Here is a 41,311-nt window from a genome sequence, read left to right as displayed (position 1 = left end):
CTGGAAGCGGTGCCCGATGAAAGTACCATTTTGCAGTTCCGCCATCTGTTGGAAGCCCACGGATTAACCGAACAGATTTTCGCAGCCATCAACCAAACGCTGGGGGAACGCGGCCTGTTTTTAAGAGCCGGCACCATCGTCGACGCCAGCCTGATTGCCGCGCCGACCTCGACCAAAAACCAAGACAAAGCGCGTGACCCGGAGATGCATTCGAGCAAGAAAGGCAACCAATGGTTTTTCGGCAGCAAATTTCACATTGGCGTCGATAGCGAAACCGGCTTGGTGCATACCCTCACAGTCACCTCTGGCAATGTCAGTGACGTGGCCGAAGCCGCCAACCTGCTGCACGGCGAAGAACCATTCGTGCAGGGCGACGCTGGCTATCAAGGCTTGGACAAGCGCCCCGAGATGCCAACCGAAAATCCACCCGCGTGTGTCATTGCGATGCGCCCTGGCAAGCTGGCCAAGTTAACTCAGGACGATAGCGAAGAAGCCCGGCAATTGCGCGAGGCAGCCCGCGAACTGGCCAGCCGCCGGGCCAAAGTCGAGCACGTGTTTCGGGACATTAAAGTCCGATTTGGTTACGCCAAGAATCGCTATCGCGGTTTAGCCAAAAACGCCGCCCGATTAACCTTTTTGACCGCGATTGCGAATGTGCTGCGCGGTGATGCGTACGAACGTCGCTGCCTCATTGCGTCTGAAATTTGAAAATAGGCCCAAAAAAGGGCTTGTTCTCGAGAAAATCCGGCTGTTTTGATGAAAAAACGGTCGATTATTGAAATCTTTGACCTATCTTAGAAATTACTGTCGTTCAAAACGGCAGTTTTTCAGAGGTTCCTTAACAAACTTACCAGCTCACAATAAACTAAGTTTGAAATTTATGTTGATTGCGAATGATATGTATTCTAGAGCTGCTCAAACAGCGGGAGCTGGGGCATTATTATATCCGCCGAATAATATGAGCATATCACTGGATGGAGCATTAAAGTTTTCGCAAAGATTTGCTACTAAAGGATTTCCTGATACACCTGTCCCAGTAGTAGGGACTTATAATCCATCTGCTCCAATTAGAATCGGTCCGCCTTTTGCTGTATATGGTAATTGGGCGGCTACAAATCTAAGTGATTCGTTGTACAATATGGCGGAGGAGCCTAGTATTCAACTTATTTCACATACTGATTCAACAGTAGTAATTACATTTAATTTTGATACAAGAACCCCATCGGGAAGCTACTATAACACATTCTTCATTGATAATTTAAAGGTAGTATTAGACAATATTGCACTGCCATCTCCAGCTTTTTCAGATCAAGATCATGATGGTATCGCCGACATCGCTGATAATTGTCTAACAGTACCAAATACAAATCAACATGATGGAGATAATGATCATTATGGTAATGCGTGTGATGGTGATTTAAATCAAGATGGTTTTGTTGATTATTCTGATATAGAATAACTGGCCTGAATGTTTATTTTGTAGATAATAGCGAATATGATTTCAATGATGATGGTGTTATTAATGAGTCTGATTGGATGAACTATATGTTCTTTTATCCAACGAAACCAGGATTGTATGGGCATGGTGATCCAGGCTTAGCAGGTTGGTGAAAAACTATATTTGAGACGCTAATTTTGCTCAATCGAACCAGCATTTAGTAGGAAAGCAGCTTCATCGCCACTAAATATAGATTCATTCAAAGCCAAAAAAGAGTTTTTCACCAACCTGTTAGCGCCGGGCCCGTCAGGTTATTTTCAAAAAATTTGTTTCGCCTTTACATGCAAGCGGAATGGCAATTTTAAAGTTTCAGAGTGCCTGTTTAATTCTTGAAGCTCATGTCATTTTTACCTACAGCAACGCCGACGGCCGGATTATGGCTAAATTGATAGAAGGCTAACGCCAGCGTTGGCCGCAGCGGGTCGCGGCCTTCGTCTCGTTGGGTTCGCTCCGTTATTTGTCGGCGATGCGACTGGTCGATGCGGTGGTCGGCAATTCGTCCAGCGGCCTGTTGGAAGCACCGGCATTCAAGGTTCCGACCGTCAATATCGGCGACCGCCAGCGCGGCCGCTTGTGTGCTGCCAGCGTGCTAAATTGCCCGCCGCAGGCCGAGGCGATCGTCGCAGCGCTGGCACAAATCTGGTCCGGCGCATTGGCGCCGGTATCGGCAAATTTGCAACATCCTTACGGTAGCGGCGGCGCATCGGCGGCGATCAAGCAAGTTTTAAAAAATACCGATTTGCAGGGGCTGCTGAAAAAACGTTTCCACGACATGGCTAAGCAGTGATGAGCGATTGGCTCCACGAATACCGCGACCAGAATGCCGGAGATTTGTGCGAACCAGCGAATTTCGCCTATGCCGAAGTCAGCCGGATTGTCGCCGATCAATACCGTTTGGCGACGGCGCTGAGCGGCAACGGTTTGATCTTGCCGGCGTGGCCGGCCGAGCCGAAGGCTTGGTAGCGCTCTTGACAGAGCTTTTGCATCGCATCTCTGGCCGCCGCGAAAGTCTTGCGCGCATCCAATTCGGCGACATTGTCTGGCTGGGCCAAAAAGCGGCGCATGGCGCCGGTCGAGGCCATGCGCAGGTCGGTGTCGATGTTGACCTTGCGTACGCCGTACTTGATGCCTTCGACGATTTCGGCAACCGGCACGCCATAGGTTTGCCGAATCTCGCCGCCGTGGGCGTTGATGATTGCCAGCCATTCCTGCGGCACGGAACTGGAGCCGTGCATGACGAAATGCATGTTGGGCAGGCGTTGCTGCAATTCGCGCAATCGGCTGATGACTAACACCTCGCCGGTGGGCGGCTTGCTGAATTTGTAAGCCCCGTGGCTGGTGCCGATGGCAACGGCCAATGCATCGACTCGCGTCAGTTCGACGAACTGAGCGGCTTCGTCGGGGTCGGTCAGCAGCCGGCTGTGGTCGGTATCGGCTTCCAGCGAACCCAGACAGCCGATCTCGCCTTCCACCGACACGCCGCAGGCATGGGCCATGTCGACCACTTTACGAGTGACTTCGACGTTGTATTCGAACGACGCCGGGGTTTTCATGTCCTCCATTAGCGAGCCGTCCATCATTACCGAGCTGAAGCCGTTTTGGATCGCTTGCGCGCAAATCGCTGGACTCGGCGCATGATCGCGGTGCATCACCACCGGAATATGTGGATATTGCTCAACGGCAGCCTGGATCAAATGCCGCAGGAAAATTTCGCCGGCATAGCGGTTGGCGCCGGCCGAGCCCTGCATGATCACCGGGCTGTCGCAAGCGTCGGCGGCCTGCATGATGGCCTGAACTTGTTCCATGTTGCTGATGTTGAAGGCGGGTACTGCGAAATTGTGCTCGGCTGCGTAGTCGAGCAGTTGTCTGAGTGAAACCAGGGCCATAATGGATTTTTAGTTCGATGGAGCGGAAAGATTGATCGTGTTGCTTCGGCGCGGGTTGGGCCGCCGCAGGTTGATAATACTTGGATTTTACACGTTTTGCCGGGCGGGCTTGGTAGCGAAGGGGGTGGCAGGCGGCTTCTACAATTAAGAATAGCCAGGGAAACCGCTGTCAACTTAGTGGTGATGTTTGAGCAGAGCCGGGGATATACTGTGGTCGCGATTCGGATGGAAGTGAACGGATACCGATTTGCAGGTTATGCCTAAGCGTTCGAAATCCGGATTGCGCCTAAACTTAGGCTACTGGCATGGAACCATCAATTTAGGAGTGTGACTATGAAACAAGCTAAGCGCGGTATCTTTCCCTGTTTGCTGATAGGGTTGCTGGCAACGGTCGCGGCACCGGCGAGCGCGTCGTACCAAGTAGTGAATGTTGCAGCCACCGCAGGGCCGTGGATGTGGGAGGCGGGGGGCTTGAACGACAGCTACCGTTACGGTCTCGGCGCCGACGGCAGTCCGGTTTCGCCCGACTATACGGCACCGTCCCGGCTTAAATTGGCGGATATTGGCATCGGGGCGGGTGATGCCTTGTTCATCGGGTATAGCAGCGGTCTTACCAGCGCCATCGGCGGGGTACCGGCGGTGGATAACAGCGGCTATGTGGGCAGTTCGTATAAAGACGATCAGCCGGGATCGAGCGGGCAGGTGTTACCGAGTTTCTACCTGCCCGGCGAATGGGGCGTGGCGCAAAATCCAGCGAACCCCGCCTCTTACGGTGTGTTCTTGCAAGCCTTGCTCGGTGCGCTCACCGATGACGCCGGCAATATTGTTGAGCTGTTCAGTCTGGGGACGGTGGTTGACGACAACGGCAATCCCACGCCGGTAAGCGGCGTCGCGTTTACCGTCCCGGTCGGCGTTAGCTACATTCAATTCGGTTTTAACGACGATATCTTTCGTGACAATACCGGGTCGGTCAGTGTCTGTGTCAATGGCGACGACGCGCAATGTACCGCGCCGGTGCCATTGCCCGCTGCCGCTTGGTTGTTCGGCGTCGGCATAGCGGGTATGTTGGGGTATAGGCCGCGGCGGCGATCTCGGGGTTGATCCTGCCGATTTTCAGGCTGCCAACTTCGCTTTTAAGGCAGCGGGCCATTGCCGATTGGACTAACCTTATGGTTTTAGTCAGTCGTGGCCGGAAACGGCCGGGGAGTCAAGCAAGGCATGAGCCGGGTTTTTATCATCGCCGAGGCGGGAGTTAATCATAACGGAGATCTGGAAACCGCGATGCGGCTGGTGGACGCGGCGGCGGCGGCGGGAGCCGATGCAGTAAAATTCCAGACCTTCAAGGCCGAAAAATTGGTAACGCAGACTGCAGCCAAGGCCGATTACCAAAAACATACGACCGATGCTTCGGAAAGCCAACTCGATATGCTGCGCAAGTTGGAGTTGAAGTACGAGTTTCACCTCCTCTTGCGCGATTACTGCCGCAGTCGCGCTATCGAATTTCTGTCTACCGCCTTCGATATTGACAGTTTGCGGTTCTTGGTCGACGAAGTCGGTGTGGCCAGACTCAAAATTCCGTCCGGAGAAATTACCAACGGCCCGTTCTTACTGGCCCATGCCGAAACCGGCAAGGACATTATTGTTTCCACCGGTATGGCGACGATGGGGGAAGTGGAGACTGCGTTGGGGGTTTTGGCCTTCGGCTATCTCGGGTGGAGCCAGCCCGGTCTGGCCCGGTTTCGCGAGGCTTACGCTTCGGCGCAAGGCCAAAGCGTGTTGCGGCAAAAAGTTACCTTGCTGCACTGCACCAGCGAATATCCGACGCCGCCGGAGCACGCGCATTTGCGGGCCATGGATACGCTGGCCCAGGCTTTCGGCTTGCCGGCCGGGTACTCGGATCATACCGAGGGATTGGCGGTGCCGATCGCTGCCGCGGCCCGCGGTGCGGTGTTAATTGAGAAACATTTCACGTTGGACCGCAGCTTGAAAGGGCCGGATCATCAAGTCTCCTTGGAGCCGGACGAGCTGAAACAAATGGTCGAAGCAGTCAGAGTAGTGGAGCATGCGCTTGGCTCGCCGCTGAAAGTACCGCAACCGGTTGAGTTGAAAACTCGCGATGTCGCTCGAAAAAGTCTGGTCGCGGCCGAGGTTATCGCCGCCGGCGATTCGTTTAGTGTCGAAAATTTGGCGTGCAAGCGTCCCGGTACCGGCTTAAGCCCGATGGAATATTGGCGGCTTTTGGGCGTTGTCAGCCCACAAAGCTATCAGGTCGACGATTTGATTGCCGGCGGGCGGGAGCCGCGATGAAAAAGCCGGTGATATTGCTGGGGAGCGGCGGCCATGCCAAGGTGTTGTTGGGCATGTTGCAACGCTGCGGTTTCGAAATCGTCGGCGTGACCGATCCGGCGCGGCTGCCGGGTAGCGAATGGCTGGGCTGCCGAGTTCTGGGCGGAGACGAGGCGGTACGCGGCTTCGAGCCGGATCAAGTGTTGCTGGTCAATGGCATCGGTTCCTTACCGCACGACAACCGTATGCGCAGCACCTTGTTCGACGACTTCTGCGCCGCCGGCTACCGCTTCCAAAGCGTGTTGGACCCGGCGGCGTTTGTGGCCGGGCAAGTGCGTCTGGCAGCCGGGGTGCAGGTCATGGCCGGTGCTGTGATACAAGTTGGCGCGTTAATTGCTGAGAACTGTATCGTCAACAGCGGAGCAATTGTTGACCACGAGTGCCGGATCGGCCGTCACGTCCACATCGCACCGGGGGCGGTGCTTAGCGGGGGCGTTGAAATCGGCGATGGTACGCATATTGGTACCGGGGCGGTGGTGATTCAGGGTATACGTATCGGCAGCGGCAGTATCGTCGGCGCCGGCAGCGTCGTCACCAAGGACATCGGCGCGCGCCAGATCGTGTATCCGGCTCGTTCTCAGATTCAGGATTTATAGACATGAAGCAGCATTGGCAGCAAGTATTGATCAGGCCGGAAGCGAGCCTGCGGACGACGATAGAAGTGATCGACCGCGGCGCATTGCAAATTGCGTTGGTGGTGGACGACCTGGAAAAATTGGTCGGGGTCGTCACCGACGGCGATATCCGCCGGGCGCTGATTCGCGGTTTGTCGTTGGAACACCCGGTGGTCGATGTGATGAACAAGCGGCCTAAGGTCGCGAGTTTACTCGACAGTAAAACTCAGTTGATTGCGATGATGGAAGGGCATCATCTCTATCAATTGCCGGTGGTCGACGATCAGGGCAGGGTGATGCGGCTGGAGTCGCTTCAAGCGCTGTATAAACAACCGTCGTTTCCGAACCCGGTATTTCTGATGGCCGGCGGTTTTGGTAAGCGCTTGCGGCCTTACACCGACGATTGCCCGAAGCCGTTGTTGGAAATCGGCGGCAAGCCTATTTTGCAAACCATCATTGAGAATTTCGTGAAATCCGGTTTCCGCCAGTTTTTCATCGCGGTGCACTACAAGGCCGACCAAATCAAAAACTATTTCGGTGACGGCGGCCGCTGGGGGATTTCGATCAGTTATATCGACGAAGCCGAGCCGATGGGGACTGCCGGTGCGATCGGCTTATTGCCGGACGAGTTGCCGGATGTGCCGCTGATCGTGATGAACGGCGACATTCTGACTCAAATCGATTTTTCCCGTTTGCTGGCTTACCACAACGAACAGCAGGCGATCGCGACGATGTGCGTCCGGCATTACGAGTACCAAATACCGTACGGCGTGGTCTCGGCCGAACAGCAACGCATCGTCGGCATTGAGGAAAAGCCGCTGCAGAGCTGTTTGGCGAACGCGGGAATTTATGTGTTAGATCACAGTTTGGTAAAGAGCATTGCCGAGCAGAAAAAGCTGGATATGCCGACCCTTTTTAATCAGCAAATCGCTCTAGGCGAGGCGGTGTCTATGTTTGCGGTCAATGACTACTGGTTGGACATCGGCCGCGAAGCCGACTTTTTACGCGCCCAAGGCGAATTTGCCCAGTATTTTTGAAAGTGCGAGGTTAAAGGAATTCAAAACGACGCCGATACATCCTTCGAGTTCGAAATGAATCATTTTTCTTCAGTCACTTAACCAACATCAGTCGTTTCCGCTCACGTAGCCGGACGTACTAGGAGGATAACATCATGTCAATGGTCATCAACACCAACGTAGCTTCATTAACCAGCCAACGGTTATTGAGCAATACCACTAGCTCGCTGAAAACCTCCATGGAGAGATTGTCCTCCGGTTTGCGGGTTAACTCTGCCAAAGACGACGCTGCGGGCTTGGCGATCAGCGACGGTATGACCTCGCAAATCAGAGGTATGACCGTGGCGATCCGTAATGCCAACGACGGTATTTCAATGGCGCAAACTGCAGAGAGCGCAATGGGTTCTATCACCGAGACCATGCAACGGATGCGGGACTTGGCGGTACAGGCTTCCAACTTCGGTGCGGTAAGCTCTAGCGATCGGGAAAAATTGCAGACCGAATTCAAACAGTTGGGCGATGAGATTGGCCGTATCATCAAGAATACCGAGTTCAACGGTAAAAAAGTGTTGAACGGTTCATTGGCTAACGTCAATTTCCAAGTGGGGGCCGGAACCTCGGCCAACAACCAGATTTCGATCAACGTCAGTGATTTGGCTACCGCTTCAGGTATACAATCGTTGTTCAGTACCGGTGCGGTTTCTATCGGTTCCGGCGCCGCTTCCGGCGATACCAGGGATGCGATCGACGCCATTGATAACGCGATCAAAAAGATCGATACTTTCCGCTCGACTTTGGGTGCTATCCAAAACCGCTTTACCACGACTATCGGCAATTTGCAGTCTTCGATCGAAAACCAAAGCGCCGCACGGTCTAGAATTATGGATGCCGATTTCGCAACCGAAACTTCTAACCTGAGCCGGACCCAAATTCTGCAACAAGCCGGTACGGCGATGCTGGCGCAAGCCAATCAGTCATCGCAAACGGTGCTCAGCTTGCTTAGATAAGGTTAGTAGGAAGGCTGCTTAACCGCGGCCTTCCATCATGTTTACTTAACAAGGGTTAATGTCATGAACAGTGAAATTACAAATGTGTTGAAACTGGTTCCTGTGACTACCGTAAAAACCGATAAGCAAGAGACGGGTAAAGTACTACCGCAAAACGCGAAGGCGACAAACGATCAGGGCGGCAGCAATGTCGCCGCTTTATCTCAAGACAAACAAGGCGCGGTAACCGCTTTGGCTGGAAACGAGAAAAAAGACAAAGCCGATCAAAAGCCGCCGCTGGAGGTAGTCCGGCAAGCCGCAAAAGAGGGAAATTCCATACTGCAAGCGACTCAACGCAATTTGCAGTTCAAAATCGACTCCGATACCAAAGAAGTTGTGGTCAAGATCGTCGATAGCGAAAGTGGAGAATTGGTGCGGCAAATTCCATCCGAAGAAATGTTGGCTTTTATCAAGCGGATGCAGGAACTGGAAGGCGATCAGGGTTCGGTGATTCAGGACCGAGCTTAGTCGGTTTGGGAGGGTGTCATGGGCATAGTGTCTTCTACGGGTCTCGGCAGCGGTATCGATATTCAAGGGCTGGTCTCGCAACTGGCTAGGGCGGAGACTCAACCGCAGTTGAATGCGATTCAACGGCAACGAGATACCGCCAGCGCCAGGCTGAGCGGCTTGGGGACATTAAAAAGCGCACTATCCGACTTTCAAACGGCAATCAATGCCTTGAAAGACGGTAGTGCCTTTCGTGCGCATACCAGCTCGTCTTCGGACGAGTCCAAACTCAAAATTACGGCGGACGCGTTTGCCGCTAGCGGAACTTATGCGCTGGAAATCACGCAGCTGGCCAAGGCGCAGAAAGCCGTTGCCAACGTCGAGTTTGCCGGAGTGACGAGTGCATTGAACTCGGGCACGCTATCGTTCTCGGCGACCTCGGGCGACAGCTTCAATATTACGGTCGACAGCAGTAACAATACCTTGGAAAAACTGCGCGATGCGATCAACAAAGCCGACGGCAATACTTTTGTTTCGGCCAGTATCGTCAATGTCGACAACGCGACCCATACTGGTACCGTGTCCAAATTGGTATTAACCGCAAAAAACACGGGTACCGCCAGCGGCTTCACCGTGAGTGGCACCGATGACGGCAATATCGGCGGTAACGTCAGTCTGGCGCAACTATCTTCCGCCAACCTGGATATCAAAACTGTCGCGCAGGACGCCGTGATTTCAATCGATGGTCAAACCGCGACCAGAAGCAGTAATAGTATTACCGATGTATTGCCCGGTGTGACGTTGAATCTGGCCGCGCAAACCGAGGCGAACAAGCCGGTGACTATCAACGTCGGCGTCGATAACGATGCGATAGCGAATAGCATCAATGCTTTCGTCACCGCCTACAACAAATTGAATAGCACGGTAAAAAATCTCGGCAAATACGGCGGTAGTAGCGACGGTAGCGGCAACGGCGCATTGATCGGCGATTCGACCTTGCGTTATGTTGCGACCCAGATTCGGCAGAACACGTCCGGAACCGTATCCTCCGCCAGTGGGGACTACAATTCCTTGGCGATGATCGGGGTTTCCGTCAACAAGGACGGCGTGATGTCCTTGGACAGTTCCAAATTAAAAACCGCATTGGCCGCCAATTTTCAGTCTGTTAGCGATGTGTTTTCGTCTACCGACGGCGTCGCGACTCGATTGGCTTCAAAGCTGTCCGGGTTGTTGCAATCCGGTGGCTCGATAGATAGCCAGCAAACGTCGTTGAACAAAACCATTTCCAAACTGGACGACCGGAAAGACGACGTCAATGTCAGGTTCGAGCGGGTGCAGGCGGCTTTACAGAAACAATTTATCGCAATGGATAGTGCGGTCGGACAATTTAAGAATACGGGTAGTTTTCTGACGAATTGGATTAACTCGTTGTAATAGGGGATTAATATGTACGCAATGGCGAAAACTCGAAACGGTGCAAGGCAGTACGCAGATGTACATACCTCTAGCGGCTTAGGCGAAGAGTCACCGCATCGGCTGATACAAATGTTGATGGAAGGCTTTCTAGCCAGAATCAACTCCGCAAAAGGTGCGATCGCTCACGGCGATTTGGAAGCCAAGAGCGTTTATATCTCCAAAGCCATGGGTATCATCGGCGGCTTGAATGAGGCCGTCGATATCGAACAAGGCGGAGACATCGCCGCCAATCTGAATCAGCTGTATAACTACATTAACCTGCGTTTGTTACAAGCCAGCGGCGAGAACAGCGAACAGATTCTGGATGAAGTGGCGTCGTTGATGAAAGACATCAAAGAGGCGTGGGATGCCATCGGTTGAGTCGGTAAACCCCGAGCTTGGCCTCGAGCTCGATAACTATGAGGCAGTACTGCTGGGTTTCAAACGTCGGATCGAACAATGCCTGGCCGACGCCGAATGGGACGAGCTTCCCGCTATTTTGGCGTCCAGGCAGTCTTATCTGGAACGCATCGCCGGCCAGCAAATACCCGCTGAGCGTCGGGAATGGGTTAAGCAAGTTGCCCTGTCGACATTAGCCGACGATGCCGGATTTTTGAGTAAGGTCGAAGCCGACAAATCGGCGATGGCAAAACAACAGCAATCGCTGGAGCGCGGGATCCGCGCCACCCAGGCTTACAAAAAAACCTGATATCCGCCATTTTTCGCCGCCTACTGCGCGTAACGCTGTTTAAGCACTGAGCGTCAAAACAAACCTTCCGGCGTAGCCGGAGCAACACCGGCACTCCCTTCCGCCCAGCTGCCGGCCTCCGGCAAAGCCGCCGAAATTGCCGCCTCCGCCAATCCGCTATAATGCGGAACCGCTTTCTCGAACCAATTTTTTTCATGCCCAATTCCAGCAGAGATCAGGATATCCGCCGCGCAGCGGAGGCACCGCCATTGCCTTGCCGGCCGTGGCGATTCGTATTGTTTTGCTTGCAGCCTTTCGGCTGGCTGTTGCTGTTGATGCTGGTATTGGAAACCGGCCAGGCCGCCGGCAGCATTCTGGTGCCTTACGCGATCAAGGCGTTGATGGATGCGGTCGCAGCGCAGACGCTGCCGGTCGGCGATTGGCTGGAAACCTTCAAACAACCTCTGCTGATCCTGGTAGGCTTGAATGTCGCGGAGATCGTCTCCAGTCGGGCCAGCGGTGCGGTGCTAATCATGATGGGGCCGCGCTTGCGCCAGAGAACTACTCGCCTGCTGTTTGCTTATCTGCAATACCACGCGCCGCGCTATTTCGGTAACCACTTCGCCGGTGCGCTGGCGCATCGCATCAGCGAAACGGCGATGAGCGTCAACCATACCACCTGGGCCGTGATCTGCGATTTCTGGCCGATTGCCGTGACCTTTTCGGTTTCCGTAGCGCTATTGCTGCAAGAGCATCAAGGTCTGGGCCTGTTCGTTGCCGGTTGGGTCGCCGGCTATGTGCTGGTTTCGTACTGGCTGGCGACGCGCTGTCAGCCCTACGCCCAGGAATTCGCGGCCACCCGCAGCATGGTCAACGGCAAAATCGTCGATGCGGTAACCAATATTCTGAACGCCAAATTGTTCGCCCGCTTGCACCACGAGCGCGAATACCTGGACGAATTCCTGGCGACCGAACTGAAAAGTGCGCGCCGCACCTTCTGGTACATGGAGCGGGTGCGCTGGTTTCAATTCAGCGCAGCGGCCGTGCTAAAAATCGGCACGATCGGCTATGCCTTGCAACTATGGCAAGCCGGCGAAATCAGCGTCGGCGCGTTTGCGATGAGTACCGGGCTGGCGCTGTTGGTCATCGGCGATGCTCGTAACCTGAGCCGGCGCTTTCTGGAGTTCTTCGAGTACGTCGGCAACGTCGCCAATGGGGTTGAGACCATCGTCAAGCGCCACGAGATCGTCGACAGTGCCGACGCCAAGCCCTTAAAGATCGGCCGCGGCCGGATCGAATTCAGGAACGTCGATTTTTGCTACGAACCCGGCCGGCCGGTGTTTCAAGGTTTGAGTCTGACCATAGAACCGGGCCAGCGGGTCGGCTTGGTCGGATTTTCCGGCTCCGGCAAATCCACCTTCGTCAACCTGATCCTGCGCCACTTCGAGCCGCAAAGCGGGCAAATATTGATCGACGGCCAGGATATTCTGCAAGCCACGCAAGATTCGTTGCACGAACAGGTCAGCTTGATACCGCAAGACCCCAGCCTGTTCCACCGCAGCTTGCGCGAGAACATCGGCTACGGTCGCCTGGACGCGGAGATGGCCGAGATCGCCGAAGCCGCGCGCCTGGCCCATGCCGACGCTTTTATCGATGCGATGCCGGAAGGTTACGAATCCCTGGTCGGCGAGCGCGGCGTCAAATTGTCCGGCGGCCAGCGCCAGCGCATCGCCATCGCCCGGGTCATGTTGAAAGACGCGCCGATTCTGATTCTGGACGAAGCCACTTCCAGTCTGGACTCGGTCACTGAAAAAACCATCCAGGAAAATCTGGACCGGGTCATGGGCCGCAAAACCGTCATCGCCATTGCTCATCGCTTGTCCACCATCGCCCATCTGGACCGGATTCTGGTATTCGACCAGGGCCGCATCGTCGAAGACGGCAGCCACCAGGAATTGCTCGACAAACAAGGCTGTTATTACCGGCTGTGGACCATGCAGGCCGGCGGCTTCTTGCCGGAGGAAGTGTATTAGCCGATTTTGCTTCGTCCGGCCGAGCCCCTGGCTCGTTTATGCCGGGTAATACGGCGAATTCATGCCGATGTTGGCTTCACGGGTGACTTCGCCGTCGAACAATTTGACCGACAGATTGCCGCCGACGGTCCGGTTGTTGATCCCGCTCAGCCAGGTTTTCGACTTCAGGCCGGGCGATGTCCGCGAATTGGAAAACACCCTGGAACGTAGCGTTTTGTTCTGCAAGAGCAGCGAACTGACGCGTCTCGAGTTGGATCAGCCTGCCTCGGCCGCAGTCGGCAGCGACTGGAACGATCGCAAGCACAATTTATTGAAAGACGCCGAACAGGCCTTTCTGCAACAAGCCCTGCAAAGCCATCACGGCAACGTCAAGCAAGTTGCGGAAGCGATGGGTATTACGCCTAGAGCGGTTTACGCCAAATTAAAAAAACTGGACATCAAGCCCGGGCAATTTCGCTAGGCGGTTGCAGCCGGGTAAGGGGGCGGCCAGCTTATTCCCAGCTAAAGGCCGGCACAAAGGCGCTGGGAATTGGGTTGGTTGCCAGTAACTGGACAATCCGCGCCTTTGCCAATAAGCTGGGCTTTTTGCAATCATCCGGAGTTCGGTATGGACATTTCCTGCTACCGCAGTACGCCGAAAATCGTCGGCGCACTCATCGACGTACTTTATCAAAACCCAACCCTGGTGTTCGCCGTGGTGGTTGGGCTGAGCGGGTTGGTCGGAATTTGGCGCTATAAAGCCAATAACAAACCGGAATAGTCGCTGACGGTCCGGATGCAGGTAGTCGGGTTGGATTAATGCGCAAGCTCGACTGTGTCATCAAAGCCGGTTGATGTTGCCGCTACCGGTACCAGCAACCGCCATTGCCAGCCCTTTTTTGCACCAATTTGAAAGAGTCGTGCTGCTGCTGTTGCACTACGGTTGTGCAGGATTTGTCTCCAAGCTGCTTGAGTTTCGCGTTAAGTGACTGATTTATAACGGTACGGATAATTGGCACTCTTTCTGCTGTAGATCATAACGAAACACGTGAGGTGCGATCAGAAAAGCACCTTGTCAAAATGGCGACTAGGGTTCCGGCTCGTTTTCGAGTGTCAGCGACCGAGAGTTGCCGGCTTCTTTCGGGGAGCTACACGGCGGGATAAAAGCCCGGGAGGTCAGACGGTTTAATCAACCGGTCCGCCTCTACGTGTGGCTTTTTCAACCCGACTGGAGCTGCTCATGACCTCAAATTCCCACCGCAATTTCTCCCGATTCCCGGCATTGGTGCTTGCCGCGGCGTTGTTTTGTCTGTCGATCCCGGCGCGCGCCGAAATCAAGGTCGGCGTCAGCGATTGGCCCGGCTGGGTGGCATGGTACGTCGCCGAGAAAAACGGCTATTTCAAAAAATACGGGGCCAAGGTCAAATTGGTGTGGTTTGCCAATTACACCGACTCGATCTCGGCCTTGTCGGCCGGCCAGTTGGACGCCAATTGCCAAACCTGGTCCGACACCATGGCGCCGCTCAGTAAGAACGTGCCGGTCAAAGCCATCCTGGTCAACGATAATTCCGACGGCAACGACGCCTTGATGGTCAATCCCGCCATCAAAAGCTTTGCCGACCTGAAAGGCAAAACCATCGCCCTCGAGCAGTATTCGATTTCCCATTTCGTGCTCGCTACGGCGCTGAGCAAAAACGGCCTGAGTTTCGACGATATCAAAACCGTGAACCTGTCGGCCGGCGACGCGGCTGCGGCATTCCTGAGCGGCCGGGTCGATGCGACGGTGGTATGGAATCCCTGGGTCAATAATATCCAGGCCAGCGGCAAGGGCGCGGCGCTGTTTACATCCAAAGACATGCCCGGCCTGATCCCCGATTTGCTGGTCGCTCGAGTCAAAGCCATCGAAACTCACCGCGCCGAATTGGTCGGCATGATTAAAGCCTGGCAAGACACACAGCGCTTTATCCGCGAACAACCCGACCAGGCCGTTGCCATCATGGCCAAGGTGGTCGGCATGAAACCGGACGCCTACAAAGTGTTTCTGCCGGGCACCCGTTTCTTTACCCTCGAAGACAATCTCAAAGCCATGGCTGCGGCCAGCGAACCAGCCTCGCTGGCCGCGGTCGGTCCGACTATCGCCAGCTTTCTGAAAGACAATCGCCTAATCGAATCCGTGCCCGATTTAGCCGCCGGCTTTGACGCCTCGTTGGTGACCGAAGCGCTCGCCGCTCATTAGCTCAAGGTGGCGACTATGACTGACAATTTGAATCCGTGCCGACCGCTGTGGGCGATACGCGGCAGCTTGGATCGGCGTATCCATTGGCTGATCGCCTGCAGCGGTTTGCTGCTGGCACTGCTGGCTTGGTGGCTGGCTTCGACCGGTGGCGCGGTAGACCCGGTGTTTTTGCCGACCCCGCCGCTGGTGCTGAACAGCGCCTGGGAATGGCTGCACGACGGCGATTTGCTCGGCGACGTGGCGATCAGCGTTTACCGGGTAGTGGCCGGATTCTTATTGTCGGCGGTACTGGCCTTGCCCTTGGGCGTCCTGGTCGGCACTTATGCGCCGGTCAAGGCCTTGTTCGAACCTCTGACCGATTTCATCCGCTACATGCCGGCGGCGGCCTTCATTCCGCTGGTGATGCTGTGGGTCGGTATCGACGAAGGCGCCAAGATCGCGATCATTTTCATCGGTACTTTTTTCCAGATGCTGCTGATGATCGCCGAGGACGTGCGCCGGGTGCCGATGGAGCAAATCGAAGCGGCACAGACCATGGGCGCCGACCGCGACGAAATCGTGATGCGGGTGATCATGCCGTCGGCCAAGCCGGCGATTCTCGATACCTTACGAGTAACGATGGGCTGGGCCTGGACTTACCTGGTGGTGGCCGAGTTGGTTGCGGCCAATTCCGGGCTGGGTTTTGCGGTCTTGAAGGCGCAACGTTTTCTGCAAACCGACAAAATCTTCGCCGGCATCATCTTGATCGGCCTGTTCGGGCTCGCCACCGACCAATGCTTCCGCTGGGCACATCGCCGCAGCTTCCCCTGGCTGTACCGGAGATAGCGCCGATGACGAGTCCAATCATTCAAATCCGCCAATTGCAAAAACGCTTTGCCGCCAACGGCGCGGACATCGTCGCGCTGCAAAATGCCGATCTCGACATCGCGCCCGGCGAGTTTGTCACCCTGGTTGGCGCTTCCGGCTGCGGCAAGTCGACCTTGCTGCGCATCGTCGGTGGCCTGGAACCCGCCAGCGGCGGCAGCGTTAGCGTCGACGGCGCGGCAATTACCGGCCCCGGTATCGACCGGGCTATGGTATTCCAACATTACAGCCTGTATCCGTGGCTGACCGTCACCGAGAACATCACGTTTTGCCGGCAACTGAAGGTACACCGCGACGTGTCCACGCTGAGCGATGTCGAGTCCGCCGAAGGCCGGGCCGACGCCTTGATCCGCTTGATGGGCCTGAGCCACGTCGCCAACGCCTATCCCAACCAACTGTCCGGCGGCATGCAGCAACGGGTGGCCATCGCTCGGGCCTTGATGGCGCGGCCGCGCATCCTCTTGATGGACGAGCCGTTCGGCGCGCTGGACGCCCAGACCCGCGAGGTGATGCACGATCTGATCCTACACGTTTCCATCCTGGAAAAAACCACGGTGCTGTTCGTCACCCACGACGTCGAAGAAGCGATTTATCTGGCGCACCGGGTGGTGTTGATGGCGCCCCGGCCGGGACGCATCGCCGCGGTGCATACGGTACCGTTGCCGGACCACCGCGACCAGGACATGAAGCAGAATCCGGACTTCGTTGCCTTAAAAAAACAAATTCTGGCCGGCATCCGCGAGACCTCCGGCATGCACACCGATTACGAACTACTCGAGCGTCTGGGCCAGGCTACGACGCTATAACCGATTTAGGAGACCACGATGAGCTTAGCCTCGATCAATACCACCGACCTGCTATGGAGCGAAAACCTGCCGGCCGGCGCCCATACCTCGTTCCGAATGCGGCGCGGCAACCGCCTGCGCCTGACCGACATCGAAGGCGGAGCCAATCTAGCGGCCTTGTTTATCAACTACGACGAACGCAGCGAACGCTACAACATGGCCGATACCCTAAAGGCCCAGCATACCTTTCATTTGACTGAAGGCTTTGTCTGTTATTCGGACATGGGCCGGGTGTTGTGCTCGATTACCGGCGACACACTGGGCTGGCACGATACCGTATGCGGGGTGTCCGATGCCGCGCACGTGCAGGCCAAATACGGTACCGCCAGCTATCAAAGCCATCGCAACGCGATGTACCGCAACGGTCGCGACAGCCTGCTGATCGAATTGGAAAAATGGGGCTTGGGCAAACGCGATCTGGTGGCCAACCTCAACTTCTTCAGCAAGGTCGCGGTCGGCGCGGACGGCAATCTGCAGTTTCAGGTGGGCCATTCCACCCCAGGCAGCCAAGTGGAGCTGCGGTTTGAAATGGACACGCTGGTGCTGCTTAGTACCTGTCCGCACCCGTTGGACCCCAATCCGCACTACCAGCCCAAACCGGTGTTGCTGGAGGCCTATCGCGGCGCGTTGCCGGATCAAGACGACAAGTGCCGCAATTTCCGCCCGGAAAACGGCCGCGGTTTTACCAATACCGAACGTTATTACCTGTAACACCGATTTTACGAGGAATACCCTATGCCCATCGTCGAAAGCACGCTCGATCCGAGCAGCGCCATATACGATTACACCCTGCCGGCCGGCGAACCGTGGCTGCATACCATCAAACAAGGCCAGACTTTTCGCATCCTGGATCTGGAAGGTAACCAAGCCGTCGACACCTTGTTTTACAGCGCGGCCGATCATGAAGAACGCTACAGCGCCAGCGACACCATCCGCCGGCAAGGCAATTTGTACCTGAGCGCCGGCACCCGGCTGATCTCCGGCGAGGGCAACGTTTTATTGACCATCGTCGCCGACACCTGCGGCCGCCACGATACCCTGGGCGGCGCCTGTGCCGCCGAGAGCAACACGGTGCGCTATGCCCTGGATAAGAAGCACATGCACAGCTGCCGCGACAGCTTTCTATTGGCCATCGGCCATGCCGACTGCGGCCTGGCCAAGCGCGACATCGCCAGCAATATCAATTTTTTCATGAACGTGCCGGTCACACCCGACGGCCAATTGACCTTTGCCGACGGTATTTCCGCGCCGGGCAAGTATGTGGAAATGCGGGCGGAGATGGACGTGATCGCGCTGATTTCCAATTGCCCGCAGTTGAACAACCCGTGTAACGCCTACAACCCGACGCCGGTGCGGCTGCTGATCTGGGATTGATTTTTCATCCGCACCGGGACGACCCGGCGCCGGTATGTCAAGGCGGGACGGCCCGCCAAACGAGGATTCATGTTTAACAAGGTTTTGATCGCCAATCGCGGCGAAATCGCCTGCCGCATCATGCGGACCTTAAAAGAATTGGGCGTCGCCAGCGTTGCGGTGTATTCCGAAGCCGACGCCCACGCCCGTCACGTCCGGGAAGCCGACGAAACGGTGTGCGTCGGCGGCGCAGCGGCGGCCGACAGCTATTTGCGCGGCGAGCGGATTTTGGCAGCAGCGCTGGCTACCGGCGCTGAGGCGATTCATCCCGGCTACGGCTTCCTGAGCGAAAACGCCGAATTCGCCGAGCAATGCGCGGCCGCCGGCATCGTGTTCATCGGCCCGACGCCGGAACAATTGCGGCGCTTTGGTTTGAAGCACACCGCCCGCGAGATCGCCAAAACCTGCGGCGTGCCCTTACTGCCGGGCACCGGTTTGCTGGCGGACATCGATCAGGCTTTGCAGGCGGCGAGTGCGATCGGCTACCCGTTGATGCTGAAAAGCACCGCCGGCGGCGGCGGTATCGGCATGCGCTTGTGCCGCACCGAGGCCGAGCTGAGCGAGGCGTTTGCGGTGGTGCAGCGCTTAAGCGCGGCCAATTTCAAGGACAGCGGCTTGTATCTGGAAAAATTCATCGAGCGCGCCCGTCATATCGAGGTACAGATTTTCGGCGACGGCGCCGGGCGGGTGATCCATTTGGGCGAGCGCGATTGTTCGGTACAGCGTCGTAACCAGAAAGTGATCGAGGAAACCCCGGCACCGGGTCTCAGCGAGGCGACCCGCGCGGCACTTTACCGCCATGCCTTGGCGCTGGCCGAGGCAGTGAATTACCGCTCCGCCGGCACGGTCGAATTCGTTTACGACCAGGACAGCGGCGAATTTTATTTTCTGGAAGTCAATACCCGCTTGCAGGTCGAACACGGCGTGACCGAGCAAGTCACCGGCACCGACCTGGTGGCCTGGATGCTGCGGTTGGCGGCCGGCGACAGGGCATTTCTGGATCAATACCGGCATGCGCCGCAAGGCTGGGCTATGCAAGTCAGGGTGTACGCCGAAGACCCGAACAAAAATTTCCAGCCCTCATCCGGCCTGCTGACCGATTGCCGTTTTCCGGACAATGTCAGAGTCGATCACTGGCTGGAAAACGGCCTGGACGTCACGCCGCATTACGATCCCTTGCTGGCTAAAGTCATCGTCCACGCCGCCGACCGCGATCAGGCTCTGGCGCAAATGGATAGCGCTTTGGCCGACACCCGCCTGTACGGCATCGAAACCAATCTAGCCTATTTGCGGCGGATCGTCGCCGACGACGTGTTTCGTAGCGGCCGGCAGATCACCGCCTACCTGGCCGGCCTGAGCTACCAGCCTCGCACTCTGGACGTGCTGGAAGCCGGCACCCAAAGCATGATTCAGGATTATCCGGGGCGCTTGGGTTATTGGGACGTCGGCGTGCCGCCGTCCGGGCCGATGGATATGCTGGCCTTTCGCTTGGCAAACCGGATTTTGGGCAACCCGGAGGGTGCGGCCGGGCTGGAAATGGCCATCAACGGCCCCAGCCTGCGCTTCAATTTTGCCACCCGCATCGTGTTGACCGGCGCGGCGATGCAAGCCGAGTTGAACGGTCAAGCCATACCCTACTGGCAGGCGATTGCGGTTGCGGCCGGCGACGTGTTGAAACTGGGCAATATTGCCGGCCAGGGTTGCCGCAGTTATCTGGCGATACAAGGCGGCTTCGACGTGCCGGAATACCTGGGCAGCCGTGCCACCTTCACGCTCGGCCAGTTCGGCGGCCACGGCGGCCGAGTGCTGCGAGTCGGCGACGTGTTGCCGGTTGCGGCGGAAACCGCTATGGCAGAGGAAGTTGCGCCGAATCCAGGCGCGCTGCCCCGTTACGCCGAGCGCTGGCAAATCGGCGTGCTGTTCGGGCCGCACGGCGCGCCAGACTTTTTTACCGACGAGGACATCGCCGAATTTTTCGCGACCGATTGGGAGGTACATTACAACTCCAATCGCACCGGCATCCGCCTGATCGGCCCGAAACCGCGCTGGGCCCGTAGCGACGGCGGCGAAGCCGGGTTGCATCCATCCAACATCCACGACAACGCCTATGCGATCGGCGCGGTGGATTTTACCGGCGACATGCCGGTCATTCTCGGCCCGGACGGCCCCAGTCTGGGCGGTTTTGTCTGCCCGGCTACCGTGGTCGCGGCCGAATTGTGGAAGCTGGGCCAATTGAAGCCCGGCAATACCGTGCGTTTCATCCGCTTGAACCGCGCGCAAGCGGCGAAACTGGACGCCCAGGTCGAGCAGGCCTTGGCCGACCCGGCTCATGCCGCGTTACCGGAACTGCCGGCACCACCCGATTTCGCGGAAAGCTGCATCCTCGCCCAGAGTCCGGCCGGCCAAGACCGGGTGGCGGTGACCTATCGCCAGGCCGGCGACCGCAATCTGCTGATCGAGTACGGTCCCTTGGTATTGGACCTTAATCTGCGGTTTCGGGTGCATGCCTTGATGACCTGGCTGCAACAACGCCGCATCGCCGGCATCGTCGATCTGACGCCGGGCATCCGCTCCTTGCAAGTGCACTACGACCGCCGCCTGCAGCTGGACGAACTGCTGCGGATTCTGGCGCAAGCCGAAGCCGAACTGCCGGCCATCGAGGACATGGAAGTGCCGACCCGAATCGTCTACCTGCCGCTGTCCTGGGATGATCCGTCCACGCAACTGGCAATCGAAAAATACATGCAATCGGTGCGCAAGGACGCGCCGTGGTGCCCGAGCAATATCGAGTTTATTCGCCGCATCAACGGTCTTGACAGTATTGAACAGGTCAAGGACATCCTGTTCAACGCCAGTTATCTGGTAATGGGCTTGGGCGACGTCTATCTCGGCGCGCCGGTGGCGACGCCGATCGACCCGCGTCACCGGCTGGTGACCACCAAATACAACCCGGCCCGGACCTGGACCCCGGAAAACGCGGTCGGCATCGGCGGCGCTTATATGTGCGTCTACGGCATGGAAGGTCCGGGCGGCTACCAGTTCGTCGGCCGCACCGTGCCGATGTGGAACCGCTACCGGCAAACCGCCGATTTTCGCGACGGCAAGCCGTGGCTGCTGCGCTTTTTCGACCAAATCCGCTTCTATCCGGTATCCGCCGAGGAATTACTGCGCTACCGACAGGACCTGATCAGCGGCAAGCTCAAACTGGATATCCGCGAGGAAACCTTTAGTTTGCACCAGTACAACGAGTTTCTGCGCGCACACGCCGGCGAGATCGCCGCATGTAAAAGCCGGCAACAGGCTGCCTTTGATGCTGAACGCGAACGCTGGGAACAAGCTGGACAGGTTTATGCCGATGATCAAGCAGTCGCGGCGGCGGCCATCGATACCGAGCTGGACTTGCCGGCCGGCGCCCGGGCCGTGGCCAGCCATATCGCCGGCAACGTCTGGCAAGTACTGGTCAAGGCCGGCGATAGCGTCAAGCAAGGCGACGCCTTGGTGGTGGTCGAATCGATGAAAATGGAGTTTCCGGTCGCGGCGCCGGAAGACGGCACGGTCTGGCAAGTGTTTTGCGCCGAAGGCGGACAAATCAGCGCCGGCCAGGATTTATTGGTGTTGCAGGTCGGGGAGGACGCATGAAAACCTGGAGCGAACTACCGAAAGTCCTGAGCATCGTCAGCCTTAGCCAGGCTTACCGGGACGGCGCGTTGACGCCGGCGGGGTTAGTCAAAATGCTCTGGCAACGTCTGGAATCGGCGCCAGAGCGCGGGGTCTGGATCAGCCGCGTGCCGCTCGAACGGCTGCAGGCTTATGCCGCGGCATTGGCGGACCAATCGCCGGACGAGTTGCCCTTGTATGGAATTCCGTTTGCGATCAAGGACAATATCGATCTGGTGGATTTGCCGACGACGGCGGCTTGCCCGGCCTATGCCTACCAGCCCGAGCAATCGGCGTTCGTAGTGCGGCAATTGATAGCCGCCGGCGCGATTCCAGTCGGCAAGACCAATCTGGACCAATTCGCGACCGGCTTGGTCGGCACCCGCTCGCCTTACGGGGTATGCCAAAACAGTTTCGATCCAGATTACATCGCCGGCGGCTCCAGTTCCGGCTCGGCAGTCGCGGTGGCGAGCGGTCTGGCCAGCTTCGCCTTGGGTACCGACACCGCCGGCTCCGGTCGGGTGCCGGCGGCCTTCAATAACTTGGTCGGCGTCAAACCGACGCGGGGCTTGTTAAGCACGTCCGGCGTGGTGCCGGCCTGCCGCAGCCTGGATTGCGTCTCGGTGTTTGCGTTGACGGCCGCCGACGCCGAGCGGGTGCTACAAGTCGCCAATGTGTACGACGGTGCGGACTCTTACAACCGCCCAGACCAGCCCTTGCCGGTGCCGCCCGGTTTTGCCGACGGCTTTCGCTGCGGAGTGCCGAAGCCGGAGCAATTGCAATTTTTCGGCGACGAAGCAGCGAAGGCGTTGTTTGCCGAGGCTGTCGCGCAATTGCAGGCCCAAGGCGGCAGCATGGTCGAAGTGGACATTCAGCCCTTGCTGGATGCCGCCGACTTGCTCTATGCCGGGCCGTGGCTGGCCGAGCGTTATCTGGTGGCCGGCGAACTATTGCAATCCAACCCTGATGCTTTATTTCCGGTTACCAGGGACATTTTGGCCAAAGCGTCGGACTTGTCGGCCGCCGACGCCTGGCGTGCGTTTTACCGCTTACAGGACTTGAAGCGGCAAAGCGATGCAATCTGGCGACAGGTCGATGTGTTGGTCACGCCGACCACCGGCACGATTTACCCGATTGCCGCCGTCGAAGCCAATCCGGTCGAATTGAACAGCCGGCTGGGCTATTACACCAATTTCATGAATCTGCTCGACCTCAGCGCCATCGCACTGCCGGCCGGGTTTCGCGGCAATGGCCTGCCGTTCGGCATCACGCTGTGCGCGCCGGCCTTTGCCGACCGGACTTTGCTGGCGTTGGCGAAACGCCGAGAACAGTTGGCCCCGCATAAATTGGGTGTCTCCGAAACCTTAAGCTCCGATTTTCCCGCAGCGGACGGCGACGACTTGGCCGGCTTTGTCCGGGTCGCGGTGTGCGGCGCGCATCTGTCCGGCCTGCCGCTGAATCATCTGTTGACCGGCCGCGGCGGCATCTTGCTGCAACGCACGCACACCGCGCCAACTTACCGACTTTACGCATTGCCGGACGGGAAACGGCCCGGCATGGTGCGCGACGAATCCGGCGCGTCGATCAGTGTCGAGGTTTGGGCTTTGCCGATAAGCCGGTACGGTGAATTCGTCGCCGAAATCCCGCCGCCGCTGGGTATAGGCAGTGTGCAATTGCAGGACGGGAGCAGCGTGCAGGGCTTTGTTTGCGAAGCGGCCGCCGTGCGCGAGGCACTGGACATCACCGGCTTCGGCGGCTGGCGCGCTTATCTAACCCGTCCCGACTAAACCGCCGGTTTTAGCCATTAAATTTTCCTCAACCCTAACCATTCAAGCCGAATTTTCCGGCTTGCGGGGGCGTTTGCGCCCGAAAAAAGTTTGCTGACTCATTGACCGACAGGAGAATACTCATGCCAACCCCTGCTTCCCGAACTCGCGAATGGCTATATGCCGCACCGCTGCTGATGGCGATGTCGCCGCTTCCCGCTGAAGAGCGCGCCGGCTTATTGAACGGCTTGTCGCTGATCAACGACTTGCCCTGGATGAAAGCGGCCGGCTTGCGCGTCCACAGTTGGGCCGACGCCGGTATCGTTTACAACGCCAACGATCCTGGCGACGGTTACAACGGTACCGTGGTGTTTGCCGACCGGGCCAACGAATTCAATCTGCATCAACTCGGCGGCGAGTTGATCCGCGATGTCGATACCGCTGGCGACCATTGGGACATCGGTGGCAAGCTGACCCTGATGTACGGCAGCGATGCCCGCTTTAACACCATTAACCCCTACGGCGGCGGCCATTGGGACAATCGCTTGATCGGTTCCGACGAGCGCTTTTACAAGCTGGCGATCCCGAATGCCTATCTGGACATCTTCACGCCGATCGGCAAGGGTTTGACCACGCGCATCGGCCGGTTTTACACGATCATGGGTTACGAGACCGGATTGTCGCCGGATAATTTCTTCTACACCCATCCGTATACCTTCCAATACGGCGAGCCGTTTACCCATTTCGGTATGACCACTACCTATCCGGTCCACCAAAATCTGAGCGTGACCTTGGGCGCGGTGACCGGTGGCCACACCAAACTCAACGGCGTGCTGGACGGCAACGGCGCCTGGGACGGCTTTGACAAAAATATGGAGAACTGGAATTTCCTGGGCGGCGCCACCTGGACCAGCGACGACGCGGCGACTTCGTTCACGGCCACGCTGATTACCGGTGACGTCAACAGCGACAACAATCTGCGCGAATTCCAGCGCCAGACCGGCATCGACAAGCGCGACAATCGCACCTTTTACAGCCTGGTCTTCCAGCACAACTTCGCCGAACGCTGGCACTACGTGCTGCAGCACGACCACGGTATCGAGCAACAGCATCCGTTGAACAATTTTGCGGATGCCGAATGGTACGGTATCCATTCGCAATTGAAATACGACGTCACCGATACGGTGGGTGTAGGCGTTCGCGGCGAGTGGTTTCGCGACGACGACGGCGTTCGGGTCGGCCAAATGTGCCCCAGTTGCGCGGTGTTGGCCACCGGGCCGGCCAATTATTATGCCGCGACGCTGGGCGTGAACTGGAAGCCGGCCAAATGGCTGATGCTGCGGCCGGAAGCGCGCTACGACTGGTCGGAAGGCGTCGATGCTTACGACGAGCGTAACAAGGACAGCCAGTTTATTTTCGGTGCCGACGTGGTGGTGACCTTCTAAAGCGGCCTTACCAAACCTTGAGCCGGTAGCCCAGCCCGGATTCCGTGAGCAGCAGTTTGGGCTGGGCGGGGTCGGCTTCCAGTTTTTGCCGGAGCTGGCTCATGTAAATCCGCGGATAGTGGGCGTGTTCCTGGTAATTGGGGCCCCATACTTCTCGGAGAATTTGCTGGTGGGTTAGTACTTTGCCGGCATTTTTCACCAGTACCGACAGCAGCCGGTATTGGATCGGCGTCAGGTGGATTTCGCGGTCGTCGACTTTAACCACCCGGCTGCTCAGGTCGACCTGCAAATTGCCGGTGGTAAACACGGACTCCGGCGCCGAGTCCGGCGGGCGTAAGGCGTGGCGGAGCGCCACTCGAATCCGCGCCTGCAATTCGCCGAAACCGAAGGGTTTGGTCAGGTAGTCGTCCGCTCCGGCGTCGAGCGCGTCGATTTTCTGTTGTTCGCCGCTGCGGGCCGAGAGGATGATGATCGGTAGCGCCGACCAGGCCCGCACCGCCTTGATAACGTCGACGCCGTCCATATCCGGCAGGCCCAGGTCCAGGATCAGCAAGTCCGGCTTGCGCACGCCCAATTCGACCAAGCCTTGTTTGCCGGTCTCGGCATCGAACACCTTATAGCCGTTGCTATGCAGGCTGGTGCGCAGAAAGCGGCGGATGGCCGGGTCGTCTTCGATGACAATGATAACGGGGTCGGTTTTGGACATGGCGCAGGCTTCCGTTGTGCTTTATTCCTCGGGTTCGACTTCGGGCGGCGGTTGATCCAGCGGCAGCTTGAACGCGAATACCGCACCGCCTTCGGGCCGGTTGTGCGCGCTGATGGTGCCGCCGTGGATTTCGACGATCGCGCGGCAGATTGTCAGGCCCAGGCCGACGCCGCTTTGCGCCGTCTCCTGGCGGCCTTGGTAGAACTTTTCGAACAGGCGTTCTTCCAGGCCGCGCGGAATGCCGGGGCCGCGGTCGGCGACGGCGATTTCGACGGAACTGTCGCCGAAGTCGGCCGAAATTTCCAGCGCGCTGCCCGCCGGGGTATAGCGTACGGCGTTTTCCAGCAGATTGATCAAGACCTGTTCGATCATCACCGAATCGACCAGCACCAACGGGATACCCGGCGGCAGCTTGACCGTGACCGGCCGCCCGGCCAGTTGAGCTTGTAACTGGTTCAGTGCGGTACCGACGATTTCCTCCAGCGGATACCATTGCTTGTTCAACTCCAGCACGCCGGCTTCGAGCTTGGCCATGTCCAGGATGTTGTTGACCAGATTCGCCATCCGTTCCGCTTCGTCGACAATGCCCTGGCCGAGTTCGACGATGTCATGCGGCGCCAGTTTTTGCGGGTTGTGGGCGATGGTGCTGGCCGAACCGATGATGGTCGCCAGCGGTGTGCGCAAATCGTGGGAAATCGCGCTGAGCAGCGAGTTGCGCAGGCGCTCCGCTTCCATTTGCATCTGGGTGGAGCGGGCCCGTTCCGAAAAGCGGATGCGGCCGATGGCCTGGCCGATCTGGCGCAGAAAAGTTTCCAGCAGTTTTTGCTGTTCCGGCAAAAACACCCGGCGCAGATTGACCGGTAACAAGGCCAGCACGCCCAATACCTGGTCGTCGCCGTGGATCGGGAAGTAGACGGCAGAGGCGCCGGGCAGGGTGTCGGTGCCTTGTCCGGCGATTTCGTTGTGGTCGAATACCCATTGGGCCACGCTCAAATCGGCGCCGAGCAGCGATTCGGCAATGGCTTTTTGGGTCGGAAACGCCATGCGGCCGTTGGCGTTCGGAAACAGAATCACGTTGCGGCTGCTGAATTCGGCATACAAATGTTTTACCGCGACCCGCACTACGTCGGTTTCGGTCTGGCTGCTGCCCAACTCCCGGCTCATCGAATACAAAGCCGCGGCTCGGCGTTCGCGATGCGCGGCCACCTTGGCTTGCGAACGCACGTTCGCGGTCAGATTGCTGACCACGATGCCGACCGCCAGCATCGCCGACAGCGTAATCAGGTACTGGCTGTCGGCCACCGAAAAACTGTAGTACGGCTGTACGAACAGCAGGTCGAAGCAGCCGACGCCGAGCACCGAGGCCAGCACCGACGGGCCGCGGCCGAAGCGGCTGGCGACGAAAATCACGCCCAACAAATACACCATCACCAGATTGGCCGGCTCCAGGCGGCCCAGCAGCAGATAGCCGGTCGCGGTGACCAGTCCGGTGACGGCAAAGGCCGACAGGTAGCCAAAGTAACGGCGCTTGGTTTTGGCCGGGATGCGTTGGCGCAGGCCGGGCAGGGGGCTTTTGCCGAACAGCGCCAGTTCCGGCGCGGCTGCGCCACGTTCCCGCGTTTGTGGGCTGCCGAGCAGATACAGATTGATATTGTGGGCCCGGCTGACCAGGGTATCGACCACCGATCCGAACAACCAGCGCCGCCAGCCGCGCCGGCTGGGTTTGCCGATCACGATTTTGCCGATATTGCGTTGCCGGGAAAAACGGATCAAGGCTTCGCTCATATCCGGCGAACTCAGGGTCACGGTTTCCGCGCCGAGTTGTTCCGCCAAACGCAGAATGCGCAGCACGCCGTCGCGCTTTTCGGCCGGCAAGCGCTGCAACTGCGGGGTTTCGACGTAGGCCACGATCCATTCCGCGCGCAGGCTGGTCGCCAGACGTTTGCCGGCGCGGACCAGGCGCTCGGCCAATGGGTTCGGGCCGATGCAGACCAGAATCCGTTCGCTGACCTGCCAGACCTCGCGGATGGCGTGGTCTTCCCGGTAATCCAGCATTTCGGCGTCGACCCGGCTGGCCGTCTGGCGCAGGGCCAATTCCCGCAGCGCGATCAGATTGCCTTTGCGAAAGAAATGCTTGATCGCTTCCTGGGCCTGTTGCGGCAGGTAAACCTTGCCTTCCTTGAGCCGGTTCAGCAGCTCGTCCGGCGGCAGATCGACCAACTCGACTTCGTCGGCGTCCTCGAACACGGTATCCGGCACCGTTTCCCAGACCCGGATGCCGGAGATCTGGCCGATATCGTCGTTCAAGCTCTCCAGGTGTTGCACGTTCAGCGCGGTGTAGACGTCGATGCCGGCTTCGAGCAGTTCGTGGATGTCCTGCCAGCGCTTGGGATGGCGGGAGCCGGGCGCGTTGGAATGGGCCAATTCGTCGACCAGGATGATGGCCGGCCGCCGCTTCAACGCGGCATCCAAATCGAATTCGTGCAGCACGGTGCCTTTGTAGTCGATCCGGCGCAGCGGCAACGTTTCCAATCCGGCCAGCAGCGCCTGGGTTTCTTTACGGCCATGGGTTTCGACGATGCCAACCACGACGTCAAGATTGTCGGCACGGCGTTCCCGGGCCGCCAGCAACATCGCAAAGGTCTTGCCGACGCCGGCCGCGGCGCCGAAGAAAATCTTCAGCCGGCCGCGCTTGGCCTTGGCCTGGTCGCGTGCAAACCGGGCTAGCAGGACATCTGGGTCGGGGCGGGGTTGTTCCATAGCGGTTCCGAAAAGCGGTGCGGATGGTTCGGGCAGGCTCAGTTTACGGACGGATCGATAAAAATGCCGTAAAGATTTGACCTGTCATATTTGTCGTTACCCTTCAGTACCATATTAATGCTAAGGCGCAAAATTTAAGATTTGTGCACCTCTTCAATAATTTATAGGAAATAAACCATGACGAAAGTTAAAAAAGTTCTGAAAGCGGGTTTAGCGGTCGGTTTGTTGGTCGCCTCCAGTGCAAGCTCGGCCAGCGTATGGGCGCCGACGGATAACGATGCGCAGTTTGCCAATCCCTTTGCCCTGCTATTCAACATCCCAAGCGGAGAAAAGTTCGGTATTTTCGAAGATACCGCGTCGTTGAGCAGCACATTAGGGAATGCGGCGATTACCCCGGTATTGAGTTTCACCGACGCCGCGACAGTGCTGTTTACCCAAAACGGCAGTAATGTCGACATCAAAACCGATAGCTCGAACGGCACCTTACTCGGTTCCAGCAATTTTCAATTAGGCTGGTGGTCGCCGGCTGGTTGGGTCACCGAGCATTCCAGCAGCATGCTGAATTTGCTAGGTAAAACCTCTTGGAGTCTGGCTTTCGTCGATCCGACTTACCAAGGTGCCGGTAACGAACACCGCTTGTTTGCGTTCGACATTCAAGCTTCCCAAGCCACCTCAGACGGCGGCGCCCCGGTGCCGCTACCCGCATCGGTTTGGTTCATGACCAGTGCGCTACTCGGCTTTTTGGCTAAAGGCCGTCGCAAATCCAGCGTTTTTGCCTAATGTCGTTAGGCCTTTGCACCCCGCCGTCGGGTGCAAAGGCCGTTTCCTGCCAAATCATTGTCGGCAGGGCGATCGTCACCGGCTACAGTCCGGTAAACCCTCGCCAAATTCCAAGGTGTCAGTAAGCCCCGGCCCGGGCAACTCTATAGCGAGAAACTGATACTAAATCCCACCCTGACGTCCTGATCCAGAATCGGCAACGCACTCCGTTTATTCGCAAAGGTAGCAATCACCGTCCCCATTACCGACCAGTGGTCGTCGATAGCATAGCTCAGCATTGCGCTGCTCAGCGCTTGGCCGGCATTCAGCGTGCCTTGGTTGAAGGAAGTGAAGGTCAGGGTATCGTTCAAAAAACGGCAGTTGTAGCGTATCAGCCAGGTGCCGAAGATATCGCCGTTGGCGGTGCGTTCGCCGGGAGCCAAGCCGCTGTCGTGAGCCAGAAATGAGCGCGCCAGCACCGAAGCGTTGATGCTTTGGTCGTTGGTCAGTGCGTAATCGAAGCCCAAGGATGCGCCGATTTGGTCTTTTCGCACCGTCGAGGTATGCGGGATCGGCGCCAAAATGGTGGTGTCCTCGAGCAAGCCGACGCTGTAGGCTAGATCCAGCTTCAACAATAATTTGCCGATGGCCCGGTTGGCGCTGGCGCCGAGCAGCCAGTAACCGTTGTCCTTGGCCTGAATATGGCCGGAAAGTCTGACTGGCGTCAGGTAATGCAGTTGGTTTTCATACAGATACGCCGCCATCAGCGAAACATCGCTATGTTCGACCGACCACTGCATCCGCGCCCCGGCCTCGACCCGGTGGCGGTCCGAGTCGGGGGCGTCGATCGGAAACAAGGGTGCCACGTAGGCCGGACTGCCTTTGCGCGGCAGCGGGTTGAATTGCGGATTCAGATTGACGAACATCGCCCAACGCCTGGCGTCGGCGAAATGCTCCCAGACCGCGAACCATTGGTTGATGCGGGCGTCCTCGACCTCTATCGTGCTCAGGTCGCGGTATTCCAGCACGTTCAAGGTGTCCAGCACCGAATTGCCCTCGGCCTCTCCCCACACCAAGGTCTGCCGGCCCAGTTTGAAGGTGTGGCTGCCGAAGGTCTTGCTCAGATACAGCTCGTTTAGCCGCATTTCGAGGTTGTCCAGGCGTTGCTCCATTTCGATCGACTGGCTGCTCAAGCCTTCGAAGTCGTAATCCGACGGCCAATACAATTTGGCTTGGCCGCTGCCTTGCAGATTCCAACCTGGCGCGAACGGATTCTGGTATTTGATTAACAGGCCGAGCCGGTTGTCTTCCACAGTCGCTTGTTTCAACGCGCCGGAATCGGTTTTGTGGTCGTGAACCTGCGCGTAAACCAGTTGGGTGAATTTGAAGGTGAATTTGTCCCAAAATTCGGAACCGGCATCTGCTGCCGCTAGGACCGCGTTATCGTCGAACGCCAGCGAGCCGGTGTCCGGCAAGTCAAGCGTCGGTTCGGCCCGAGCGGCGGTCGTCAACGCCAAGGCGAGGGCCAGCCAGCGCAATGGCCGGGTCCGGCCTATCGTCTTGGCGGACGGCAACGGATCACCGTTAATTCACTTGAGCCCGTAGTTGTGCCAACGTGGTTTCCCGGAAGGCCACATCGGTCAAGGTTCGCTGGGTCAGAAAGTCTTCCGGAATGTTGACGCCGCTGTTGATCTCGCTCCGCGCCATATTCGACAGCCGGTTGGTGACCAGATTCATCATGGTTTGCGAACGCGCGGTCCAGACCCCTTTGATTTCCTCGACCTTGGACGTCAGCAAGCGTTTGATTTCCTTGTTTTGCTTGTCGTACAGCTCGACCCGCAACGACACGTAGCGCTCCTTATCGACGTACATCACCCGGCGGCCGTAGCGGGTCTTGCGGGCGCGCTCGGCATTGGGGATGGTTTCGATTTTCCAAACCGGCCGGCCGGCTTCCACGGCTTCGCCCAGGACGTTGATCGTGTAATCGTCCAGTTTGCCGGTTTCGGTGTCCTCGGTGGTGAATTCGGAGCCGAACAGCGAGGCCGGCTCGGAATCCTCGTCGGAATTGCCGCTGGCGATGCGTTTGACCTTACCCAGCGCCGACAAATACAGCCAGGTTTCGTTATCCTTGCCGGTTTCGTCGTAGCTGTAATTCAACATGCCCACGCCTTTTTCGGCGGCCGGTTCCAGCACGATGGTCACTGCCTTGGTGTCTTTTTTGTTTTTGCCGTCGTTGATGCCGACCGCTTCCAGCAGTTTTTCTCGGGGCGTTTCGGCGCAGGTGATTTTGTTGTCCTTGATGCCGTATTGGCAACTGGATAAGCGCGATTTGACGAAGGCCGAGTCGGTGATGCTGCGCTGATAGTCGGACAGCTTTTCCAATATGGCCCGCCCGTCCGGCGCGCCGCCTTCCTCGGCCGCCGCCGGCTGAGCCATGACGGCGCAGACCGTCGCCAGAATCAGCCGATTTGCAAGGGTATTACGCATGCTTGAACCTCATAAATTGACGGTCGTATCGACCTGTTTGAGACCGAATTTCGGTTTGAAGGCCACCAGCAGGGCCGGCAGCAAAAACAGCTCGCACAAGATGCCGACGAAAATCGCCAAGCCGCCGAAGATGCCCATCTTCGCGGTGCCGAGGTAGTCGGAAAAGCCTTGAATCGAAAAACCCAGGCCCAACACCATGCCGGTAAACAGTATCGACGGGCCAACTTCTTCTATCGTTTCCCGCAAGGCTTCGGCCATCTGTCGGGTCTTGATCAGCGCCTGTCGGTAATGAGTCATGAAATGGATGGTGTCGTCCACCGCCAAGCCGATGATGACCGGCGCCAACAGCAAGGTATCGGTGTCGAGCGGGATGTCCAGCAAGCCCATCAGGCCGTAGGTGAACAAGGCCGGAATCACGTTGGGAATCAAGGACAGCAAACCGGCCTGCACCGAACCCAGCGTCAGGAAGATAATCACGCTGATGACGCCCAGCGCCAACAAAAAGCCGTCGTATTGAGAATGGGCGATGATGGCCTGGGTCCGCATCGCCAACGGTACCGTGCCGGTCAAAGTCACTTCCAGATTGGGAAGCTCGGCTTTCATGTCGCCGAACACTTGTTCGATTTCGCGGTTCACTTCGTCGAAGAAGGCTTGGTACTGCGAAGAGCCGGCGCTGTAGACATTGACGCTGATATGCGACTGGCTGTAGTCGTCCGAGACGATGCCGCGCCGGTCGGCCGGATTGACGCTGTTGAACAGATACAACAATTGCGCCACCATGGGCTGCGAATCCGGGATGCGGTAAAACTCCGGCCGGTCTTCGTTCAGCACCCGGTAAGTGTCCTTGACCAGATTGGCTAGCGAATAGGTGCGGCTGACCTGGTCCGGATATTTTTCGGCGATTTTTTGTTGCAGCTTATCGATCCGGGTCAGAATTTTTGGGTCGAGAATGCCGTCCGCCGTTTTGGTGTCCAGCATGATTTCCATGTTTTGCGTGCCGGCCATTTTGCTGTCGGCGGTCTGATAGGCCACGCGGATGCTGCTGCCTTCCCGGGTCAGTTCGGTGACGTTGGAATCGATGCGCAATTGGCTTTCGCCGTACCAGCAGGCCGCGACCAATATGCCGAACAACAGCAAGGACAGCCGAAATTGCCGCGAGGCCAAGCGCGGCACGGCTGTCAACAAGCGTTTCTGGCCGCGCACCACGCCGTAGGTCAACACCGAAATCAACGCGATGTAGCCGCCCACGCTCAGGCCCAAGGCTAACATGACCAAGCCGACGTAGCCGATGCCGCAAGCCGTGCGAACCGGCACGGATAGCGCCAGCCAACGATTCGCGATACGCCGCGTCCAGCCCGGTTTGACCGAAGCATCGGCCACGCCGGGATGCCAGAAGTCCAACAGGATCGGCAACAGCAGCACCGAAAATAAGTAGGCCAGCCCAACGCCCAAGGTGGACATCGCGGCGAACACCCGGATCGGATAAAGCTCGGATGAAATCAGCGAAAAAGTACCGGTCATATTGGTGATGCTGGTGATCAACATCGGCAAGCCGGCGGTGGCGTAGGCATCCGAGAGCGCCTGCCGGTGATGGTCGCCTTGCTGGCGGCGCGCTTGGTAAATGCTGATGACGTGGATGCAGTCGGCCATGCAGCAAACGAACACCAACATCACGGTCAGACTGATCATCGTCGATAGACTTTTGCCGGCCCAGGCCACCGCGCCGGTGACCCAGACGATGCTGAACAGCACGATCAACAGTGGCCACAATACCGCGCTGAACGAGCGGAACAATACCCACAGCAGCAGCACGTTGATCAGAATCATGCCCAGGTTCAAGCCGGCCGATTGCTGCAGCACTTGCTGCACAAATTCCATTAGCGGCGGATAACCGACCGAATAAAATTCGAAGTCGTTGTCGTAGCGTTGGTACACCGCTTTCAAGGCCTTGACGAAGCGGGCGTAAACAAAGTTATCGACCTTCTCGTACTGGATGGTTTGCACCTCGGCGCTATCGTCGAACTTCAGCGTGTCGGCACCGCCCGCCACATCGCCGAAGCTGTCGTCCAAGGCCACGCCGTCGCCGTTGACCTTGGGCACGTAGTCCTTGACCGGGACGGCGCCGAAATCGGTTTGGATCAACACCGCCGCGTATTGGCCGTCCGGCGAGTAAAACGCCAGCCTATAGTCTTTTTGCGCCAGCGCCTGGGCTTTGATTGCGGCGAATTCGGCCGGACTGTCGGGCAATTGCCGCGGCACCAAGCGGTTGGAATGCAGGGTGTCGCCGTCGGCGCTTTGCACCCGGATGTTGCTTAAGGACTGCACCCGGCGTATATGGCGCAGGTCGTCCAGAGCCGCGGTTTGTCCATTGGCGTCCTTGACCTGGTCGCCGAGTTCGCGCCAGTTTTCCAAGTCGTCGGTCAAGGCTTGCAGGGTTTCCAACGAAGGCCGCGAGAACACGTCGCCGTCCTTGGCCCGGTAAACCAAAAACACCGAGTCGTCGCTACCGAACTGGCGGCGAAACTTGTCCAACGCGACGATGGCCGGATCGCTCCGGTCCAGAAAGCTGTTGGCGGCGGTGTTGATGCTGGTGCGAGTCAGCGCGCCGAATAGCAAAAACAGGGTTAGCGCGAGAGTGGTCAGTAAAATCGCCCACTTAAACCGGATTGCCCTTAGCGGGACACCGGCAAAATATTCGTTCAGGCTGTCGAACCATTTCTCCATCATGACTCCATCGCGGCGGCGTTTCGACCGCGCAGCCGGTTCTTTGAATTAGCAGTTAGCGAGGCGCCGGATAAGGCGCGTTGGCCGCCGGCAATAGCGCGTTAGACCAGCGAGGCTGGAAGCCGCACACGAAACGACTCCGCAGCGCACACCAGAAAAGCAAATACCGAGCCAAAGGGCCGGCGGCAAGGATATTGGCGGTCGCGGGTTCAGTACCCAGCCCGTGAGTTACTAAACTAGGTTATTTAACAGTGGCGTTGTGTGTAATGGCCTATCTGCGGGACTGAGGCGGCCGGACGGCGGAGCGATATGCTCCGCCGAATTGAATGCAGCCGATCCTAACGATTGCCAACTTGGTAGCGACGCAGTGCCGGATCGGCCTCGATCTCGGCATTGCGGAACAAACAGGGGCGCCAGCCTTTGCTGGAAAACAAGGCGGTCTGATCGGCGTAATGCGGCGACTCCGGGTCCGCAGACTGGGAAAACGCCATCACGGCTTGGGCGGACGGACCTTGCGCCGTCAATTCCACCGCCAGCAAAAACGAGGTGCCGTAATTGACCACGTAGCCTTGATCGGTCAAACCGGTGGCCGGATTCAGCACTTTTCCTCTGGGTGTGGTCGGCAGCAAGCTGTCGTTCGAGCCGCTGTAGGCCGCCATATTCAAAATGCCTTCCTGGCCTTGGCCGCCGTGGATCGGTATTTTGACGGCGTTTTTCGGGCTGAATTGCACATCGCCCAATCTGGCATCCAACTCGATGCCGGCTTGTTTCAACCTTTGCGCGGCCTTGGCCAGGGCCAGCAAAGCAGGGTCTGGAGCGCTTTTCGGCGCTGGGGCCAATCCGCTGGGCGTGGCGAGCGGTTCGGCCGGGTCGAAGGCCTGGGCAAAGATTTGGCGGTTCGCCGCCATCAGCGTATCTTCGTGGCCGCCGGCTTCCGGACGGAAGCCGCTCAAAAACTCGCGAAACAGCACCGCGCCGCGGCTGTCCGGGTCGAAGCGTTCGTCCCAGTTAGCCAATACCCGACAAGCCTCGGCCAAATCGACGGTTTTGCCGTCCACTTTAACGGCTTTGGTTTTCCGGCAGCGCTCAACCAAGGCCGATCGGAACAATTGGCCGGCCAAGGCCTGATTGGACAAAGCCGCATCCTTGACCGCTTGCAACGTAAATTTGCCGGTTTGGCCGCTGAGCGTGCGTGCGTTCATCCGGGTGCGCAACGAAGGCGGTTGACGCTCGTCGCCGTACAGCGCGTAAAAGCCTTCCAGCGGCTGCTTGGGGTTGGTCAGCCAATGGCTGTCATTGGCGTTGAATACGAAGTCGCGCCGGGCCAGTTGCGGGGCGCGCTCGAACGGCACCAATCCCGGTTTGCGGGCGGCAGGATCGTTGACCCATTCATCGCGCGACGTGCTACCGTCCAACAGATAGATGCCGTGAAACGCGAAGAGCGCGGCAACGCCCGGATCGCTTAGCCTGGCTTGCCGCCAGGCCTGTAAAGTCGCCGGCGACAAATGCGGTACCGGCGAGCTGTCGGCGTACCAAGCCTTACCTTCGGCCGACGCGGCGACGGTGTTGGAGAAGGGCACACTGCCGGCCCAGCGCCGGTGGGCGTCGATCAGGCCGTCCATGTTCACCGCCTTGGCCATGTCGAAAAATTGGGCGAGCATCGAGTCGTTGTCGATATTGGCGTCGCGGTAGGTCAATACATGTTGTGCGTTCCAGGCGTAATCGGCCATGCCGCCGGTCAGGGCCGCCGGAATCGACAGGATGGGTCCGTAATGGCTGCGCCATAGCTTGCGGGTTTTTGATTCCAACGTCCCCGCTTTACTCAATACCTCAATCGTATACTCGGTCGGCTCCAATGCCCGCACCTGACCGTCGTAGTAATAACGGGTGGCATCGCCCGGCAGCAGATTCAATTGATATAGCGTGGCCTTGGGCGAGGTGGTTACGGTCAAGGTCCAGGCCACCGCGGCATTGAAGCCCACCAGCGTGTTCGGTACGCCGGGGACGGTGATGCCGTACACATCAAGTTGACCCGGCACCGTGACATGCGACTCCCAAGCCTGCAAGGCACCTTCCCAGGGAAAATGTGGCTGAGCCAGCAACATGCCGTGGCCCGATTCGGTCATGTCGGCGCCGATCGCCCAACCGTTGCTACCCGGTCTTTCCGCGTCGGCGGCTGGCGCGGCCGGTGCCGTTACCGGCGTGCCGGCGGCTTGCGGCGGTTGGGCGTTACTGATAAATGGCGTCAGAAACCGGCTGCTCAGAAAGATGCTGAAATCGGTGGCGATCGCCAACAGGTCGGCCGCACTGACTGTCACGTGCTGGCGCGGATCGCGGCAGGCTGCGGGTAGTTTGGCGGTATCGGTAACGGCCAGATACCGATTGATGCCGGCAGCGTGCGCGGTCAACATGCTTTGAATTTCGTTGGGCAGGCCGGGCAAGCGTTTTTCCGCGTCCGCCAGCAGTCGCAAATGCCGGTAGGCAAAATCGCTTTCGACGTTGGCTTCGTACTCGCCGGGGCCGAAGTAGCGCGCGCGTTCGCCGCGCACCTTGATCACCTGATCCAGCAACACGCAAAGTCGGTCTTCCGCCATCGCGTAGCCTTGGCCGAACCAGGCTCCAGCTAAATCTTGAGCCGTAATGTGCGGAACTCCGTAGCGGGTGCGCCGAATAGTCGCCGAATAGCTGATCTCGTCGGCAGCAGCAGAGAGTTTCTCCCGGGTATCCATAGTCGTTAAAACCTCCGATTGACACGGTCCGCTGATGAATATTGCGGAAAAAAAACAAGTGAACAAGCAATGATGTATTAAGGGTTTTTTAGTATCCATAAAACTATAATAAAAATTCGGTTTTAATGTCAGATATCGGTTTTATCGATGGAGTGTTTTCAGAAATATTCGATTATTTCGCCTGGTTAATTTTGAAACAAAGTTTATGAGTTTATGGCAAAAACTATACTATTAATTTCAACGTATCGGCATGCTGTTTTTCCGGGTGTAAAGCGATTTATATTTCGTAATTATTAAAAAATAAAATAGAGCGTAAACTTAGCCGCCGATAGGACGCTCAGTACTGAAAGTTGGTGTTTCCTGCAGCCGAGATGGTCGGCTTTCATTGGTAAATGTAGCATTTTAAGGGCCAATTATGCTTGGTTTTACTAAAGATTTGTTAGATGATGCGATCCTGTCGCGGCACCAGGCGACTGGTTCTGGAGCTTTGCAGACGAGCTCAGCGGCTTAATTTGACGGCTAGTATCAAATCGATTTTTTCTTGGCCTGGTGTCCGGTTTTAGGGCATATGACTCAAGTTTTAATAGATTGCGGCATATGCCCTAAAAAATATGCTTTTTTGAGTGATATGAAATAGTTATTTGCCGCGATTTTTTGAGTTATTCGGCGAGAATTTTGGTGCGACAATTTGTCTCATTGAAATTGTGTGAAACTCGGTTGAAACTTCGCGCCGACTCCGGTGGAGTCAGCAGGAGTGTTAGGGTTCTTTAATCGCTTGGCGGCTAAATTAATAATCGCCAATTTATGTTTGATTTGGAAATTAAATTTTTCAGTCAAAACAAAGGAGAAAAAATGAACACGAAGAAAATCAAAGCAAGCCTTTTCGCGCTCGGCGCATTATCTACAGCGTTAATGACGGCGGATGCCAATGCGGCGTGCGTAACCGGTAAAAACGCGACCATTACGCTGAATAAAACGGTATTGGCGACCATCGCCGGCGGCGGTAGGCCCGGCGGCGTGACGTTGCCGGTCGCGGATGCGAGTACCGGGCAAGCCCTTTGGGGCGGGGTGGACTATGGCAAGCGCTTTATCTACCTGAACGCGTTTCTGGCTGATAGCGCATTCAGCTACAGTACCTTAAGCAACACCGTGCCGGCGACATCCACCGGCGGAACCGGCGTGCTTGCCGGTACAGACACCTATCCAACTCAAACCCTGCCTGTGGTCTGCGCCACATCCGCTACACCTAATTACACAACTACTTTCCAAACCGGCAATATCGTCTCGACCTATAACGCAGGAACCGGTACCGGAGAAATCGGTTTGGCCGGTGTTTTCAAAGTACGCAGTGCTTTCCAAAACCCTAGTCTCTCGCTCAGATGGGGCAAGCTTTCGTTGAAAAAAACCGGCGGTAAGTGGTTAGTAATGGACAACTTGGTAACATCTATGGTACCGAGTGGTCTCCCTCAATCTCTGTTCAAGCTGACCGAGGTGACCGAAACTCTATCGGGTACCACTGTGACACTGAAAGGCAACTTGCGTTTTGCCGATAACACCGGAGCGACCGACTGGGGCAGCTGTATCAAAGGTACAAAAATCGGCGATGCAGCTGCAAATTGTAATAACGGCGACGCAGGCGACACCATCGGTACCGGCGCCAATTGGTGGCAAACAAGCACTGCCACCTACAACAACCAAACCATGCTGACCGGAAGCGGTACCTATACGACAGCGACTGCGACCAAAACCGGTACCCCGGCGCTTTACGGCAGCCCTCGTCCAACCGGCAGCGAGTCTCAAGCCCTGGTCGGCACCATCGAAGTGACCTATACGTACTAATTGCCGATAGCTTCACTGGCGATAGATGTGCGTCCATCGCCTTCGTTTGAAGTCTACCACCAGGGAAAGCTCCGCCTACCCTGGTGGTTTTTCCGGACATAACTCCAAAAAATTTCGGCTGGTTTACCCCAAAACAATAATTTTAAGAAAAACTCATGAAAATTTATCCCGCAAACCTTAAACATCTGGCCGCCGCGCTGGTACTGGCGGCAGCCTCGCCGGCAAGGGCCGACTTACCGAGCGGCACCATCGGCGGCATGGCCTATTTCACTTACGACCAAGCCACCTGGGCGACAGTACACAGTACGGCAATGCGTACTGATGTGCATGGCATCAATTTGAGGAGTACGCCGGACTTGACCTCAGATACCTACGGTAATCGCTTAGTTTATCCGCAGCTCTTCCGCGACTATCGCCAATCCGCGTCGATAACGAGTTCAGGCGTAGCTTCCGACTATAACATCGTTCACGGTACTGCTGATCCGGAAGCGGTCAAGCAATGGCGGATTTTCGATCCGGCGCAACGCGTGCCGCTGGCCCAGCCCGAAGGCGGCTTCGCGATGCCGGTCGATCCAATCGAGCCCGGATTGCCGGTCGATTGGGGTACGGGTTACGCTGAAACCCGCTACGATCCCAATCCCGTCTCCTTGAGCGGCCTTCTCGTTCGTTCGGTGATCGGCCTGGGTGGCGGGTTCAGGGTGGCGAGTGACTTTTCTGGTCCAAGCGGCTCGTTGTGGTTTGGCGGCTTGGAGTTAAGAGAGCAAGCTCCGGCTGATGCCGACAATCCGTCATACAGATGGACTATTACCGTTACCACCCCCGCTCAAGCTCAAGGACCGGCCTTTGAACTGATCGATCCGCTGTTCGGCGTCAATGCCCAAGGCCAAATGACCTTGGAAGCCGACTACAGATGGAGTCCCGGCGGTTGGAGTATGGCCTTGGGCTTAATGAATGTAGACGGCACACTAAACGAAGATGGCAAAAAAGTCATGGGCCACATCTCCATCAATCCCAACCGCTCCGGAGCGCCGGTTTCCAGCGTACCGCTACCTGCCACGGCCTGGCTGTTCGGCAGCGCGCTGCTGGGTTTGATCGGCATCAAGCGCCGCGCCGCTTCCATCTGACCCCCACCTCGCGACAATCCAAGGAGCACGAATATGCACACCGTTAAAACCCTCGGCGCCGCGGCGCTGCTGATCCTGTCCGCCAACGGCCAAGCCGCCTTATTGAGCCGGGCCGGCGGCACCATGGTCTACGACACCGAATTGAACGTGACCTGGCTGGCGGACGCCAATCTGATCAAAACCCAAATGGCCGCCAATCCCAATCTGGTCAGTCAGATCATCGCCAATGTCGGCGGCATCCACGATACCCCCAATGACTACGACTCACCGGCCGGCAGCGGTTACCACGCGCTGACCGCCCGCGACTTCGACGCCGAAGACGGCCGCATGACCTGGTACGGTGCCAAGGCCTGGGCCGAGAACCTGACATACGGCGGCTTCAGCGACTGGCGGCTACCGAATTACGGTACGCCGGGGCCTGGATACCGTGTCAGCGGCAGCGAGCTGAACCATTTATTTGAAGAGTTGGGCGGCTTCGACCCCGATTTTGCCACCAGTCCGGATTACAACCTGTTCAGCAACTTTCCGTCGGTGCAGGGCGGCGGTTACCACACCCCAAAATACTGGCTGGATGCCGAGTTTGGGCCGTTTCCGGAATTCGCCGGTTACTTTACATCGGCCTTTCCATCGGGTGCCGCGATTCCGGAAGGCTACCAAAGCTACGGCGTCAAGGGCGACGAATATCTTAACGCCTGGGCGGTGCGCGACGGCGACGTGGGCGCGGGGTCGCCGGTGCCGCTGCCTTCCGCCGTTTGGCTGTTTGCCGGCGGCTTGGGCTGGCTGGGTGGCAAGCGCCGCCGTGCCGCTTGACCGGTAACCCGCCATTTAAAATTTTAACGAACCAGGAAAAATGCACATGCAACTGTTAAAACCGCTAACCGCAACCTTATTGCTCACCCTGTCCGCCACCGGCCAAGCCGCGCTGCTCAGCCGGGCCGGCGGCACCATG

At 57.6% G+C, this 41,311-nt stretch carries 33 protein-coding genes, 1 pseudogene and 1 riboswitch; of the genes and pseudogenes, 27 read left to right on the top strand and 7 right to left on the bottom strand.

Going from position 1 to position 41,311, the window contains the following annotated elements:
- From C2U68_RS19015 to C2U68_RS19005, 3 genes and pseudogenes are all read left to right on the top strand, one after another.
- Positions 1–708 (top strand): IS5 family transposase (locus C2U68_RS19015; protein WP_140914051.1); only part of this gene is annotated, 708 nt, incomplete at its 5' end.
- A 172-nt stretch (positions 709–880) separates the two neighbouring features.
- On the top strand, positions 881–1,459 hold the full coding sequence (locus C2U68_RS19010; protein WP_140914050.1) for a thrombospondin type 3 repeat-containing protein: 579 nt from the start codon (positions 881–883) through the stop codon (positions 1,457–1,459).
- Positions 1,460–1,925: 466 nt separating this feature from the next.
- Positions 1,926–2,285 (top strand): annotated as a pseudogene (locus C2U68_RS19005) (UDP-N-acetylglucosamine 2-epimerase); the annotation flags it as partial.
- 97 nt (positions 2,286–2,382) lie between these two features.
- On the opposite strand, the gene fba reads toward C2U68_RS19005, so the two are convergent.
- On the bottom strand, positions 2,383–3,384 hold the full coding sequence (gene fba, locus C2U68_RS19000; protein ID WP_140914048.1) for a class II fructose-bisphosphate aldolase: 1,002 nt from the start codon (positions 3,382–3,384) through the stop codon (positions 2,383–2,385).
- A gap of 333 nt (positions 3,385–3,717) precedes the next feature.
- Here fba and C2U68_RS18995 point away from each other — a divergent pair, with 333 nt between their 5' ends.
- The 20 genes from C2U68_RS18995 (at position 3,718) to C2U68_RS18905 (ending at position 25,234) form a co-directional block, all read left to right on the top strand.
- Positions 3,718–4,485, top strand: coding sequence for a VPLPA-CTERM sorting domain-containing protein (locus C2U68_RS18995; RefSeq protein ID WP_140914047.1), 768 nt, complete (start codon positions 3,718–3,720; stop codon positions 4,483–4,485).
- 117 nt (positions 4,486–4,602) lie between these two features.
- Positions 4,603–5,691 (top strand): N-acetylneuraminate synthase, encoded by a 1,089-nt coding sequence (gene neuB, locus C2U68_RS18990; RefSeq protein WP_140914046.1) that lies wholly within the window; start codon positions 4,603–4,605, stop codon positions 5,689–5,691.
- A complete protein-coding gene (locus tag C2U68_RS18985) occupies positions 5,688–6,326 on the top strand; it encodes an acetyltransferase (RefSeq protein ID WP_140914045.1) in 639 nt (212 codons plus the stop codon). Before neuB ends, C2U68_RS18985 begins: the two co-directional genes overlap by 4 nt.
- 2 nt (positions 6,327–6,328) lie before the next feature.
- Positions 6,329–7,381, top strand: a complete 1,053-nt coding sequence (locus tag C2U68_RS18980) for a nucleotidyltransferase family protein (protein WP_140914044.1) — start codon at positions 6,329–6,331, stop codon at positions 7,379–7,381.
- Positions 7,382–7,515: 134 nt separating this feature from the next.
- Entirely contained in the window at positions 7,516–8,367 is an 852-nt protein-coding gene (locus tag C2U68_RS18975; protein ID WP_140914043.1) for a flagellin, read from the top strand.
- 63 nt (positions 8,368–8,430) lie between these two features.
- The gene (locus tag C2U68_RS18970; protein ID WP_140914042.1) at positions 8,431–8,874 is read left to right on the top strand and encodes a flagellar protein FlaG; all 444 of its coding nucleotides are present in this window, start codon (positions 8,431–8,433) and stop codon (positions 8,872–8,874) included.
- Between the two features lie 18 nt (positions 8,875–8,892).
- Entirely contained in the window at positions 8,893–10,287 is a 1,395-nt protein-coding gene (gene fliD / locus C2U68_RS18965; RefSeq protein WP_140914041.1) for a flagellar filament capping protein FliD, read from the top strand.
- A 12-nt stretch (positions 10,288–10,299) separates the two neighbouring features.
- On the top strand, positions 10,300–10,689 hold the full coding sequence (gene fliS, locus C2U68_RS18960; protein WP_064026060.1) for a flagellar export chaperone FliS: 390 nt from the start codon (positions 10,300–10,302) through the stop codon (positions 10,687–10,689).
- Positions 10,676–11,017, top strand: a complete 342-nt coding sequence (fliT, locus tag C2U68_RS18955; protein ID WP_140914040.1) for a flagellar protein FliT — start codon at positions 10,676–10,678, stop codon at positions 11,015–11,017. The genes fliS and fliT overlap by 14 nt, the downstream gene beginning before the upstream one ends.
- Before the next feature lie 194 nt (positions 11,018–11,211).
- Positions 11,212–13,029 (top strand): ABC transporter ATP-binding protein, encoded by a 1,818-nt coding sequence (locus C2U68_RS18950; RefSeq protein ID WP_140914039.1) that lies wholly within the window; start codon positions 11,212–11,214, stop codon positions 13,027–13,029.
- 61 nt (positions 13,030–13,090) lie between these two features.
- Positions 13,091–13,489, top strand: a complete 399-nt coding sequence (locus tag C2U68_RS18945) for a helix-turn-helix domain-containing protein (protein ID WP_140914038.1) — start codon at positions 13,091–13,093, stop codon at positions 13,487–13,489.
- 147 nt (positions 13,490–13,636) lie between these two features.
- Complete coding sequence (locus C2U68_RS21335; RefSeq protein ID WP_186289673.1) at positions 13,637–13,789, top strand: hypothetical protein; 153 nt, start codon at positions 13,637–13,639, stop codon at positions 13,787–13,789.
- A 295-nt stretch (positions 13,790–14,084) separates the two neighbouring features.
- A riboswitch (guanidine-I (ykkC/yxkD leader) is annotated at positions 14,085–14,185 on the top strand.
- A gap of 63 nt (positions 14,186–14,248) precedes the next feature.
- Positions 14,249–15,244, top strand: coding sequence for an ABC transporter substrate-binding protein (locus C2U68_RS18940; protein WP_140914037.1), 996 nt, complete (start codon positions 14,249–14,251; stop codon positions 15,242–15,244).
- Between the two features lie 15 nt (positions 15,245–15,259).
- On the top strand, positions 15,260–16,069 hold the full coding sequence (locus C2U68_RS18935) for an ABC transporter permease (RefSeq protein ID WP_140914036.1): 810 nt from the start codon (positions 15,260–15,262) through the stop codon (positions 16,067–16,069).
- Between the two features lie 5 nt (positions 16,070–16,074).
- On the top strand, positions 16,075–16,914 hold the full coding sequence (locus C2U68_RS18930) for an ABC transporter ATP-binding protein (protein ID WP_140914035.1): 840 nt from the start codon (positions 16,075–16,077) through the stop codon (positions 16,912–16,914).
- Between the two features lie 18 nt (positions 16,915–16,932).
- Complete coding sequence (locus tag C2U68_RS18925) at positions 16,933–17,664, top strand: urea amidolyase associated protein UAAP1 (protein WP_140914034.1); 732 nt, start codon at positions 16,933–16,935, stop codon at positions 17,662–17,664.
- 24 nt (positions 17,665–17,688) lie between these two features.
- Positions 17,689–18,327, top strand: coding sequence for an urea amidolyase associated protein UAAP2 (locus C2U68_RS18920; protein ID WP_140914033.1), 639 nt, complete (start codon positions 17,689–17,691; stop codon positions 18,325–18,327).
- 69 nt (positions 18,328–18,396) lie between these two features.
- On the top strand, positions 18,397–22,005 hold the full coding sequence (gene uca, locus C2U68_RS18915; RefSeq protein ID WP_140914032.1) for an urea carboxylase: 3,609 nt from the start codon (positions 18,397–18,399) through the stop codon (positions 22,003–22,005).
- Positions 22,002–23,810 (top strand): allophanate hydrolase, encoded by a 1,809-nt coding sequence (gene atzF, locus C2U68_RS18910; protein ID WP_140914031.1) that lies wholly within the window; start codon positions 22,002–22,004, stop codon positions 23,808–23,810. The genes uca and atzF overlap by 4 nt, the downstream gene beginning before the upstream one ends.
- Before the next feature lie 122 nt (positions 23,811–23,932).
- On the top strand, positions 23,933–25,234 hold the full coding sequence (locus C2U68_RS18905; protein ID WP_140914030.1) for a porin: 1,302 nt from the start codon (positions 23,933–23,935) through the stop codon (positions 25,232–25,234).
- 7 nt (positions 25,235–25,241) lie between these two features.
- Here the strand turns inward: C2U68_RS18905 and C2U68_RS18900 are convergent, their stop codons facing one another.
- Positions 25,242–25,940 (bottom strand): response regulator, encoded by a 699-nt coding sequence (locus tag C2U68_RS18900; RefSeq protein WP_140914029.1) that lies wholly within the window; start codon positions 25,938–25,940, stop codon positions 25,242–25,244.
- 21 nt (positions 25,941–25,961) lie between these two features.
- Positions 25,962–28,700 (bottom strand): sensor histidine kinase, encoded by a 2,739-nt coding sequence (locus C2U68_RS18895; protein ID WP_140914028.1) that lies wholly within the window; start codon positions 28,698–28,700, stop codon positions 25,962–25,964.
- 177 nt (positions 28,701–28,877) lie between these two features.
- On the opposite strand from C2U68_RS18895, the gene C2U68_RS18890 reads away from it, so the two are divergent.
- Entirely contained in the window at positions 28,878–29,480 is a 603-nt protein-coding gene (locus tag C2U68_RS18890; protein WP_140914027.1) for a hypothetical protein, read from the top strand.
- Between the two features lie 143 nt (positions 29,481–29,623).
- On the opposite strand, the gene C2U68_RS18885 is transcribed toward C2U68_RS18890, so the two are convergent.
- The 4 genes from C2U68_RS18885 to C2U68_RS18870 form a co-directional block, all read right to left on the bottom strand.
- Positions 29,624–31,033, bottom strand: coding sequence for a DUF1302 family protein (locus C2U68_RS18885; protein WP_140914026.1), 1,410 nt, complete (start codon positions 31,031–31,033; stop codon positions 29,624–29,626).
- Between the two features lie 10 nt (positions 31,034–31,043).
- Positions 31,044–31,946: an outer membrane lipoprotein-sorting protein gene (locus C2U68_RS18880; protein WP_140914025.1), complete on the bottom strand. Its 903-nt coding sequence runs from the start codon at positions 31,944–31,946 to the stop codon at positions 31,044–31,046.
- 9 nt (positions 31,947–31,955) lie between these two features.
- A complete protein-coding gene (locus C2U68_RS18875; protein WP_140914024.1) occupies positions 31,956–34,673 on the bottom strand; it encodes an efflux RND transporter permease subunit in 2,718 nt (905 codons plus the stop codon).
- Positions 34,674–35,008: 335 nt separating this feature from the next.
- The gene (locus tag C2U68_RS18870) at positions 35,009–37,399 is read right to left on the bottom strand and encodes a penicillin acylase family protein (protein ID WP_186289672.1); all 2,391 of its coding nucleotides are present in this window, start codon (positions 37,397–37,399) and stop codon (positions 35,009–35,011) included.
- 804 nt (positions 37,400–38,203) lie between these two features.
- Between C2U68_RS18870 and C2U68_RS18865 the strand changes: the two genes are divergently transcribed.
- The 3 genes from C2U68_RS18865 to C2U68_RS18855 all read left to right on the top strand — a co-directional run bounded on the left by C2U68_RS18865 (position 38,204) and on the right by C2U68_RS18855 (position 41,172).
- Positions 38,204–39,238 (top strand): hypothetical protein, encoded by a 1,035-nt coding sequence (locus tag C2U68_RS18865; RefSeq protein WP_140914022.1) that lies wholly within the window; start codon positions 38,204–38,206, stop codon positions 39,236–39,238.
- A gap of 155 nt (positions 39,239–39,393) precedes the next feature.
- A complete protein-coding gene (locus tag C2U68_RS18860) occupies positions 39,394–40,362 on the top strand; it encodes a hypothetical protein (protein ID WP_140914021.1) in 969 nt (322 codons plus the stop codon).
- A gap of 33 nt (positions 40,363–40,395) precedes the next feature.
- A complete protein-coding gene (locus C2U68_RS18855) occupies positions 40,396–41,172 on the top strand; it encodes a VPLPA-CTERM sorting domain-containing protein (RefSeq protein ID WP_140914020.1) in 777 nt (258 codons plus the stop codon).
- Positions 41,173–41,311 lie beyond the last annotated feature (139 nt).

The sequence above is a fragment of the Methylomonas koyamae genome, assembly GCF_006483455.1.
GTDB classification, from domain to species: Bacteria; Pseudomonadota; Gammaproteobacteria; order Methylococcales; family Methylomonadaceae; genus Methylomonas; species Methylomonas koyamae_B.
Note: the sequence above shows the minus strand (reverse complement) of the source record. Positions and strands in the feature narration are given on the sequence as shown.

Bases quoted from the DNA above. Each gene is read 5' to 3' on its own strand.
- C2U68_RS18945 (WP_140914038.1), top strand. From the start codon at position 13,091: ATGCCGATGTTGGCTTCACGGGTGACTTCGCCGTCGAACAATTTGACC.
- C2U68_RS18925 (WP_140914034.1), top strand. From the start codon at position 16,933: ATGAGCTTAGCCTCGATCAATACCACCGACCTGCTATGGAGCGAAAAC.
- C2U68_RS18970 (WP_140914042.1), top strand. From the start codon at position 8,431: ATGAACAGTGAAATTACAAATGTGTTGAAACTGGTTCCTGTGACTACC.
- C2U68_RS18895 (WP_140914028.1), bottom strand. From the start codon at position 28,700: ATGGAACAACCCCGCCCCGACCCAGATGTCCTGCTAGCCCGGTTTGCA.
- C2U68_RS21335 (WP_186289673.1), top strand. From the start codon at position 13,637: ATGGACATTTCCTGCTACCGCAGTACGCCGAAAATCGTCGGCGCACTC.
- C2U68_RS18980 (WP_140914044.1), top strand. From the start codon at position 6,329: ATGAAGCAGCATTGGCAGCAAGTATTGATCAGGCCGGAAGCGAGCCTG.
- C2U68_RS18935 (WP_140914036.1), top strand. From the start codon at position 15,260: ATGACTGACAATTTGAATCCGTGCCGACCGCTGTGGGCGATACGCGGC.
- C2U68_RS19010 (WP_140914050.1), top strand. From the start codon at position 881: ATGTTGATTGCGAATGATATGTATTCTAGAGCTGCTCAAACAGCGGGA.
- C2U68_RS18880 (WP_140914025.1), bottom strand. From the start codon at position 31,946: ATGCGTAATACCCTTGCAAATCGGCTGATTCTGGCGACGGTCTGCGCC.
- fliS (WP_064026060.1), top strand. From the start codon at position 10,300: ATGTACGCAATGGCGAAAACTCGAAACGGTGCAAGGCAGTACGCAGAT.
- fliD (WP_140914041.1), top strand. From the start codon at position 8,893: ATGGGCATAGTGTCTTCTACGGGTCTCGGCAGCGGTATCGATATTCAA.
- C2U68_RS18855 (WP_140914020.1), top strand. From the start codon at position 40,396: ATGCACACCGTTAAAACCCTCGGCGCCGCGGCGCTGCTGATCCTGTCC.
- C2U68_RS18905 (WP_140914030.1), top strand. From the start codon at position 23,933: ATGCCAACCCCTGCTTCCCGAACTCGCGAATGGCTATATGCCGCACCG.
- neuB (WP_140914046.1), top strand. From the start codon at position 4,603: ATGAGCCGGGTTTTTATCATCGCCGAGGCGGGAGTTAATCATAACGGA.
- fliT (WP_140914040.1), top strand. From the start codon at position 10,676: ATGCCATCGGTTGAGTCGGTAAACCCCGAGCTTGGCCTCGAGCTCGAT.
- C2U68_RS18930 (WP_140914035.1), top strand. From the start codon at position 16,075: ATGACGAGTCCAATCATTCAAATCCGCCAATTGCAAAAACGCTTTGCC.
- C2U68_RS18920 (WP_140914033.1), top strand. From the start codon at position 17,689: ATGCCCATCGTCGAAAGCACGCTCGATCCGAGCAGCGCCATATACGAT.
- C2U68_RS18860 (WP_140914021.1), top strand. From the start codon at position 39,394: ATGAAAATTTATCCCGCAAACCTTAAACATCTGGCCGCCGCGCTGGTA.
- C2U68_RS18985 (WP_140914045.1), top strand. From the start codon at position 5,688: ATGAAAAAGCCGGTGATATTGCTGGGGAGCGGCGGCCATGCCAAGGTG.
- C2U68_RS18865 (WP_140914022.1), top strand. From the start codon at position 38,204: ATGTTTGATTTGGAAATTAAATTTTTCAGTCAAAACAAAGGAGAAAAA.
- uca (WP_140914032.1), top strand. From the start codon at position 18,397: ATGTTTAACAAGGTTTTGATCGCCAATCGCGGCGAAATCGCCTGCCGC.
- C2U68_RS18875 (WP_140914024.1), bottom strand. From the start codon at position 34,673: ATGATGGAGAAATGGTTCGACAGCCTGAACGAATATTTTGCCGGTGTC.
- C2U68_RS18950 (WP_140914039.1), top strand. From the start codon at position 11,212: ATGCCCAATTCCAGCAGAGATCAGGATATCCGCCGCGCAGCGGAGGCA.
- C2U68_RS18995 (WP_140914047.1), top strand. From the start codon at position 3,718: ATGAAACAAGCTAAGCGCGGTATCTTTCCCTGTTTGCTGATAGGGTTG.
- C2U68_RS18940 (WP_140914037.1), top strand. From the start codon at position 14,249: ATGACCTCAAATTCCCACCGCAATTTCTCCCGATTCCCGGCATTGGTG.
- C2U68_RS18975 (WP_140914043.1), top strand. From the start codon at position 7,516: ATGTCAATGGTCATCAACACCAACGTAGCTTCATTAACCAGCCAACGG.
- C2U68_RS18900 (WP_140914029.1), bottom strand. From the start codon at position 25,940: ATGTCCAAAACCGACCCCGTTATCATTGTCATCGAAGACGACCCGGCC.
- fba (WP_140914048.1), bottom strand. From the start codon at position 3,384: ATGGCCCTGGTTTCACTCAGACAACTGCTCGACTACGCAGCCGAGCAC.
- atzF (WP_140914031.1), top strand. From the start codon at position 22,002: ATGAAAACCTGGAGCGAACTACCGAAAGTCCTGAGCATCGTCAGCCTT.
- C2U68_RS18870 (WP_186289672.1), bottom strand. From the start codon at position 37,399: ATGGATACCCGGGAGAAACTCTCTGCTGCTGCCGACGAGATCAGCTAT.
- C2U68_RS18890 (WP_140914027.1), top strand. From the start codon at position 28,878: ATGACGAAAGTTAAAAAAGTTCTGAAAGCGGGTTTAGCGGTCGGTTTG.